The 56142-nt window shown below is 30.8% G+C and carries 65 protein-coding genes; 42 read left to right on the top strand and 23 right to left on the bottom strand.

Going from position 1 to position 56142, the window contains the following annotated elements:
• Positions 1 to 220: catalase-related domain-containing protein (locus B3J26_RS10255; protein WP_291074432.1), on the top strand; the 220-nt coding region annotated here is incomplete at its 5' end.
• A gap of 61 nt (positions 221 to 281) precedes the next feature.
• Positions 282 to 800 (top strand): ankyrin repeat domain-containing protein, encoded by a 519-nt coding sequence (locus B3J26_RS10260; protein ID WP_291074434.1) that lies wholly within the window; start codon positions 282 to 284, stop codon positions 798 to 800.
• 57 nt (positions 801 to 857) lie between these two features.
• Here the strand turns inward: B3J26_RS10260 and B3J26_RS10265 are convergent, their stop codons facing one another.
• Positions 858 to 2729, bottom strand: coding sequence for an Nramp family divalent metal transporter (locus B3J26_RS10265; protein WP_291074436.1), 1872 nt, complete (start codon positions 2727 to 2729; stop codon positions 858 to 860).
• Between the two features lie 97 nt (positions 2730 to 2826).
• Complete coding sequence (locus B3J26_RS10270; RefSeq protein WP_115000246.1) at positions 2827 to 4734, bottom strand: AMP-binding protein; 1908 nt, start codon at positions 4732 to 4734, stop codon at positions 2827 to 2829.
• A 361-nt stretch (positions 4735 to 5095) separates the two neighbouring features.
• Between B3J26_RS10270 and B3J26_RS10275 the strand changes: the two genes are divergently transcribed.
• From B3J26_RS10275 to ctlX, 5 genes are all read left to right on the top strand, one after another.
• The gene (locus B3J26_RS10275) at positions 5096 to 7330 is read left to right on the top strand and encodes a RelA/SpoT family protein (protein ID WP_291074438.1); all 2235 of its coding nucleotides are present in this window, start codon (positions 5096 to 5098) and stop codon (positions 7328 to 7330) included.
• Positions 7331 to 7373: 43 nt separating this feature from the next.
• Positions 7374 to 7655, top strand: coding sequence for a hypothetical protein (locus B3J26_RS10280; protein ID WP_038335788.1), 282 nt, complete (start codon positions 7374 to 7376; stop codon positions 7653 to 7655).
• Between the two features lie 466 nt (positions 7656 to 8121).
• Positions 8122 to 9099, top strand: coding sequence for an amidohydrolase family protein (locus tag B3J26_RS10285; RefSeq protein WP_125349365.1), 978 nt, complete (start codon positions 8122 to 8124; stop codon positions 9097 to 9099).
• A 78-nt stretch (positions 9100 to 9177) separates the two neighbouring features.
• Positions 9178 to 10092: a dimethylarginine dimethylaminohydrolase family protein gene (locus B3J26_RS10290; RefSeq protein ID WP_291068641.1), complete on the top strand. Its 915-nt coding sequence runs from the start codon at positions 9178 to 9180 to the stop codon at positions 10090 to 10092.
• A 1-nt stretch (position 10093) separates the two neighbouring features.
• On the top strand, positions 10094 to 11032 hold the full coding sequence (gene ctlX, locus B3J26_RS10295; protein ID WP_291074439.1) for a citrulline utilization hydrolase CtlX: 939 nt from the start codon (positions 10094 to 10096) through the stop codon (positions 11030 to 11032).
• Between the two features lie 36 nt (positions 11033 to 11068).
• Here the strand turns inward: ctlX and B3J26_RS10300 are convergent, their stop codons facing one another.
• From B3J26_RS10300 to B3J26_RS10315, 4 genes are all read right to left on the bottom strand, one after another.
• Complete coding sequence (locus B3J26_RS10300; RefSeq protein ID WP_291074441.1) at positions 11069 to 11830, bottom strand: TIGR03915 family putative DNA repair protein; 762 nt, start codon at positions 11828 to 11830, stop codon at positions 11069 to 11071.
• Positions 11830 to 13095, bottom strand: a complete 1266-nt coding sequence (locus tag B3J26_RS10305) for a putative DNA modification/repair radical SAM protein (RefSeq protein WP_291074443.1) — start codon at positions 13093 to 13095, stop codon at positions 11830 to 11832. The genes B3J26_RS10300 and B3J26_RS10305 overlap by 1 nt, the downstream gene beginning before the upstream one ends.
• 74 nt (positions 13096 to 13169) lie before the next feature.
• A complete protein-coding gene (locus tag B3J26_RS10310; RefSeq protein ID WP_291072437.1) occupies positions 13170 to 13598 on the bottom strand; it encodes a hypothetical protein in 429 nt (142 codons plus the stop codon).
• 96 nt (positions 13599 to 13694) lie between these two features.
• A complete protein-coding gene (locus B3J26_RS10315) occupies positions 13695 to 14510 on the bottom strand; it encodes a hypothetical protein (protein ID WP_291074444.1) in 816 nt (271 codons plus the stop codon).
• A gap of 124 nt (positions 14511 to 14634) precedes the next feature.
• On the opposite strand from B3J26_RS10315, the gene B3J26_RS10320 reads away from it, so the two are divergent.
• The 3 genes from B3J26_RS10320 (at position 14635) to B3J26_RS10330 (ending at position 16607) form a co-directional block, all read left to right on the top strand.
• Positions 14635 to 15048 carry a DoxX family protein gene (locus B3J26_RS10320; protein ID WP_125349377.1) on the top strand — a complete coding sequence of 138 codons (414 nt, stop codon included), beginning with the start codon at positions 14635 to 14637 and terminating at the stop codon, positions 15046 to 15048.
• The gene (gene def, locus B3J26_RS10325; protein ID WP_291074447.1) at positions 15045 to 15746 is read left to right on the top strand and encodes a peptide deformylase; all 702 of its coding nucleotides are present in this window, start codon (positions 15045 to 15047) and stop codon (positions 15744 to 15746) included. Before B3J26_RS10320 ends, def begins: the two co-directional genes overlap by 4 nt.
• Before the next feature lie 75 nt (positions 15747 to 15821).
• Positions 15822 to 16607, top strand: a complete 786-nt coding sequence (locus B3J26_RS10330; protein WP_291074449.1) for an alpha/beta fold hydrolase — start codon at positions 15822 to 15824, stop codon at positions 16605 to 16607.
• A 42-nt stretch (positions 16608 to 16649) separates the two neighbouring features.
• Here the strand turns inward: B3J26_RS10330 and trmD are convergent, their stop codons facing one another.
• From trmD to B3J26_RS10345, 3 genes are all read right to left on the bottom strand, one after another.
• Positions 16650 to 17336 carry a tRNA (guanosine(37)-N1)-methyltransferase TrmD gene (gene trmD / locus B3J26_RS10335; protein WP_291074451.1) on the bottom strand — a complete coding sequence of 229 codons (687 nt, stop codon included), beginning with the start codon at positions 17334 to 17336 and terminating at the stop codon, positions 16650 to 16652.
• Between the two features lie 43 nt (positions 17337 to 17379).
• On the bottom strand, positions 17380 to 17862 hold the full coding sequence (locus B3J26_RS10340) for a hypothetical protein (protein ID WP_291074453.1): 483 nt from the start codon (positions 17860 to 17862) through the stop codon (positions 17380 to 17382).
• A gap of 71 nt (positions 17863 to 17933) precedes the next feature.
• Positions 17934 to 18329 (bottom strand): hypothetical protein, encoded by a 396-nt coding sequence (locus B3J26_RS10345; protein ID WP_291074454.1) that lies wholly within the window; start codon positions 18327 to 18329, stop codon positions 17934 to 17936.
• Between the two features lie 105 nt (positions 18330 to 18434).
• Between B3J26_RS10345 and hemB the strand changes: the two genes are divergently transcribed.
• Positions 18435 to 19430, top strand: coding sequence for a porphobilinogen synthase (hemB, locus tag B3J26_RS10350; RefSeq protein WP_038334133.1), 996 nt, complete (start codon positions 18435 to 18437; stop codon positions 19428 to 19430).
• A gap of 57 nt (positions 19431 to 19487) precedes the next feature.
• Here the strand turns inward: hemB and B3J26_RS10355 are convergent, their stop codons facing one another.
• Positions 19488 to 19826, bottom strand: a complete 339-nt coding sequence (locus tag B3J26_RS10355; RefSeq protein WP_291074456.1) for a hypothetical protein — start codon at positions 19824 to 19826, stop codon at positions 19488 to 19490.
• A gap of 112 nt (positions 19827 to 19938) precedes the next feature.
• Here B3J26_RS10355 and ffh point away from each other — a divergent pair, with 112 nt between their 5' ends.
• Positions 19939 to 21300: a signal recognition particle protein gene (gene ffh, locus B3J26_RS10360; RefSeq protein WP_291074457.1), complete on the top strand. Its 1362-nt coding sequence runs from the start codon at positions 19939 to 19941 to the stop codon at positions 21298 to 21300.
• Positions 21301 to 21638: 338 nt separating this feature from the next.
• On the opposite strand, the gene B3J26_RS10365 is transcribed toward ffh, so the two are convergent.
• Both B3J26_RS10365 and B3J26_RS10370 read right to left on the bottom strand, forming a co-directional pair.
• Positions 21639 to 21923, bottom strand: coding sequence for an NUDIX domain-containing protein (locus B3J26_RS10365; protein WP_291074488.1), 285 nt, complete (start codon positions 21921 to 21923; stop codon positions 21639 to 21641).
• 48 nt (positions 21924 to 21971) lie between these two features.
• On the bottom strand, positions 21972 to 22133 hold the full coding sequence (locus B3J26_RS10370; protein ID WP_291074459.1) for a hypothetical protein: 162 nt from the start codon (positions 22131 to 22133) through the stop codon (positions 21972 to 21974).
• On the opposite strand from B3J26_RS10370, the gene B3J26_RS14910 reads away from it, so the two are divergent.
• From B3J26_RS14910 to B3J26_RS10385, 3 genes are all read left to right on the top strand, one after another.
• Entirely contained in the window at positions 22132 to 22242 is a 111-nt protein-coding gene (locus B3J26_RS14910; protein WP_409450473.1) for a sigma 54-interacting transcriptional regulator, read from the top strand. The two genes, B3J26_RS10370 and B3J26_RS14910, sit on opposite strands and share 2 nt — an antisense overlap.
• A 163-nt stretch (positions 22243 to 22405) precedes the next feature.
• Positions 22406 to 22663 (top strand): hypothetical protein, encoded by a 258-nt coding sequence (locus B3J26_RS10380; RefSeq protein WP_291074461.1) that lies wholly within the window; start codon positions 22406 to 22408, stop codon positions 22661 to 22663.
• Positions 22664 to 22782: 119 nt separating this feature from the next.
• Complete coding sequence (locus B3J26_RS10385) at positions 22783 to 25185, top strand: heavy metal translocating P-type ATPase (RefSeq protein ID WP_280061440.1); 2403 nt, start codon at positions 22783 to 22785, stop codon at positions 25183 to 25185.
• 55 nt (positions 25186 to 25240) lie between these two features.
• On the opposite strand, the gene B3J26_RS10390 is transcribed toward B3J26_RS10385, so the two are convergent.
• The 3 genes from B3J26_RS10390 to fumC form a co-directional block, all read right to left on the bottom strand.
• The gene (locus B3J26_RS10390; protein WP_280037933.1) at positions 25241 to 25693 is read right to left on the bottom strand and encodes an RES family NAD+ phosphorylase; all 453 of its coding nucleotides are present in this window, start codon (positions 25691 to 25693) and stop codon (positions 25241 to 25243) included.
• Between the two features lie 2 nt (positions 25694 to 25695).
• Positions 25696 to 26130, bottom strand: coding sequence for an antitoxin Xre/MbcA/ParS toxin-binding domain-containing protein (locus B3J26_RS10395; protein WP_038334185.1), 435 nt, complete (start codon positions 26128 to 26130; stop codon positions 25696 to 25698).
• A gap of 130 nt (positions 26131 to 26260) precedes the next feature.
• Positions 26261 to 27658, bottom strand: a complete 1398-nt coding sequence (fumC, locus tag B3J26_RS10400; RefSeq protein WP_038334188.1) for a class II fumarate hydratase — start codon at positions 27656 to 27658, stop codon at positions 26261 to 26263.
• Between the two features lie 136 nt (positions 27659 to 27794).
• Between fumC and B3J26_RS10405 the strand changes: the two genes are divergently transcribed.
• Positions 27795 to 28001 (top strand): hypothetical protein, encoded by a 207-nt coding sequence (locus B3J26_RS10405; RefSeq protein ID WP_038334195.1) that lies wholly within the window; start codon positions 27795 to 27797, stop codon positions 27999 to 28001.
• Positions 28002 to 28051: 50 nt separating this feature from the next.
• Here B3J26_RS10405 and B3J26_RS10410 read toward each other — a convergent pair whose 3' ends face one another.
• Positions 28052 to 28504, bottom strand: a complete 453-nt coding sequence (locus B3J26_RS10410) for an SRPBCC family protein (protein WP_115000556.1) — start codon at positions 28502 to 28504, stop codon at positions 28052 to 28054.
• A 104-nt stretch (positions 28505 to 28608) separates the two neighbouring features.
• On the opposite strand from B3J26_RS10410, the gene pafA reads away from it, so the two are divergent.
• From pafA to B3J26_RS10445, 7 genes are all read left to right on the top strand, one after another.
• Complete coding sequence (gene pafA, locus B3J26_RS10415) at positions 28609 to 30255, top strand: alkaline phosphatase PafA (protein WP_125349369.1); 1647 nt, start codon at positions 28609 to 28611, stop codon at positions 30253 to 30255.
• 136 nt (positions 30256 to 30391) lie between these two features.
• Positions 30392 to 31303 carry a linear amide C-N hydrolase gene (locus B3J26_RS10420; RefSeq protein WP_280051483.1) on the top strand — a complete coding sequence of 304 codons (912 nt, stop codon included), beginning with the start codon at positions 30392 to 30394 and terminating at the stop codon, positions 31301 to 31303.
• A 54-nt stretch (positions 31304 to 31357) separates the two neighbouring features.
• Positions 31358 to 32527: a porin gene (locus tag B3J26_RS10425; RefSeq protein ID WP_291074464.1), complete on the top strand. Its 1170-nt coding sequence runs from the start codon at positions 31358 to 31360 to the stop codon at positions 32525 to 32527.
• Positions 32528 to 32596: 69 nt separating this feature from the next.
• A complete protein-coding gene (locus B3J26_RS10430) occupies positions 32597 to 32911 on the top strand; it encodes a hypothetical protein (RefSeq protein WP_291074467.1) in 315 nt (104 codons plus the stop codon).
• A gap of 2 nt (positions 32912 to 32913) precedes the next feature.
• Positions 32914 to 33372: a hypothetical protein gene (locus B3J26_RS10435; protein WP_291074469.1), complete on the top strand. Its 459-nt coding sequence runs from the start codon at positions 32914 to 32916 to the stop codon at positions 33370 to 33372.
• An 83-nt stretch (positions 33373 to 33455) separates the two neighbouring features.
• Positions 33456 to 34289, top strand: coding sequence for a sulfurtransferase (locus tag B3J26_RS10440; protein ID WP_225539997.1), 834 nt, complete (start codon positions 33456 to 33458; stop codon positions 34287 to 34289).
• 217 nt (positions 34290 to 34506) lie between these two features.
• Complete coding sequence (locus B3J26_RS10445) at positions 34507 to 35118, top strand: hypothetical protein (RefSeq protein ID WP_225541989.1); 612 nt, start codon at positions 34507 to 34509, stop codon at positions 35116 to 35118.
• Position 35119: 1 nt separating this feature from the next.
• On the opposite strand, the gene B3J26_RS10450 is transcribed toward B3J26_RS10445, so the two are convergent.
• Entirely contained in the window at positions 35120 to 36220 is a 1101-nt protein-coding gene (locus tag B3J26_RS10450) for a PorV/PorQ family protein (protein WP_291074472.1), read from the bottom strand.
• A 105-nt stretch (positions 36221 to 36325) separates the two neighbouring features.
• Here B3J26_RS10450 and B3J26_RS10455 point away from each other — a divergent pair, with 105 nt between their 5' ends.
• The 4 genes from B3J26_RS10455 (at position 36326) to B3J26_RS10470 (ending at position 40294) form a co-directional block, all read left to right on the top strand.
• Complete coding sequence (locus B3J26_RS10455; protein WP_260543118.1) at positions 36326 to 37066, top strand: CDP-alcohol phosphatidyltransferase family protein; 741 nt, start codon at positions 36326 to 36328, stop codon at positions 37064 to 37066.
• Complete coding sequence (locus B3J26_RS10460; protein ID WP_291074475.1) at positions 37063 to 37821, top strand: 3'-5' exonuclease; 759 nt, start codon at positions 37063 to 37065, stop codon at positions 37819 to 37821. Before B3J26_RS10455 ends, B3J26_RS10460 begins: the two co-directional genes overlap by 4 nt.
• Positions 37822 to 37824: 3 nt before the next feature.
• Positions 37825 to 38433 carry a fumarylacetoacetate hydrolase family protein gene (locus tag B3J26_RS10465; protein WP_038334221.1) on the top strand — a complete coding sequence of 203 codons (609 nt, stop codon included), beginning with the start codon at positions 37825 to 37827 and terminating at the stop codon, positions 38431 to 38433.
• A 91-nt stretch (positions 38434 to 38524) separates the two neighbouring features.
• Positions 38525 to 40294 (top strand): MutS-related protein, encoded by a 1770-nt coding sequence (locus B3J26_RS10470; protein WP_291074477.1) that lies wholly within the window; start codon positions 38525 to 38527, stop codon positions 40292 to 40294.
• Between the two features lie 2 nt (positions 40295 to 40296).
• Here B3J26_RS10470 and B3J26_RS10475 read toward each other — a convergent pair whose 3' ends face one another.
• Positions 40297 to 40962 (bottom strand): HAD family hydrolase, encoded by a 666-nt coding sequence (locus B3J26_RS10475; RefSeq protein WP_221854475.1) that lies wholly within the window; start codon positions 40960 to 40962, stop codon positions 40297 to 40299.
• Positions 40963 to 41180: 218 nt separating this feature from the next.
• Here B3J26_RS10475 and B3J26_RS10480 point away from each other — a divergent pair, with 218 nt between their 5' ends.
• The 8 genes from B3J26_RS10480 (at position 41181) to recN (ending at position 48360) form a co-directional block, all read left to right on the top strand.
• Entirely contained in the window at positions 41181 to 41648 is a 468-nt protein-coding gene (locus B3J26_RS10480) for a hypothetical protein (RefSeq protein ID WP_038334238.1), read from the top strand.
• A 225-nt stretch (positions 41649 to 41873) separates the two neighbouring features.
• On the top strand, positions 41874 to 42752 hold the full coding sequence (gene dapA, locus B3J26_RS10485) for a 4-hydroxy-tetrahydrodipicolinate synthase (protein WP_115000572.1): 879 nt from the start codon (positions 41874 to 41876) through the stop codon (positions 42750 to 42752).
• A 12-nt stretch (positions 42753 to 42764) separates the two neighbouring features.
• Positions 42765 to 43271, top strand: coding sequence for a ferritin (locus B3J26_RS10490; protein WP_038334248.1), 507 nt, complete (start codon positions 42765 to 42767; stop codon positions 43269 to 43271).
• 81 nt (positions 43272 to 43352) lie between these two features.
• Entirely contained in the window at positions 43353 to 44234 is an 882-nt protein-coding gene (locus B3J26_RS10495; protein WP_291074479.1) for an outer membrane protein assembly factor BamD, read from the top strand.
• A gap of 27 nt (positions 44235 to 44261) precedes the next feature.
• The gene (locus B3J26_RS10500; protein ID WP_019973784.1) at positions 44262 to 44585 is read left to right on the top strand and encodes a DNA-directed RNA polymerase subunit omega; all 324 of its coding nucleotides are present in this window, start codon (positions 44262 to 44264) and stop codon (positions 44583 to 44585) included.
• Complete coding sequence (gene coaBC, locus B3J26_RS10505; protein ID WP_280061428.1) at positions 44585 to 45784, top strand: bifunctional phosphopantothenoylcysteine decarboxylase/phosphopantothenate--cysteine ligase CoaBC; 1200 nt, start codon at positions 44585 to 44587, stop codon at positions 45782 to 45784. The genes B3J26_RS10500 and coaBC overlap by 1 nt, the downstream gene beginning before the upstream one ends.
• Before the next feature lie 8 nt (positions 45785 to 45792).
• The gene (locus B3J26_RS10510; protein ID WP_038334260.1) at positions 45793 to 46701 is read left to right on the top strand and encodes a DUF4835 family protein; all 909 of its coding nucleotides are present in this window, start codon (positions 45793 to 45795) and stop codon (positions 46699 to 46701) included.
• Positions 46702 to 48360, top strand: coding sequence for a DNA repair protein RecN (recN, locus tag B3J26_RS10515; protein ID WP_291074480.1), 1659 nt, complete (start codon positions 46702 to 46704; stop codon positions 48358 to 48360). It begins immediately after the preceding gene.
• Between the two features lie 76 nt (positions 48361 to 48436).
• Here recN and B3J26_RS10520 read toward each other — a convergent pair whose 3' ends face one another.
• From B3J26_RS10520 to B3J26_RS10540, 5 genes are all read right to left on the bottom strand, one after another.
• Positions 48437 to 49309 (bottom strand): nucleoside phosphorylase, encoded by an 873-nt coding sequence (locus B3J26_RS10520; protein WP_291074481.1) that lies wholly within the window; start codon positions 49307 to 49309, stop codon positions 48437 to 48439.
• Positions 49310 to 49374: 65 nt separating this feature from the next.
• A complete protein-coding gene (locus B3J26_RS10525) occupies positions 49375 to 49704 on the bottom strand; it encodes a translation initiation factor (protein ID WP_115002063.1) in 330 nt (109 codons plus the stop codon).
• Between the two features lie 85 nt (positions 49705 to 49789).
• Positions 49790 to 50518, bottom strand: a complete 729-nt coding sequence (locus B3J26_RS10530; RefSeq protein ID WP_115000581.1) for a hypothetical protein — start codon at positions 50516 to 50518, stop codon at positions 49790 to 49792.
• Complete coding sequence (locus B3J26_RS10535; protein ID WP_038334320.1) at positions 50506 to 50745, bottom strand: hypothetical protein; 240 nt, start codon at positions 50743 to 50745, stop codon at positions 50506 to 50508. The genes B3J26_RS10530 and B3J26_RS10535 overlap by 13 nt, the downstream gene beginning before the upstream one ends.
• 157 nt (positions 50746 to 50902) lie before the next feature.
• On the bottom strand, positions 50903 to 51604 hold the full coding sequence (locus tag B3J26_RS10540) for a DUF1826 domain-containing protein (RefSeq protein WP_115000583.1): 702 nt from the start codon (positions 51602 to 51604) through the stop codon (positions 50903 to 50905).
• 111 nt (positions 51605 to 51715) lie between these two features.
• On the opposite strand from B3J26_RS10540, the gene B3J26_RS10545 reads away from it, so the two are divergent.
• The 7 genes from B3J26_RS10545 (at position 51716) to B3J26_RS10575 (ending at position 56138) form a co-directional block, all read left to right on the top strand.
• Positions 51716 to 51931: a hypothetical protein gene (locus B3J26_RS10545; RefSeq protein ID WP_038334324.1), complete on the top strand. Its 216-nt coding sequence runs from the start codon at positions 51716 to 51718 to the stop codon at positions 51929 to 51931.
• 60 nt (positions 51932 to 51991) lie between these two features.
• A complete protein-coding gene (locus tag B3J26_RS10550) occupies positions 51992 to 52636 on the top strand; it encodes a peptidylprolyl isomerase (RefSeq protein WP_219034617.1) in 645 nt (214 codons plus the stop codon).
• Between the two features lie 101 nt (positions 52637 to 52737).
• Positions 52738 to 53091, top strand: a complete 354-nt coding sequence (locus tag B3J26_RS10555; RefSeq protein WP_291074483.1) for a YkvA family protein — start codon at positions 52738 to 52740, stop codon at positions 53089 to 53091.
• Positions 53092 to 53254: 163 nt separating this feature from the next.
• The gene (locus B3J26_RS10560) at positions 53255 to 53716 is read left to right on the top strand and encodes a MaoC family dehydratase (RefSeq protein ID WP_038334338.1); all 462 of its coding nucleotides are present in this window, start codon (positions 53255 to 53257) and stop codon (positions 53714 to 53716) included.
• Positions 53717 to 53811: 95 nt separating this feature from the next.
• Complete coding sequence (gene miaA, locus B3J26_RS10565) at positions 53812 to 54726, top strand: tRNA (adenosine(37)-N6)-dimethylallyltransferase MiaA (protein ID WP_125349391.1); 915 nt, start codon at positions 53812 to 53814, stop codon at positions 54724 to 54726.
• 3 nt (positions 54727 to 54729) lie between these two features.
• Entirely contained in the window at positions 54730 to 55221 is a 492-nt protein-coding gene (locus tag B3J26_RS10570) for a 3'-5' exonuclease (protein WP_038334348.1), read from the top strand.
• A 173-nt stretch (positions 55222 to 55394) separates the two neighbouring features.
• Positions 55395 to 56138, top strand: a complete 744-nt coding sequence (locus B3J26_RS10575; protein ID WP_291074486.1) for an isocitrate lyase/PEP mutase family protein — start codon at positions 55395 to 55397, stop codon at positions 56136 to 56138.
• The last annotated feature ends 4 nt before the right edge of the window (positions 56139 to 56142 follow it).

Here is a 56142-nt window from a genome sequence, read left to right on the forward strand (position 1 = left end):
GGTTTTTAGGGAAGATTACAATTTGTACAAATCATTCTCTAAAAAAGATCAAGATAAATTAATCAAAAATTTATCTGGAACTTTAAAATCGGTTAAAAATAAAGTAATTGTTCATAAAATGATTGCACATTTTTACCAAGCAAATACAGAATATGGAACACGTTTGATGAAGGCTACAAATACTTCTATGAACAATGTAAAGCAATATTTACCAAAATAATTTCTATTGGTTTGGAGTCGATAGAGTTCGACTCCATGACTTTCATAAAATCAATATTATCATGAAAAAGTATATATTTTTAGCCTTATTTCTATTCAGTTTTTCATCTATTTATACACAAGATTTGTTTAGTGCGGCGAGAGAAAATAATGTGAAGCAAATAGAAGAGTTAATTTCTAATGGAAAGCATGTAAATGAAGCAAATCAACGTGGATTTACACCTTTAATTTTAGCGATTTATAATAACAGTTCAGACGCTGCGAAAGTATTATTATCAAAAGAAGCAAATCCTAATGCGCAAGATTTATCTGGAAACAATGCGTTGATGGGAGCCGCCTTTAGAGGATTTCCTGAAATGGTAAATTTACTAATTGCGAATAAGGCTGATGTTAATCAAGTGAATTTTAATGGAGCTTCTGTTTTGATTTTTGCTGTAACATTTGGTCAAAATGAAATTGCCAAAAAACTAATCGAAGCTGGTGCAGATTTAAACATTAAAGATAACAATGGTAAAACTGCTTTAGATCATGCTATTTTACAAGAAAATAAAGAAATGATTGAATTATTATCGATCAAATAATTTTTATATTTTAATCTAATCAAAAAGCCATTCAGAATTTCTCTGAATGGCTTTTTATTATTTTGCAATAAACACCGGAATATTAACGCGATGTCTTAATTTATTAATCGTTTCTCCAAAAATAAAATCCATAAAACCTCGGTGTCCGTGCGAACCAACAATCAACAAATCTGCTTGATTTCGTTTACAAATTTCAGCAATCGAATTGATTCGATTATTGTAACCTAGTTCGATTTTAGTTTCATTAAACAAAGGACGAATGATTTCTGCATATTGTTCTAAACGTTTCAAATCTGATAGAGATTCTTCATCATTCGTACGCTCTCCCGTATATTTCGCAGAAGCACTTTCAACAATATGAACCAAAATAATGGCAGATTCAGTAGTAGCTAATTGTGTTGCATAATTGATGACTTTTCGATCGGTTTTCGAAAAATCTAACGCCACCACAATCTTTTTGAAATGTTGATTCGAAATTTCTTCTAATGTAAACTTCTCAAATGGTTCATGAATTTCTCTTTGATTTTCTTCATTTTTCTTCAACATAATTGGAATAAAAAATGTCAGCAATAATAAAACTAAAAGTCCTATTTCTAACGCTATAAGAAAAATATTTAAAGTGTAAGATTCACTATTTGCCATCCATTTATTAACTTCTTCATACACCAATTGCGCATTCAGAAATGAAATAATAAAAGCGATTGTCCATGCAAAAAATTTGGTTGTTGTATTGATTGCAAAATTCCCCATTTTTGTTTTGTCACTCACAAAATGAATCAACGGAATTACCGCAAAAGCCAATTGCATACTTAGGATAACTTGACTGAAAATTAGTAAAGAACCGACTTCTTTTTCTCCAAAAATAAGAATGACTACAACTGCTGGAACTACGGCTAATAATCGTGTCAAAATTCTTCTCAAAACAGGATTAATACGTAGATGTAAATATCCTTCCATCACAATTTGTCCAGCTAAAGTTCCTGTAACTGTAGAGCTTTGTCCAGCTAAAATTAAAGCAACTGCGAATAATTTTGGAGCCAAATCTGTTCCTAAAGTTGTCCCCAATAATCTATAAGCATCGCTCAGTTCTGCAACATCGTGATAGCCGTTTTTATGGAATACGGATGAAGCTAAAATTAAGATTGCAGCATTGACAAAGAAGGCTAAATTCAGAGCAATTGCGCTATCCCAAAAGTTATATTTGAGGGCTTTTTTGATTGAAAAATCATCGCGTTTTATTTGCCGCGTTTGGACGAGTGCAGAATGTAAATAAAGATTATGCGGCATTACAGTTGCGCCGATAATACCAATGCTGATATACAATGCAGCGCTATTTGGAATAGATGGAATAAATCCTTTTGCAACTTCTCCAAAATCTGGTTTTGCTAAAAACATTTCGGTTAAAAAACATAAACCAATCATCGTGATTAAACCAACAATGAAAAGTTCCATTTTTCGCATGCCTAATTTTTGAAGATAAAGTAGGAGAAAAGTGTCTAAGAAACTGATTAAAACACCATAGATCAAATCTATTCCAAAAAGTAAATTTAGACCAATTGCCATTCCCAAAATTTCTGCTAAATCACAAGCTGCAATAGCTATTTCGGCTAAAATATACAAGATGAGATTCATTCCTTTCGGATAAGTTTCTCGGTTACATTGCGCCAAATCTTTTCGTCGAACAATTCCCAAACGTGTACATAAACTTTGTAATAACAAAGCCATTATGTTACTCATCAATAAAACCCAAATCAAAGTATAACCAAATTGGCTACCGCCTGCTAAATCGGTTGCCCAGTTTCCCGGATCCATGTAACCAACGCTTATTAAGTAGGCAGGTCCAAAAAAACTTAGGATTTTTCTAAACTTTCCTTTTTTGATTTGAACACTTTCGTGCACATCTTCTAATGATTTTGATTGATTTGGCATTGAATGATATTTCTAATTCAAATTTATGTAAAAATGAATAAAAAAAGCAGTAATAGTAGGAATTACTGCTTTTGAGATAGTGAATGAATAAAATGGATTATATTGACGAAATCGCAAAGGCTAGACCTACGTTTCTTCTTGAAAATTCGTGAATTAATTCATCTAAAACTGTAGCATCATCAATTGTAGATGGAATTGTGAATGGTGTTCCGTCTGCAATTTGAGATAAAGTTTTGCGTAATATTTTTCCGCTTCGTGTTTTTGGTAGTCTGTTAACTATTATAGATGTTTTGAAACAGGCAATTCCGCCAATTTCTTTGCGTAATAAAGCAATCAAATCTTTTTCGATTTCTTCTTCCGATTTTGATGCGTTTTCTTTTGTAACAATCAAACCTATTGGAATTTGACCTTTCAATTCATCTTTAATTCCCACAACCGCACATTCTGTAATATCAGGATGAGAAGAAACCAATTCTTCCATTGTTGCAGTACTTAACCTATGACCAGCGACATTAATAATATCATCAGTTCGACCTGTAATAAATACAAAACCATTTTCATCTCTAAAACCTCCGTCACCAGTTAAATAATGATTCGGAAATTGTTGAAAATAACCTTTTATAAATCGGTGTTCATTTCGCCATAAACTTGTCATACAACCAGGAGGAAGTGGAAGCTGAATCACGATAGAACCTTCCTCTCGTATATCATTTTCTTGTCCTTCTTCATTTACAATTTTTATATTATACCCAAAAACAGGTAATCCAGCTGCGCCAGGTTCAGGCATTATATTTTCGATTCCAACACAAATTCCTAACATTGGCCAGCCGCTTTCTGTCTGCCACCAATGATCAATAACGGGTAATTTTGAAATTTCTTTTAACCAATAATAAGTAGATGTATCACAACGTTCTCCTGCTAAGAATAAACGTTTCAGACTTGACGTATCGTATTTTTGGAATAATTTTCCTTCTGGATCTTCTTTTCGAATTGCTCGAATTGCTGTTGGAGCTGTGAAAACATTTTTGATTTTATGTTCTTCAACCATTCTCCAAAAAGCTCCAGCGTCAGGAGTTTTGATTGGTTTTCCTTCATAAATAACCGTTGTAACACCATAAATTAACGGCGCATAAACGATATAGGAATGTCCAACAACCCAACCAATATCACTTGCAGTAAGAATTGTATCACCTGGTTCTAAATCATAAAAATAGTTCATTGTCGAATTTAGTGCAGTTGCATAACCTCCTGTATCGCGTACGACACCTTTTGGCGTAGAAGTTGTTCCAGAAGTATACAAAATATATAATGGATGTGTACTTGGAACTTCGATAGGTTCTATAGGTTGATGTTGATACATTTCATCATAGGTATGAACGTTTTCTGCTGATAAATCATCGGTGTGATTTGGACGTTCAAAAATGACAATGTTTTTTGGTTTGTAAAGTGTTAATTCAATTGCTTCATCAATCAATGGTTTATAGTTGATTTGACGATTAATTTCTACTCCATAAGACGCAGAAATAATAACATCAGGTTGAGCATCATCAATACGAATAGCTAATTCTGGCGCTGCAAAACCTCCAAAAACAACAGAATGTATTACACCAATTCTCGCACAAGCAAGCATCGCAACAATTGCTTCTGGAATCATAGGCATATAAATAATTGCTGTATCACCTTTTGATAATCCTAAGGATGTAAGACCTCCTGCAAAACGACTTACTTTTTCTAAAAGCTGATTGTACGTAATTTTTTGAACAACTTCTGTAACAGGAGAATCGTAAATTAAAGCAAATTGTTCTCCGCGTCCAGCTTTTATATTTTCCTCCAAAGCCAAACGGCTCATATTTATTTTTCCGTCAACAAACCACGAATAATATCCGTTTTCATTTTGTTTTAAGATTTGTTCAGGGTAAGTTGACCATGCTAATTTCTGCGCTTCTTCTTTCCAAAAAAGTTCAGGTTCTTCAATACTTTTTGAGTATAAAGTTTTGTAATCCATTTATGTGTGTGCTGTGTTTTATTTGTTTTGTTAAGTTAGAAAAATGTTTAGAATTAATAATAAAGTTTAAAATGTTTGTTTTAGGACAGTTAATTATTTATCAACTATACAATAAAAAGTAGTATATAATTGTAAATTGATAAAATCAGATTATATTAATCAACTTTTATTATTAAATTAATAGTGTAAAAAGTACGTTATAAATTAGATTGATTAAAAATAAAGACTTAAAAAACGTGATAAAATCAGTTGAATATTATAGTCAATAAAAAATAAAATATTGTATATTTAATCCTTCGAAGAAAGCAGATAAATAAAGGGAATTAAAGCTTTTTTCTAAATCAACAAAAACATAAGAAAGATGGATACGCCTCATGTTATTACAGACGAACAATTAGAGAGAGAGAACATTGAGATAACGAGACGTTATAAAGAGATGCTTCAAAATACATATGTCACTTTATCAGATGAAGATAAAAAGCTGATTCGTAAAGCTTTTGATTTGGCTGTTGATGCGCACAAAGATCAGCGCAGAAAAACAGGCGAACCATATATTTATCATCCGATTGCTGTTGCCAAAATTGTTGCTGACGAAATTGGGCTTGGCGCTACATCAATTTCTGCGGCTTTAATGCATGATGTAGTAGAAGATACAGAATATACGTTAGAAGACATTGAGAAACTTTTTGGAAAAAAGATTGCAAAAATTATAGACGGATTAACAAAAATTGCGGTCTTAAACAAGCAAGATGTTTCGATACAATCAGAAAATTATAAAAAATTATTGCTGACTTTATCTGAAGATGTGCGTGTGATTTTGATCAAAATTGCAGATCGTTTACACAATATGCGTACGTTAGAAAGTATGCGCGAGGATAAACAGTTAAAAATAGCATCCGAAACCATTTTTATATATGCGCCTTTGGCTCACAGAATGGGATTGTATAACATCAAATCAGAATTGGAAGATTTGAGTTTGAAATACACTAAACCGGATGCGTATTTTAATATTGAACATAAATTAACAGAAACAGAAGCCGAAAGAAAAAAATACATTGATGATTTCTGTAAGACTATTTCAGAAAAACTTGAAGCCGAAGGTTTAGAATTTGAGATAAAAGGTCGTTCAAAATCAATCAATTCAATTTATCGGAAAACAGTTAATCAAGGAATTCCTTTCGAGGAAGTGTTCGATTTATTTGCGATTCGTGTAATTTATCGTTCGGACAAAAAGAATGAAAAATTCTTAGCTTGGAAAATTTATTCGTTAGTAACGGATTTATTTATTCCAAATCCAAAACGTATGCGCGATTGGATTTCTCAGCCCAAAACTACTGGTTATGAATCGCTTCACGTAACGGTTATGGGACCACAAGCGCGATGGGTAGAAGTACAAATTCGTTCTGAAAGAATGGACGAAGTTGCCGAAATGGGTATTGCTGCGCATTATAAATACAAAGAAAATGTATCGGATGACGAAACAAAAGTTGATGAATGGATTCATCAAGTTCGTGAAATGTTGGAGCAAGAAGATACTAAGGATGCGATTGAATTTATGGATAATTTCAAATTCAATTTGTATTCAAAAGAGATTTATGTTTTTACACCAAAAGGAGACTTGCATTCGTTGCCAAAAGGAGCGAGTTCGTTGGATTTTGCTTACTCTATTCACACCAATGTTGGTGACCATTGTTTGGGTGCAAAAGTGAATGGGAAATTGTATCCGTTGTCGCATCAATTGCAAAGTGGAGATCAAGTAGAAATCATTACATCAACACAGCAAAAACCAAAATTAGAGTGGTTAGAATATGTTGTAACGAGTAAAGCGAGAAGTAAAATTAAAGCTTCTTTAAACTCAGATAAACGTAAAGTTGCAGAAGATGGAAAAGAAATTATTCAACGAAAATTAAGACACTTAAAGGTTGATTTTAATGATAATACAACTAATCAGTTACAGCAATACTTTAAGTTAAGTTCGAGTCAAGATGTATTCTATAATGTTGCAATGGGAATTATTGACAACAATGATTTACGCAAATTTGCAGAACGAAATACTGGCTTCACAGGGTTGATTAACCGTTTCAGAAAATCAACATTCAATACAACTAAAAAAGATGATATTCCTGTCGACAAAACGAAATTAGATAGTCTTGTATTTGGGAATGATGAAGAGCGTTTAGATTACGAATTAGCGAGTTGTTGTAATCCAATTCCAGGTGACAAAGTATATGGTTTTATCACAGTTTCAAAAGGAATAAAAGTACATAAGGTAGATTGTCCAAACTCAGTTTCGTTACAAGCAAATTACGCCTACAGAATTATAAAAGCGAAATGGATTGATTCTTCTCAACAAGAGTTCAAAGCGTTGATTGAGCTACAAGGATTGGATCGAGCTGGAATGGTGAGTGATATTACGTTAGTTATTTCAAAAAATAACTCGTTGAACATGCATAGTATTAATTTATCTGAGGATGCAGGTATTTTTGATGGAAAGATTACAGTTTCAGTTAAAAATAAAGCCGAATTAGAAAAAATCATGATGGAAATGAAAAATATTGAAGGAATTCAATCTGTAAAACGAACATATAAAAATTAGTTTTTATAAAATATTTAATTAACTTTATATAAATTAACGATTTATGAAAAAAATATTATTAGCTTTTGCATTTCTTCCAATGTTGAGTTTTGCACAAGAAAATTCAAATGAAAAAGTTTTAAATAGAATTGTACCAAGTTCTATATCTATTTCTGAATATGAAAATAGTAGACCTGCAATTTTTATTGATGGAGAGAGAGTTGATAAAAGTATTTTTACGAAAATGAGTCCAGATGAAATTAAATATATTACAGTAATCAAAACAGATAAAAAATATCCAAACGGAAAAATTGATATTGTTTCCAAAAAAGAGAAAGAATCATAACATAAAAGTTTGAGAAATTATGGAACAAATATTAATGATATGAAAAAATTACTATTAGCTTTTTTATTTCTTCCATTGTTGAGTTTTGCACAATCTAAAACTTTGAATGATACAATTCCTGGAATTAAAAATTCTAAATTAATCATTTCTTAACCAAAAAAAGATTTAAAAATAGGTTATTCAATTGACGGAAAAGATGTTGATTATGCAAGTTTTATTGCAGTAAATATGGATTTAGTAGATGATTTAAAATTTACAAAGCCTAATTCAAAATATCCAGATGGTAAAATAGAACTTTTTCTTAAAAAAAATAAACAAACAAAAAAGTCCAACTATTGTTGGATTTTTTTTGCTTGCTCATGTTACTAACAAAGGCACAAAGTTACAGAAATCTTTTTGATAATATCGCTTCATTTCTATTGAATAATCTTGTTAATTTTACATCCCGAAAACAAACAAACTCACGATGAACAAACAGAACTATAATCCAATTGAAGAAGTACTTGAAAAAATCAACGAAAAAGGAGGTTGGGTTAATACGCATTCACACTTAGATAGAGCTTATTCATTGACTTCGGACACTTTCGCATTATCAAATTCTTACTTAAAAGAAAAATGGCATTTAGTTGATGATATGAAACGTAATTCATCTGTTGATGATATTTATTTCCGAATGGAAAAAGCGATTAATTTCATGTTAGAGCAAGGTTGTCAAGCAATTGGTTCTTTTATTGATGCGGATGAAGTGATTGAAGATCGTAGTATACAAGCTGCTCAACGCTTAAAAGATAATTACGGAAAAGACATCGAAATGCGTTTTGCAAATCAAGTACTGAAAGGAGTTATCGATCCAAAAGCGCGCGAATGGTTTGATATGTCTTCTGATTTTGTGGATATTATCGGAGGTTTACCTGCAAAAGATTTCGGTCGAGAAGATGAGCATTTAGATATTTTATTATCAACTGCAAAAGCAAAAAATAAATTGGTTCACGTTCATGTTGATCAATTTAACACAGACGAAGAAAAAGAAACGGAACAATTAGCTTTGAAAACGATTGAACACGGAATGCAAGGAAAAGTTTCTGCGGTTCACTCAATTTCTGTAGCGGCTCATCCAAGAAAATATCGTTACGAATTATATGATTTAATTAAAAAAGCAGATATGCACATTGTTTCTTGTCCAACTGCTTGGATAGATCACAATCGTACAGAGCGTTTGGCGCCTTCGCACAACTCGGTAACGCCAGTTGATGAAATGATTCCAAGAGGAATTAACGTTGCCTTCGGAACAGATAATATTAATGATATTTATAAACCTTTTTCTGATGGTCATTTACTTACAGAATTGAGAGTAATGCTAGAGTCTTGTCACTTTTATGATGTGGAACAACTTTCAAATATTGCAACAGTAAATGGTTTGAAAGCTTTAGGAATTCAAAAATAAAATGTATATTTATACAAAATTAAATCTCGCTATTGCGGGATTTTTTTTGGAACATAAAATTAAAAACTACAATAAATTATGCGATTAAATGTACAGAATGAAACGGCTCAACTGCAAACTGTAGTCTTGGGTCGAGCAGAATCTAACGGAGCTAATCCAACACTTGATCAGACGTTCGATGCCAAATCTTATGAAACCGTAAAGAATAACGATTATCCAAAAGAAGAAGATTTGATTGCGGAAATGTCAGAATTTGAACAAGTTTTGAAAAAATATAATGTTAAAGTTTTACGTCCAACAATGATCGAAGATTGTAATCAAGTTTTTTCTCGTGATGTCGGTTTTGTAATTGATGATGAATTCTTTATCTCGAATATTATTCCAGATCGTTTAGAAGAATTACAAGCCTATTGCGAAATAAAACGTCAATTCAAAGGGAATAAAATCAATGCTTTACCAGAAGAAGTTTATGTAGAAGGTGGCGATGTGATTTTGTACAACGATTATATTTTTGTTGGAACGTACAAACAAGCTGATTTCAAAAATTATAAAACAGGACGTACAAATGTTGAATTTGTAGAGTATATCAAAGCCAAATTTCCCAATAAAAAAGTCTTGGATTTTGAATTGAAAAAGAATGATGAAAATCCTTACGAAGGAATCTTACATTTAGATTGTACATTCAATCCTGTTGGGAAAGACAAAGCAATTATTTACAAAGACGGCTTTTTATTTGAACACGAATATCAGCAAATTGTCGATATTTTTGGGAAAGAAAATTTATTCGAAGTGACAAAAGAAGAAATGTATTGGATGAATCCTAATGTGTTTTCAATTTCTCCTGAAGTTGTTGTTTCTGAGAAAAATTTTACACGTTTAAATGATCATTTAGAAAATGTATGGAACATAAAAGTGGAGCGAATTAATTACCGCGAAGTCTCTAAAATGGGAGGTTTATTGAGATGTTCTACAATGCCATTAATCAGAAAATAACATGAAACAAAAACAATATACATCAACTATTTTGATGGTTGAGCCAACAGCTTTTTATTACAATCCAGAAACGGCTGTTAACAATTATTTCCAAACAGAAACAACAGATTCTCAAGAAGATATTCAGAAACAAGCTTTAGAAGAATTTCAAGAAATGGTTTCTGCTTTGCGTTCGAAAGGTGTAAATGTTATCACGATTAAAGATACTGCTTCGCCACATACGCCAGATTCAATCTTCCCAAACAATTGGATTTCATTTCACGATAACGGAAATGTAGTGTTATATCCGATGTTTGCAAAAAATAGGAGAGAAGAGCGTCGTGAGGAAGATGTATTGAGTTTGTTGGAAGAAAAAGGTTTTCATATAGATGATGTGATTGATTTTACATCGGCAGAAGAAGACGAAATTTTCTTGGAAGGAACAGGAAGTATTATTCTTGATCGTGAACATGAATTGGCTTATGCGTGTATTTCTCAACGAACTGACGAAGATTTATTGATTGAATTTTGTGAGGAATTAGAATATACACCTGTTATTTTTCATGCGAATCAAACTGTAAATGGAGAACGCAAACCTATTTATCATACCAATGTAATGATGTGTATTGCAGATAAATATGCGATTATTTGTTTGGATTCTATCGATGATAAAAAAGAAAAGAAAGCGGTTTGTGAGTATTTATTAGAAACTGGAAAAGAAATTATTGCAATTACAGAAGCACAAATGCATCAATTTGCTGGGAATATGTTGCAAGTTGGCGGTTTAGGACAATCATATTTAGTGATGTCACAAACAGCTTATAATTCTCTTGATCAAGAACAAATTTCTAAAATTGAGGCTTATAATCCAATATTACCTGTTAAGATAAATTTGATTGAAAAATTAGGAGGAGGAAGCGCTCGCTGTATGATGGCGGAAGTTTTCTTACCAAAAAAATAAAAAATACACAAAAGGCTACGAATTTCGTAGCCTTTTTTAGTTATATTCTGTTAAGTGTTTCCAAAAACGTTTGGGCATCATTTGGATTTGTAACTTCGAATTTTTTCTTGCTTCGATTGTTGTCGAATTAAAATAAGATTTCCATAATTCTTGGTACAAATTCTCATTTACATCAATGAATTCAGTTGGAGTAGTTGAAGATTTTGGTGTAAAATTTAATTGTATTTGTTGAACATTTCCAGAAGATTTTTCATAATAAATTCCATATTTTCGAATCGTATCGTAAATAATCCAATTCTGGTCAGCATATCTTTTTCTGAAATGATTAATAATTAAAGGTAAAACATTATATTTTGGATCAGTTTTCGCAAAAAATAAATCTTGATTAATCTTTTCAAAACGGATAAATGCTTCATGATGATGCTTTTCTCTATGAACTGATCGATACATTTTCATAACATAAAAAACATAGTCATTTCCATAATTTGATTGAACTGCAACTGTTTCATTTATAATTAAACAACAATAATAAAACAGCTTTTCATAAGCTTCAGGTTCTTCTGACAAGAAAACAGCCTGTACAGCTTTGTAACTGGTTTTATTTAGTTTGTCTTTTATTTTTTTAAGTACTCTTTTTGCTTTTGTTTCATCTGTAATCACAGTATAAACTTCATCAAACATCGACGGTAAAAAATCTCTTTCAGATACTACTTTTATTTGCTTCGGTTTTCTAACATAATAATCAAAAATCAGTGTTAAAAAACCTTCAAAACTATTATCAAAAACATAAATTTCCATTAATCAAAAAGGTTTAATTGATTTGGCTGATTTTTAAGATATTTACTTTTACTAAAACTCAAAATTCTATTTTTAATTTGCGAACCAAGCAAATCTTTTTGTTGAAATTGATCATCTGCACACGTCATGAAAAATTTTGCTCTATTGTAAGCAATTCCAAGACGTTTTAACTGATAAGAATAGATTTTCCCAAACTTTCGAGCTGTAACAATTTTCTTCGCAGATTGAACACCAATTCCCGGAATTCTTAGAATTAAATGATAATCGGCTGTATTAATATCAATCGGATAAACATGTAAATTTCGTAAAGCATAGCTCAATTTTGGATCGATATCAGTATCCAAATGAGGATTTTGTTGATTAAGAATCTCCGTAACATCAAATTGATAAAAACGCATTAACCAATCTGTTTGATACAGTCTATTCTCTCGTAACAAAGGTGGCTGAGTTCCGATAGACGGCAACATATTATCATTGTGATTGATTGGAATAAAACCTGAATAATACACACGTTTCAACTGGAAATCATTGTAATATTGATTTGCTGTATACATAATTTGCATATCATTTTCGGGCGTTGCACCAATCACCATTTGTGTAGATTGTCCAGCAGGAACAAAGGTTGGAGTAGATTTGATTAATTTTCGTTCAGCATTAAACTCAACTCGTTGTTCATGAATAAATCCTAAAGGTTTTTTTACATCTTCGTGTGATTTTTCTGGTGCAACTAATTTAAGTCCTTTTTCTGTGGGCATTTCGAGATTTATGGACATTCGATCAGCATACAAACCAGCTTCTTTCAATAATTCATCACTCGCTCCGGGAATCGTTTTGAGATGAATATATCCATTAAAATTCTCTTCAAGACGTAACTTTTTTGCAATCAAAAGCAATCGTTCCATTGTGAAGTCAGCGTTTTTGAAAATTCCAGAACTCAAAAATAAACCTTCTATATAATTTCGACGATAAAAATTAATCGTTAAATCAACTACCTCTTGCACTGTAAAAGCAGCACGTTTTACATCATTACTTTTTCGAGAAACGCAAAAAGCACAATCATAAATACAATGATTCGTCAATAGAATTTTAAGTAAAGAAACGCATCGACCATCTTCTGTAAACGAATGGCAAATCCCCGACATAGATGCATTTCCTAAGCCTTTGTTTTGGTTTTGTCTTTTACTTCCGCTCGATGAACACGAAACATCATACTTCGCTGCATCTGCTAAGATGCTCAACTTCTCATCAATTCGATCAAAATTCATTCTACTTTTGCTTTATGCAAAAAGAATTCTTTTAAAAGTCAAACAATGTCGCTGAAAAAAGTTTAACAAAAAAATTAATCGTATTCTAAATTGATTAAAAGTTCAGTCTTTAATCGGCTGATAAAATTACAATCTAATTCAGAAAGAAGAATATCAATTAGTTGAGATAAAAAATCGCGATTAATATAATTAAATACAAAGGTTTTTTCATTGGTCATAAAATAAAAATCAAAATGACTAAAATAACCTGAAATTGATTTAATCTCTAATGCTGGAAGTTCTTCGGGTTGAAAAAAATCGCTTAATTTTGCACGATAATCATGAATTTTTTTGATAGAATTTGAAGTAATATCAACATATTCTAAGTTTAAATCTTCAATCTCATCTGAATAAAATTGAAATAAAAATTCGTTTTTAGGATAATCATTTATGTACAAATTGAAACGATTATCTTTTTGGTATAACTGAAAAAGTCGATTAAATTCTTGCACATTATTGATCATAATAGATGAAGTTAAATAATTGATTAAAATAAATTTAAAAATATTTAGTTAAATAATCAAATAAAAAAGAGCCAAATTAGTTTTGGCTCTTGAATTTTAGTAACGTATTGTCCTTGTCGTATTTGAAATTGGTTGATCAATATCTTTTACAAATTGCGTTCGTTTGACCCAATTTTTGTGATTATCGTATTGATATTTAATCGTTGATATATTCTTTACTTTTCCTGTTTCATCAATCACCGTTTCTTCGATAATATTATTGTTTTCATCAAATTTTCGCACATATTTATTGACTTGTTTATTGTTTTTGTCCACATAAGTTTCCTCTATTGGATTGCCTTTCGCGTCATTCTTATAATTCAACGTATAATTTCCTTGGTTATATTTCACCAATGTTTTGACTAAAAATCCATTTTGATATTGAAACGTTTTTTCGATAAAAACATCAGAATCTTCCAATAAATTAGTTTCTCTTTCGTAAGTTACATTCTGATTTTGGTCTAATTTGTATTCAGTTTTAGAAACATTGACATCATTTTCGCTTTTCGTGACAATGTAACCGTCTGTTGTATATTCATAATCAAAATTGAAAACTAAACTTTCGTCATTGTTTTTCATTTCTCTCGAAATCAATTTATTTGATTCATTGTAATTAAATGTTTCAGCAAAAGTTTTATTTCCAGCTTCATCAAAATAATCACGTTTTGTTGGATTTCCATCTTTATTATACGTTGATTTTGTGTAATATTCGGTTTCATAACCTTCGATAAACTTCATGCGAATACGTGCTTTTTGCATCGATTCTTCAATAAAAGTTGGATTTCCTAAAACATCATTTTGCTGTAATTCAGATTTTTGAGCAAATGCAAAACCTGAAAATAATATCGTAATTAAAGCAATGTTTTTTAACATATGTTGTATTTTTTTATTCTTGAATAGAAAGATTAACCAAAATTAATCCAAAAATGTAGATTTCTTGATCTATTTAAAGGTGAACGTAAAAACTAGAACTTATATTTGAAAAAAATTAAAAAAAATGAGCACAAAATTTAAACTTTTAGGAAATCAACCTGCATTTATCGATTTATCATTGTTATTAGTACGTTTAGCTGCTGGTGGATTTATGTTTACACACGGATTCGGAAAATTACAAAAATTAGTCAATGGTAATTTTGAATTTGGTGATCCAATTAGACTTGGACCAGAAGTATCTTTGGGTTTAACGGTTTTTGCAGAAATTCTTTGTGCTTCTTTAGTTTTAGTTGGATTATTTACTCGTTTAGCAGTGATTCCACTAATCATTACAATGTTAGTTGCGGTATTTATCGTACATGCGGATCATGATTTTGGTAAAAAAGAATTGGGATTATTCTATTTAATCAATTATTTAGTTATATTTTTATCAGGCGCAGGAAAATATTCTTTAGACAAATTGATTCTTAAAAAATGATAAAAACATTAACCTATAGCTTATTAATTTGTACTTCTGCATTATTTGCTCAATCAAAAAATATGAAAAACATTGTTTATACGCCATTAACAAAGACAGAAATGACATTAATAAAAGAAAAGAAATCCTATGATCCTTTTCGTGTTTTATTAACGACTTCGGATGCAGATACAAAAATCTTAAAATCAACTTCTATTGATATTGATCCAAAAGATCCGTTAATCAAATTATTGGCCGATCGTATGTATGCGACTGTACAAGACGAAGCAAGTAAAGGTGTTGGAATTGCAGCTCCACAAATTGGGATTAATCGCAACGCGGTTTGGGTACAACGTTTTGATAAAGAAGGTGAACCTTTTGAGTTTATTATCAATCCAAAAATTACTTGGTATTCGGACATTGTTCGTCACGGTCGCGAAGGTTGTTTGTCGATTCCTGATATTTTCGGAAAAGTGTTTAGAAGCTTGGTTCTTCGATTGGAGTATTATGATTTGGATGGAAATTTTCATGATGAAACGGTAGAAGGTTTTACAGCGGTTATTTTTCAGCACGAATACGATCATTTAACAGGAACGTTATTTACGGATCGAATGAAAGAGCAAGAAGAGCTAAATTATGTGAAAGCTGAAGAGATAAACGATGTTTTTTACTTGAAAAAGGTAGGTTCTTTTACAGATGACGACGATGATGAAGATTAAAAATTTCTTAAAACCTAGAAATTATTATGCTTGGCATAGTTTTTAGTTTAATTTTGCAAAAACTTATTTAGAAAATTGTTAGCATACACTACATATAATCATCCAACGAGTACAGAATGGGTGACTTTTGTTCATGGAGCAGGAGGAAGTTCTACGATTTGGTTCAAACAATTGCGTGAATTTCGCAAACATTTTAATGTTTTGTTAATGGATTTGAGAGGACACGGACGTTCTAAGAAAAACTTGAAATCACTTTTCGAAAAACGTTATACGTTCAAATCGGTTTCAAAAGACGTCATTGATGTTTTAGATCATTTAAATATTGATAAAACACATTTTGTTGGGATCTCTTTGGGAACGATTGTAATTCGACAATTGGCAGAAGATTATTCGGAGCGATTCAAATCAATGGTGATGGGAGGCGCAATTATGAAAATTAATTTCCAATGTCAATTTTTGATTAATGTTGGAAATACGTTCAAACATATATTGCCTTATTTGATCTTGTATCGAATTTTTGCTTTCGCTATCATGCCAAAAAATACGCACAAAGAATCAAGGTTATTATTTATCAATGAAGCGAAAAAATTGTATCAAAAAGAATTTTTGAAATGGTTCAAACTTACTGCGGATGTCAATCCGTTGCTAAAATGGTTTCGAAAAGTTGAATTGAATATTCCGACTTTATATGTGATGGGAGCAGAAGATCATATGTTTTTGCCTTCGATTCAGGAATTAACAAAAGCACACACCAAACATTCAGAATTAATTGTTATCGAAGATTGTGGACATGTCGTGAATGTCGATCAACCACAAATTTTTAACGATAAAGTAATTGAATATATTCATCGAATTAAATAGTAAATACTAAAAAAGCTTCAGAATTTCTGAAGCTTTTTCTATTTATTTTGATCTTTTTTCTAATAAATCTGGGCGACGTTCTTTTGTATGTTCAACAGCTTTTTCATGCAACCATTCTTCAATTTTAGGAAAGTTACCTGAAAGTAAAACATCTGGAACTTTAAGGCCTTTATATTCGGCTGGACGTGTATAAATTGGTGGCGCTAACAAATCATCTTGAAACGAATCTGAAAGGGCAGAAGTCTCATCTCCAATTACGCCAGGTAACAATCGAATAATAGAATCAGCCAAAATAATTGCGCCAAATTCTCCACCAGAAAGTACATAATCGCCAATCGAAATTTCTCTTGTCACATACATATCTCGAATACGTTGATCGATTCCCTTGTAATGTCCACAAATCATCATAAGATTTCCTTTCAACGACAAATCATTCGCAATTGTTTGATTCAACGTTTCTCCATCTGGCGTCAAATAAATAATTTCATCATACGCGCGTTCATCTTTCAATTTCGAAATTATTTTGTCCAAAGGTTCGCACATAATCACCATTCCAGAAGTTCCTCCGTACGGATAATCATCTACATGACGATAACGTCCTTTTCCAAAATCTCTCAAATCGTGAACATGAATTTCAGCTAAACCTTTGTCTTGCGCACGTTTCATAATCGAGGCAGAAAATGGACTAACTAATAATTCGGGTAAAACAGTGATAATATCTATTCGCATGCTGCAAAGATATTTGTTTAGCTACGTTTGCGCAAGTTTAAATTTATTTTTTGAATTTGATTGTTTTAACTGAATTTATAAATTCTTCTTGTGATTCTTTATCTAAATTGTAACCAATAAAATTAAACTTTGAAGTTGAGTTTTTAATACTATCAATATAAACTGCTATTAATTTATGAGGATTTGACTGTATAAGTTTTGCTTTTTGATTATGAATAACAATATAAGAAATCTTGTATTTTGATTGTACGATAGAATCGATATTCGTTTTGCGAAGCTTATTGATATATAACTCAGATATTTTCTCCAATTCTAATTCACGATTATTTTTTAAAATAGTATTAAAAATAGTATCAGATATTTCACTGCTAAAATTATAATCTCTACTTGCAAGTAAACCATAATCATAAATTAATGTATCATTATTTGGTGTAATAATTCCTCCAACTTCAGTATCAATTCCGTTTAATTTTACTTTTTTCCAATCTTTCGGAATTTCCATAGAGAAACTTCTAAATTGAATCATTTTATAATTGCTTTTATTGCAAGAAATTAATCCAAATAATATGATGAATGACAAATATTTTAATTGATTATTCAAATGATTGATTTTCTTTTAAAATTATAATATTGACTAGGTAAAAGAACTAAAGTTGAATCAATTACTTTATTGATTTTTAATTCATTTGTAATATAATCACTATTAATAAATGCAATTAAATTTTCTGAATTATCATTATTAATAATTCTGGTTTCAACTCCAGCACATTGATCATAACCTTTAGAGATAGAAACCTTTGCTTTTTTCAAATTATAAATTTGCTTATTTTTTGTTAAACTATACCAATTCTTTTGAGCTAATTTTTCAACTAAATGAGCTTCTTTTCCATCATATACGCGAATTGATGAAGGTATTAATATTTCAGTATTTTTTTTCTGAGCAAAAATTGTAATAGGTAGGATTATTAGTATGAAAAATAATTTTTTTAGCATAATATTTATATCATCAATATATCTTTAAAATTAATAAATATAATTGATATTATTCATTAGCCTTATTAAATGAAATCGAGTAAATTTGTCTAAAATTTTAATCAAATGTTTTTATATAACAGACATAGACGACTACGCAAAAATGAATCAATTCGTAGTATGATTCGCGAAAATCATTTGTCACCAAACGATTTTATTTTACCAATTTTTATGGCTGAAGGAGAAGGCGTGAAGGAAGAAATTGCTGCAATGCCAGGTATTTACCGCCAATCTCTTGACAATACTGTAAAAGAAGTAAAAGAAATTTGGGATTTAGGTATAAAATCAGTTAACATATATTGTAAAGTTAGTGATAACTTAAAAGATAATACAGGTAAAGAGGCTTGGAATCCAAACGGATTGATGCAAAATACAATCAAAGCAATTAAAGATGCTGTTCCAGAAATGATTGTAATGCCTGATGTTGCCTTAGATCCATATTCAATTTATGGTCATGACGGAATCATCAAAAATGGAGAAGTTATTAATGATGAAACAGTTGATGCTTTGGTAAAAATGACATTATCTCATGCAGAAGCTGGTGCAGATTTTGTTGCGCCTTCTGATATGATGGACGGTCGAATAGGAGCGATGCGCGCTGCGTTGGAGGAGAACGGTTTTCATAATGTAGGAATTATGACGTATGCTGCGAAATATGCATCATCTTTTTATGGACCTTTCCGTACAGCTTTAGATTCTGCACCAGTTGATTCTCAAGAAATTCCGAAAGACAAAAAAACCTATCAAATGGATTACCATAATTCACAAGAAGCATTGCGCGAAGCAATTGCGGATGTAGAAGAAGGTGCAGATATTTTGATGGTAAAACCAGGTATGGCATATCTGGATATTGTTAAATTAGTGAAAGATAATTTACAAGTTCCGGTTTCTGTTTATCAGGTTTCAGGTGAATATGCGATGATAAAAGCTGCTGTAGAAAAAGGTTGGTTAGATAATGATAAAGTAATTTTAGAGTCTTTAACTTGTTTCAAAAGAGCAGGAGCAGACCTAATTTCAACTTATTTTGCAAAAGAAGCAGCAAGATTATTGAACGATCAATAAATCAGTTCAAAATAAAAATAAAAAAATCCACTTCATTTGAAGTGGATTTTTTATGCTTTAAAGCGAATAATTAACCATTTTCGCTGTAAATTGTTGTTTTTCTAATGTAGATAGAAAATATTTTTGTTCAGCTTCAGCTTGTTCTTTTTTCTGATAATTCTTTTCGTAACCCGTTTGAATATCTTTTAAAGAACCAATCGTTCTATTTTTCAATAAATAATTCAGAAACTTTGTATATCTATCTGCCAATTTGCCGTAGATATCTTTGTTATCGATGTTTGCTTCATAAACATCTGTCACATAAACTTCATTATCTTGTCCATAAGCTATGGAAAAAAAATAAAAACCACCCCAGTAACAAAAAATAAAAATAGTACTAAACCTTTTTTCATTCAACCAAAATTTGAGTTGGCAATTTAAACATTATTAATCAATTGTATACCTTGTTGTGTGAATTTATATTATTCGGTATAATTTTTTTATATTTGTGTCCTAAAATTGACTCAAAATGTTTCAAAATCTTCAGGATAAATTAGATAAAGCATTACATACCTTAAAAGGAAAAGGACAAATTACAGAAATTAACGTTGCAGAAACCGTAAAAGAAGTGCGTAGAGCCCTTGTTGATGCCGATGTTAGTTATAAAGTTGCAAAAGATTTCACAAATACAGTAAAAGAAAAGGCTTTAGGTGAAAACGTAATTACGTCGCTTAATCCTGGACAATTAATGGTAAAAATTGTTCATGATGAATTAGCAAAATTAATGGGAGGTGAGGTTACTGAACTGAAAGTAGACGATAATCCGACAATTATTTTGATTGCTGGTTTACAAGGTTCTGGTAAAACAACTTTTTCTGGTAAATTAGCTAATTTCCTAAAAACTAAGAAAAACAAAAAAGTATTATTAGTTGCTGGTGACGTTTATCGTCCGGCTGCCATCAATCAGTTGCAAGTTTTAGGAGAGCAAATAGGTGTGGATGTTTATGCTGATTTAGAAAACAAAAATCCTGTAGAAATTGCTCAATCAGCGATTGCACAAGCAAAACAAAACGGAAATAATGTAATTATCGTTGATACAGCTGGTCGTTTAGCGATTGATGAGCAAATGATGGACGAAATTCGTCGCGTTCACCAAACAGTTAATCCAACCGAAACTTTATTTGTTGTAGATTCTATGACAGGTCAAGATGCCGTGAATACTGCAAAAGCCTTCAATGAAGTATTGAATTATAATGGAGTTGTTTTAACAAAATTAGATGGTGATACTCGTGGTGGAGCTGCATTAACGATTAGAACGGTTGTTGACAAGCCAATCAAATTTATTTCTACTGGTGAGAAAATGGAAGCTTTAGATGTTTTCTATCCGGAACGTATGGCAGATCGTATTTTGGGAATGGGTGACGTTGTTTCGTTAGTAGAGCGTGCTCAAGAACAATTTGACGAAGAAGAAGCAAAACGTTTACAAAAGAAAATTGCAAAAAATAGCTTCGATTTTGATGATTTCTTAAAACAAATTCAGCAAATCAAACGTATGGGTAATATGAAAGATTTGGTTGGAATGATTCCTGGTGCTGGAAAAGCATTAAAAGATGTAGATATTGATGACAATGCTTTTAAAGGTGTTGAAGCGATTATTCACTCAATGACAAAAAAAGAGCGTCAACATCCAAATATTATCGATAATTCTCGTAAGAAAAGAATTGCAGCTGGTTCAGGAACATCTTTACAAGAAGTGAATCAATTATTGAAACAATTCTCTGAAATGGGTAAAATGATGAAATTTATGAATTCTTCAAATGGTAAAAAGATGATGGAAACAATGTCTAAAAATATGCCTGCAGGTGGATTCCCAGGAATGCCAAAAATGTAATAATACAATAATTTATAGTATATTAAAACCTCCAATAATTTGGAGGTTTTTTTTATAGATTTTATTTTTGTTTCGTAAACGTTAAGTTTGAACCATCAACATAGGATTGGTTCAATTTGTTAATTATAAATTTAATGAAAAATGTTTAAACGCAATATTAAATATAAGTTAGTGGTATAAGTTTATTCAATTTAACATAATATATATTATAACATTATTATTTCTATGAAATATTAATGTTAATAATCTTTATTATGTTAAGTAAGGATTTAAACAATCTCCTATTTAGATATTTTTATAGAATTTAGATATCCTATCGGAATATCCATATGTTCTAATTATCCAAAATTAAATAATCCAAAATTTGAATGTTCTTTACTTATTATAACATTGTACCGAATACTATTTACATCAATTAAATATGTAACAATAAATACAGTTTTAATTGGAATAACCCCAAAAGCCCAAGAATCAACAATTTTTGAAACTTTACACTTTATATTTAATTCTTCATAAATTTCACGTTCAAGAGTTTCTTCTGGCAATTCATTTGGTTCTAAACTTCCTCCAGGTAATTCCCATTCATTTCGATTATTCCTTTTATGGAAATTGGAGTTAAATATTCTTTATACACTTCTTTTTATCTTTGTATAAATTTAATCATTTTCTATTTAACATAATCTTTGACGTAATAACGTTTCTCCAAAATTTTTTTTTTCGGTTTCATTTATTAATACATTCGAAATTGTATCGGAGGAAATCATTAAATTTAAATCTCTTCCTTCTTTCAATTGAATTTTCATCATATCCAAAAAACCAAAATCAATTCCCATAAATGGAACATTTTTTTTAGATAAAATTGGAAATTTACCAAATCATTTGCAAGCAAAACTTTTACAAGTCATACAGAATAAAGAAATTATTCGTTTGGGAGAAAGTTAACCAAGAAAAGTTGATGTTCGTATAATTGTTGCTACGAATGCGAATCTTGAAGTTTCACAAAATTTATTCCTCAAAAAATTACTGATAATTTAAATAATTTGAATGAAATAGAACGAAATAAAATTGTAGATTATTGTATTTCAGAATTTAATACCGCAAAATATTGAAGTTTAAATTGATCGAAGAATCTTTTATCGATGAAAGTTTTTTGTTTGAACAAGTTTTGATTAACTTAATCAACAAACTGATAATCGATTGCAAATTATTATTCAAGATTATGGACAATTTATTGATGAAGAAATCATTTCCAAAATATTTTTTACCTTTTTATACAACGCGAAAAGACGGCGCAGGAATTGGTTTGACACTTTCTAAAAACATTATAGAAGCGCACAAATTATTTGTATTATCAACAATATGATGGCGTAAAACGTTTTAATATCATCTTAAAGTAATTGGTAAAAAGTGTAACTTTAACCTCTAATTATATAATACTTTCTCGCCAAAATCTTTGGAAATTTGTCCTATAAAATTACTGTTATGAATGCACAAACACTTACTATACCGATTATCAATTTGAATTCAGAAAAAGATGTTGAATTAATCAATAAATTACTTTCTGAAACAGAAAATCTTGATGAATATACTGTGAATTTAAACGCTAAAACGATTAATGTTTCGGCAAAAAAATTATGGAAAGTTTCCCCTAAAATCTATGAAACTTTAAAGCAAAATAACTTCAAAATAGATTCTGTCGAAAAATCATATCCCGTTCTCAATATGACGTGTGCTTCGTGTGCGAGTAGTTCTCAAGCGAATCTTAATCGTCAGTTGGGCGTTGTAAATGCGGAGGTGAATTACGGAAATGGAATGGGAAAAATCGAGTACATTCCTACTCTTGTTTCTCCAGAAAATTTGAAAAATGCTTTAGTAGAAGTTGGCTATGATTTGGTGATTGATGAGTCTAAAAATCAAGATGAAGAAATAGAACAACTTCACGAAGAAAAATATAAAACGCTGAAAAATAAAGTGATTTGGGCGCTAATATTTGGAGTTCCTTTATTTATTATCGGAATGTTTTTTATGGATATGCCTTACGGAAATTACATTATGTGGGCACTTTCTACGCCAATTCTTTTTATTTTTGGACAACAATTTTTCGTCGGTGCTTGGAAACAATTGAAAAATAAATCGGCTAATATGGATACTTTGGTTGCTTTGAGTACTAGTGTAGCCTATCTTTTTAGCGTTTTCAATACATTATTTCCAGAATATTGGCACAGCAAAGGTTTACACGCGCATCCTTATTTCGAGGCTGCTGGTTTAATCATCGTTTTTATCTTGATTGGTAAATTGATGGAAGAACGTGCGAAAGGAAATACTTCCGAAGCGATCAAGAAATTAATCGGTTTACAACCTAATACTGTGTTGGTTGTGAAAGATGGAAATCAGGTTGAAGTGAAGATTGAAGATGTACAAATTGGCGATTTGATTGTTGCAAAACCTGGAGATAAAATTGCGGTTGATGGAATTATTGTTTCGGGAGAATCTTTTATCGATGAAAGTTCATTGACAGGAGAGCCAATTCCGGTAGAAAAAGGAATTGATGCGAATGTTTTTTCAGGAACTTTAAATCAAAACTCTCCTATTCAATATAAAGCCTTGAAAGTAGGGAATGATACACTTTTGTCTCAAATTATTCAATCAGTAAAAAATGCACAAGGAAGTAAAGCGCCAGTTCAACAATTGGTAGACAAAATTGCAGGTGTTTTTGTTCCGATTGTGATTATTATTGCAATTTTAACGTTTATTACTTGGTTAATTTTAGGTCAAGAAAATGCTTTTACAATGGCACTTTTATCGATGATTACTGTGCTTGTTATTGCTTGTCCTTGTGCACTTGGATTGGCAACGCCTACCGCGATTATGGTTGGAATGGGAAAAGGTGCTGAGCAAGGAATTTTGATCAAAAATGCCGAAAGTTTAGAATTAGCGAAGAAAATTGATACAATTATTTTAGATAAAACAGGAACAATTACCGAAGGAAAACCGAAAGTACAAGAATTGATTTGGTTTGATGATTCTGCTAAAAATGTACTTTATACAATCGAAAATAATTCGCAACATCCTTTAGCAAAAGCGATTACAGAACATATTGGAGAGCAAGATATTTTACCTGAACTAAAAATTGAAGATGTATCTGGAAAAGGTTTGAAAGCTAATATTTTAGATAAAGTTTATTATGTTGGAAAAACAAGTTGGATAAATGAATTAAATATTCAGATTGATGAAAAGGTTGAACAAGCTATTCAAGATTTTTCGACTAAAAATTATACCACTTCTTTCTTTGGAAATGATGAAAAAGTTTTGGGATTAATTGGAATTTCTGATGAAATAAAAGCAACTTCTGTTGAAGCTATTAAAGCTTTTCATGAAAAAGGAATTGAAGTTTGGATGGTAACTGGTGACAACGAGTTTTCGGCAAATGCAATTGCAAAACAAGTCGGAATTGATCAAGTGGTCGCAAATGCTTTACCAAATGATAAAATGAATATTATCAAAGATTTGCAACAAAAAGGAAAAGTTGTTGCAATGGTTGGTGATGGAATTAATGATAGTGCAGCGTTGGCTCAGGCAGATGTTTCGATTGCAATGGGTAATGGTTCTGATATTGCGATTGATGTGGCAGAAGTTACGTTGATTGGAGGAGATTTGACAAAAATAGATCATGCAATTAATTTATCTACGCAAACGGTCAAAACAATTCATCAAAATTTATTTTGGGCATTTATTTACAATATAATCGGAATTCCAATCGCTGCTGGAGTGCTTTATCCAATTAACGGATTTTTGTTAGACCCTATGATTGCTGGCGCAGCAATGGCTTTGAGTAGCGTAAGTGTTGTAACAAATAGTTTATTGTTAAAGTATAAAAAGATTTAATAATCTCTAAAATATTTATAAAAAAATCGGCTAAATATTTAGTCGATTTTTTTTTTTATAACAAACGATCATCCCAATTATAATCTTCTAATTCTTTGATTTTAACCTTTGAAGCAAAACCAGGATGTTTTGTATTGATTAAATAATTATACTCTTTTGGAATAATTGACGATGGAACTTTCATGACCAAATATTTAAAATCTTGATACCAAGCAGAACCAATTTCTTGTAACTCGGGATAAGCCTCTACAGATTGCCAATTTTTAGGTAATTTAGACTTCTTTATTTCATAAATCTCATCTTCTTCACAATCAATTTCTATCACTAATAATTTGTACGAATTATCAATGCTAATAGAACTTCGGTGCACGACCAATTCTAAGGTTGAGAGCGCACGAGAACTTCCTGTGTAAATAACAAATTCATCATTTTTATTCCATCTGTTGGCAACTCCAGAAGCTTGTAATGATTTTGAATATCTCGCTTTACGAATATTGAAAACTAACATTATTACACGTTTTCTCCGTACTCTATCGCAGTTAAACGATTATCGATAAATTTGAGACCTGAAACTGTATCAAGAAAATCTGCTGGCGATTTTTTATCTAACAAAACATTAGGCGTTGTTAACCATTTCTCAAAATCATCTTTTGTATTGAAAACCTCCAAACCGTGCTTGTATAAAGAAATCAATAAAACAATATGCTCTTTTGTATTGTCTTTAAGAGATACATCTTTTGTTTTGTAATTTCTGTAGGTACGCGTTGTGATATTTAACCAACTTGAGATTATTTCGTCTTTTAGCGTTGATAATTCATCAAGATATTGAATGTATTTTTGATCAATATTATAACGATTTACGTAAAAATAAACACTCGTAAAATCTCTTACTTCAGGGATTTCATTTATGATTTGTTCGTATTTTTTTAGTTTAACAGTTGCCATAATTCTAAACTTTTACTAAAGTTACAATTTTTCCTCTTAAGAAAGGAACTTTTTCTCAAATTTAAATAAATTTAACAAAAAAAGAGGTTACCTAAGCAACCTCTCTGTGATATAATGATTTAAAAATTTCTTATTTCAAAGAACCAACCATATCTTCTGGTTTCACCCATTCGTCAAATTCTTCCGCAGTTACATATCCTAATGCAATAGCAGTTTCTTTTAACGTAGAGTTATTTTTATGAGCTGTTTGAGCAATTTCTGCAGCTTTGTAGTAACCAATTTTTGTATTAAGCGCTGTAACTAACATTAATGAATTATCAACTAATTCTTTGATACGGTTATAATTTGGCTCGATACCTTGAGCACAATGCTCATCAAAAGATACACAAGCATCTCCTAATAAACGTGCAGATTGCAAGAAGTTTGCAGCCATAACTGGTTTGAAAACATTCAATTCGTAATGACCTTGAGTTCCACCAATTGTAATCGCAACATCGTTACCCATAACTTGAGCAGCAACCATTGTTAACGCCTCACATTGAGTAGGATTTACTTTACCTGGCATGATAGAAGATCCTGGTTCGTTTTCTGGAATGATAATTTCTCCAATACCTGAACGAGGTCCAGAAGCTAACATACGAACGTCATTAGCAATTTTGTTTAATGAAACAGCTAATTGTTTCAAAGCTCCGTGAGTTTCTACGATTGCATCGTGAGCAGCTAATGCTTCGAATTTATTTTCTGCTGTTACAAATGGATGTCCTGTAAATTCAGCAATGTATTTAGCAACTAAAACATCGTATCCTTCTGGCGTGTTAAGACCTGTACCTACAGCAGTACCACCTAAAGCAACTTCAGATAAATGTTCTAATGTATTTCTTAAAGCTTTTAAACCGTGGTTTAATTGAGCTACGTATCCAGAAATTTCTTGACCTAATGTTAATGGCGTTGCATCCATTAAGTGTGTACGACCAATTTTTACAACAGATTTAAACTCTTCTGCTTTTTTAGCTAATGTATCACGTAATTGCTCAACACCTGGAATTGTTACTTCAACAACTGCTTTATAAGCAGCAATGTGCATACCTGTTGGGAAAGTATCATTAGAAGATTGAGATTTGTTAACGTCGTCATTCGCTTTAAGAACTGGTTCACCTTCTCCAATTTTGAATCCAGCTAAAACTTGCGCACGATTAGCAACAACTTCATTCACATTCATATTAGATTGAGTTCCTGAACCTGTTTGCCAAATTACTAAAGGAAATTGATCATCTAATTTTCCTGCTAAAATTTCGTCACATACAGCAGCAATAGCATCACGTTTTTCAACTGGTAAAACACCTAATTCAGCATTTGCATAAGCAGCAGCTTTCTTAAGATAAGCGAAACCTTCTACAATTTCGTGAGGCATAGAAGCCGCAGGACCAATTTTAAAGTTGTTACGAGAACGTTCTGTTTGAGCACCCCAGTATTTATCTGCAGGAACTTTTACTTCCCCCATGGTGTCTTTCTCAATTCTGTATTCCATTTTGGTATTTTTTATTATTTATATATTGTTTACTTATCTCACAAATTTAAGAAATCGTTTGATGAAAGAAAAGTGATTAATGTTAGTATTTCTATAAATTTTATTTACTAAGTTTGTATCACATAAAAATAAAATCATGATTCAATTTTTAGGTTTCTTATTATTCTTAACAATCGCTTTATGCGGATTCTGGGGTATCATCTTTTTTGCAACGATGGCTATTTCTTGGATTCCATTTTGGGTTGCGAATTTAAGAAAAGAAAAAGCTGGAATAGTAACAGCAGAAGATCCTCGTCCGATTTTACCAAATCAAGAAGGAATCACAGTATTATTCAAAAAATAATAAGCTGTAAAAAAAAATTAAAAGGAACTTGACGAAGTTCCTTTTTTTATTTATTCGACTTTCGAATCTTCTTCATAATTTCCTTCCAAATAATTTTTCAAACTAATTCGGATAATTTCTGTCCAACCAGCTTCAAAACTTTCGCGCGAGAAATTTTTATCATCAGGCGGAAAAGTTTCAATTCCTTCATGAATCAACGTTAATTTTGTTTGCGGAACAATTTCATCTGTTAATTCATCCAAAATAAATGTAACAACAGAATTTCCTTCGTAGACAGGATATTTCCATGTATAAGCTAACAATTTAGTCGGCTCTACTTCTACTATTTTACAGTGATGTAAATACGATCCGCCATAAAACTCAAATTCGAATCCAACTTCTGGAACAAACTTCTTAATATCAAAATACCATTTATCAAAAGCAGATTTTGTCGTTAAGGCATTCCACACTTTATCAATTGAAACATCAAAAATTTCTACTATTTCTACAGGCTTTGCACTCATATTCTATTTTTTTATGATTTTGTTTAATTTACTAATTTTTTAATTATTATTTAAATTTAGCCCAAAATTTAATTGTTACATTTGCTATGTGTAAAATTTTTAAAATGAAATTTAATAAAACTTTTTTAAGTGTTTTAGGGTTATTTGCTGGTCTTTCGCTATATGCGCAACAAGAGGTTAGCCGTCCAAAACTAGTAGTTGGTATCGTTGTCGATCAAATGCGATGGGATTATTTATATCGTTACCAAGATAGATATTCTACAGGAGGTTTCAATCGTATGTTAAACGAAGGTTTTAGCAACGAAAATACCTATATTCCTTATATACCTACTTATACAGCTATCGGTCATAGCACTATTTATACAGGTTCTGTGCCTGCTATTCACGGAATTGCTGGAAACGATTTTATCATTCAAGCTACAGGACAAGAAATGTATTGTACGCAAGATGATGCTGTAAATGGGGTTGGAACTTCATCAAAAGCAGGAAAAATGTCTCCAAAAAACTTGTTGACATCTACAGTTACTGATCAATTAAAATTAGCAACAAATTTTCGTTCAAAAGTATATGGAGTTTCGTTAAAAGATCGTGGAGGAATATTACCTGCAGGTCATTTTGCTGATGCTGCTTTTTGGTTTGAAGGGGAATCAGGAAATTGGGTTTCGAGTACATTTTATATGAATGAGTTGCCAAAATGGTTGCAAAAATTCAATGATAAAAAAGTTGCTGAAAAATATTTAGACAAATGGAACACACTTTACCCGATTGATACGTATGTACAAAGTGAAAAAGATGGAAATCCATACCGCGAAAATTATAAAGGATTGGATAAAATGCAATTTCCTTATGATTTGAAAGCATTGAAAAAAGACAATGGTTTAGGTTTGATTCGCTCTACTCCTTTCGGAAATTCGTTGACAAAAGATATCGCAATCGAAATTATTGATAACGAAAAATTAGGTCAAAACGAGAAAGGAATTACAGATTTCTTAGCGGTTAGTTTTTCTTCTACCGATTATGTTGGACATCAATTTACGCCAAATACAATCGAAGCTGAGGATACTTATTTGCGTTTAGATAAAGATTTGGAACAATTATTTAATCATTTAGACCAAAAAGTTGGAAAAGGACAATATTTAGTTTTCTTAACTGCTGATCATGGTGGAGCTCATAATCCAAAGTATTTCCAAGATAAAAAAGGTAATGCAGGATACTTTCCAACTGGAGAAGTAAAAAAAGCATTGAACGCTAAATTACAAGAGAAATTCAAATCTACTGATATTGTACGTTCATTGACAAATTATCAAGTTCATTTGAATTATCAAACGATCGAACAAAATAAATTAGACGAAGAAGATATCAAAGAAGAAATCGTAAAGTTTATGCAAAAAATTGATGGTGTTTCTTTCGTAGCTGATATGGATAAAATTGGAGAAGCTTCTATTCCTGCGATTATCAAAGAACGAATGGTTAACGGTTACAATCGTAAACGTAGCGGTGCTATTACTTATATTTTAGAACCACAATGGTACGGCGGAAAACAAAATGCTGGAGGAACAACACACGGAACTTGGGGGGCTTACGATGCTCACATTCCATTTGTTTTGATGGGTTGGGGTATAAAACATGGTAAAAATAATAACCGTGTTTATATGACAGATATCGCACCTACAGTTGCCGCTTTGCTACATATAGAAGAGCCAAACGGAAATATTGGCGAACCAGTTTCTGAAGTAACAAATCCAAAATAATCTTATAAAAGATAATTCTAAAAACGCAACTTAATTAGTTGCGTTTTTTTTTGTTTCTATAATTATTATTTACTCTATTTCAATTGTTTAAATTTTATAATTAAAGAAATTAACGATTAACATCTATAACATTATTTTGATAAATAATAAGCTCATATTAGTTTTTCCTAGAGGTATAGATCGATCTGGCAACGTTGGAAATGCTTCGGAAAAATGGACTTCAAAATACGGAAGTGTAATTGCAAGTGCTTGGGACATTGCGACAACAGATGGCATGAACGAAAAAGGACTTGTTGCGAATGTTTTGTGGTTAGTAGAAAGCCAGTATCCTCAATTTAATCCAAAAGGAACAAAGCCAGGTGTTACAATTGCAGCTTGGGCACAATATGTTTTAGATAATTATGCTACAGTAAAAGAAGCTGTAGATGATTTGAGAAAAGAAAAATTTGTAATTGTTTCTGACTACATTCCAGGTACTCAAAAATTTACAACTTTACATCTTTCAATTTCTGATGCAAATGGAGACAATGCAATTTTCGAATATGTAAACGGGAAATTAAAAATACACCATGATCCTTCTTATACAGTAATGACAAATTCTCCAGTTTTTGATGAGCAATTAGCAATTAATCAATATTGGAAAGGGATTCCAGGAACAATTATGTTACCAGGAACTAACAGAGCTGCTGATCGTTATGTAAGAGCATCATATTACATTAATGCAATTCCGCAAACCGCTGATACTCGCACTTCTATTGCAAGTGTTTTTAGTGTTATCAGAAATGTATCGGTTCCGTTAGGAATTTCTTCAGAAGCAGAACCTAACATATCGTCTACAAGATGGAGATCAGTTTCTGATCATAAAAATCTTGTTTATTACTTTGAAACTACAAAAACTCCAAATACATTTTGGGTTGATTTAAAGAAAATTGATTTTGGTAAAAATGCAAAAACAAAACGATTAAGCGTAAGTAAAAATGAAACGTATGCTGGCGAAACTTCACAACTTTTTAGTGATACAAAACCATTTACATTTGTTGGAATTTAGATCGAAAAATTAATCAATATTTTTCTTGCAAATAGTTCTAAATCAACATTCAATATGATTGCCAATAACAAACATTTTATATCTGCCTTTTTATTATTAGGATCTATTGTTTATGCTCAAAAATCAAATGATACAATTGATATTTCGATAAGACCTTACACTAGTTTGAGAGGTCATCTTGCTGTGCATGATAAAGTAATGGAGCTACAAGAAAATGCCTCTCGTGCTGGAATTGAAATTAATCTAAAAAAAGGAAACATTGCATTTGTAGCTGGTGTTGAATTACAAATAAATATGTTCAAAGGAAACTCGTCGTTTAATGTTGATGGAAATCTAGATAGTGATCTTTTGACAATTGTTTCAGAACAAAAACAACAAGTTTTTGGTAATCGCTTGGGTTACTTAGGAATTGATTTGTCTAAATATGGTAAAATAACATTTGGTAAACAATGGAGTGTTTACCGAGATGTTACAGCTTATACAGATCGTTTTAATGTATTTGGAGGACGCGCTTCTGCAACTTTTACAGGTGGAACAGATGGAGGTTTGCTAGGAACAGGACGAGCAGATCAATCAATAATTTACAGAAATAAAATTAAAGCTTTTCAATTTGGTGCTCAAATCCAAACAAAAGGTGGAAATGATGATAAAATTATTGATGGTTTTGGTTTTTCTGCTCAATTAGAATTAAATCAAAATATTAGTATTGGAGCTGCATTTAACCGTGCTTTTATAGCTCAAAACTTAATTGATGATAATCATATTCTAGGTTTATCAGGACATCCAACTTTTTATTCAATTGGTTTAAAATATACGAGTAAACAATTTGATGTTAGTCTACTTGGAATCTTACAACAAAATGGAGATTTTACACCTATTTCATATCAATCTGAAAATACAATTAATCCTTCTTATGTTTTTGATGCAAAAGGTTTTGAAACTGCTATGAAATATAAACTAAATAAATTTTCAATTTTAGGAGGTTATAATTTATATGTTCCTGAAACAAAGAAATCTGTTGAAAATATTAGTATTGATAAAAAATTCAGACGAAGTGATTTGATTACCGGATTAGAATATCATCCGATGAAATATGTACAATTGTATACAGAACAGCGCATCTCTTTTGGTAAAAATTATGCTGGTAAAAAAGAACAAAGCGTTTTTACATTGGGAATGAAACTAGATTTATCTAGACAATTTAACAAGAAACTTAACCTATAATAAACCATAACTAACTTAACTTTTCTCTCTATTATTTGAAATAATTAATAAAACGAAACTTAAAAAATCATGTTTAACTTTTTTCAAAAAAGCACATTTTTAATTCTATTAGCATCAAGTACTCAAACTTTTGCTCAAGACTCAATTCAATCCGATAATTCTTGGCATTTCAAAGTAGAACCAAATATGATGTTGCCACACATGAAAGGAAAAGCGAGTGTTTCTCGACTTCCGAATGTACATGTAAGTCAATCTCCATCAGACTTTTTTGAGCATTTGAAATTTGCCGGAATGTTAACTTTTGAAGCCGAAAATAAAGATTGGGTAACTACATCTGATATTATTTATGCTTCTTTAGCTGCAAATGTTAAAAAAATCCTTTAGTTTTGGATGGCAAATTAACAGCAAAACAATTCTCTTTCGAAGTTGGTTTATTGAGAAAAATAACTCCTTGGTTAGAAGCTGGAATTAGTATGAACTTTGTAAATATTAAATCTGGATTTGATGTAAATCTAATCAATCCAATTTCTTTAAAACCAATTCATTTAGATCGTAATGTTTCTAAAACCTGGGTAGATCCAATGTTAGTTGCAAGAACAAGAAATTTACCAAACAAAAGGTTTTTGTATAATGTTTCTGGAGAAATTGGAGGATTTGAAATTGGATCAAAATTAGCTTGGCAATTGGAAGGATTGGCTGGTTATAAATTCTCTAATTTATTTTACGCAATGGCGGGCTATCAAATTATAAGTATGGACTACGAAAAAGGAAGTAACAATTCCAACTTTGTTTATGATATGGATATGTTTGAACCGATGGTAAAAGTCGGATTTAATATAAAATAGTTTAAAATCAAACTGAAAAATATATAGAAAACGTTATCTATTAATGGTTACGTTTTTTTACTTTTATAAGAAATAAATTAGAAATGACTTTCAATTCACCAATCATATCAACACAAGAATTACATGATAATTTACATCTTAAAAATTTAATTATTTTAGATTGTACGATTGATAAAGTCGGAAAATCAATAAAAGATCAAGAATTAAAATTAATTCCGAATTCTATTTTCTTTGATTTGGAAGGAAAATTTTCTGATCATTCTTCGCAATTTCCTCATACACTTGTTGATGAAGAAATTTTCACAAAAGAAGCTCAAAATTTGGGCATTAATCAAGATTCTATCATCGTTTGTTATGATCGTTGGGGCGTTTATTCGAGTCCGAGAGTTTGGTGGATGTTCAAAGCAATGGGATACAATGAAATATATGTTTTAGATGGCGGATTACCCGTTTGGATCGATAATAATTTTGTCACAACTTCTATTTATTTTCAATCTACTGTAAAAGGTAACTTTATTGCTGATTTTCAATTTAATTGGTTTGCTGATACACAAGTTATGTTAAATGCAATAAATGATGATTCTAAAATGATTCTAGATGCACGATCAGAAGGGCGTTTCAAGGGTACTTCTCCTGAGCCAAGACAAGGTTTGAGAAGTGGACATATTCCAACTTCTAAGAATTTATTTTTTGAAAATGTTTTGGCTGATACAACATATAAATCAAAAGAAGAACTGAAAGCAATTTTCGAAAAATTGACAGATTCATCCAAAGAAAATATTTTCACATGTGGTTCCGGAATTACAGCTTCGATTCTTGCTTTAGCTTCTACAATTGCAGGTTACGAAAATATAAAAGTCTATGATGGTTCTTGGTCTGAATGGGGCGCTGATGAAAATTTACCGATTGAGAGATAACCTTATGTTAATTTATAAAAATTACGATGATTCAGATTTTAAAATAAACAATATTTTAAAAAATTCGTTCTATATACTAAATTCATCAATATTTCTAATCATATTATATATACTAATAAAAGAAATCATATTTGAATTTGCTATTTTCTTCATAATTCACTGGTTTATATCAGGTTATTATATTTATAAAAAAACTTTATCTGTTGAATATTTCGAATTGCATGAAGATTATGTTTTAACAAAAGGATTTTTTGACAGAAATTGGAAGAAAACTGCTTTATCAGAAATTACGTATGATTATAATTACAAAAAAGATGCAGAATACTTAACGATACATTTAGGTGATAAATTATTTGAATTTGGAGCATCATCAAATCTGACTATTTCAGAATACTTTGAATCAAAATGTAAAAAAAATATTTTTTATAAACGATCATGGAAATATTATTTCTATCATATACTTTGTTTTTCTCCTTTTTTATTGACAATTATTTCTGGTGCAGTTTTAAAGAATGATCAAGATCAATTAATGAATGCTTCTGTTAATGAAAAAGGTTTGATTGAATTAAAAGATCAAATTAAAGAAATTCGTTTTAAAGGAAGAAGTGCAACTGCTACTATTGATTTAAATAAATACAAAGAATTTGATTTTTCATTTGAAGATGATTCAATTCGTTTAAAGAAATTAAAAGATGGCGATTCTATAGAATTCTATATTTCTCCGTACGAATACGAAAGAAAAATTTTAAAATCTAAACCATTAAAATGGTACGATCGAAATTTTGGTTATAGTTCTTTAACTGTCTATAGAATTAATAAAATTGATTAATCTATCTCCACTTATCCATTTCGAAACGAACAGAAAAAATATTAGAGTATAAACCTATTCCGCTATCACCAAAATTAGTTAAAGCATAATCAATTGAAATTCCTTTGTATTTGAACCCTACTCCAATATTTGGTTGAATTTGAGTTTTTTGTTTTCCATCAAATTGTTCAATTTTTTGTAAATTATTCAATCCTCCGCGAACAAAAACCATGTCATCATAAGCTAACTCGATACCGGCTTGTGGTGAAATAGAAAACCCTTTTCCAGAAATTGCTGCATTAGTTTGTTGAAATTCGATATTTATATCAACCTCTCCCAATAACGAAACTCGTTCATTAAAATCAAAACGCTTTCCAACTCCAAATTGCAATTTAGGCATTGTTAATTCGATATTCTCTCCAGGTAAATCATTCAAAATTGTTGGCTCACCTTCATTATTTGGTTCGTCAATCGTGATTTCTTTTACCTTTTGTTTATTGATACTCCACGCATTGAAAGTTGTTGTAATATCGCGCGCCATCAAACCAAAATACATTTTATTATCGGTACGATATTGCAAACCAAGATCTAAACCGAAACCAAATCCTTGCGCAAATTTCCCAATATGTCGATAAACGATTTTAGCATTAGCTCCAAACTGAATATCTTTATTGTTGAATACATTCCCCGCATAAGACATCGTCAAAGCATAATCTGCTGTGGAAAATTTAGAGATTTTATCGTAATTAATATTTCCTTGATTATCAATTAATTCTGTCGTATTCAAAATGTCATCAACACCAAAACGTGTAAACGAAAATGCAATAGTAGAATTACTTTCTCTCAACGGAATAGCAACTGCTGCGTAGTCAAATTTTGCAATAGATTGAAAATATTCAGCGTGCATTGCAGAAGCTTCCCAATCGTACGTAATTTCTGTTAAACCAGCCGGATTCCAATAACTTGCATTGGCATTTCCAATATTTGCCACAACCGCATTTCCCATTGCAAAAGAGCGAGCGTCTGCACCAATGTTTAAAAACTCGTTCGAGTATTTGCGTGCAGTTTGAGAAAAAGCAAATTGACTTGCAAGAACAGATAATAAAAGGAATATTTTTTTCAAAATTGATAAATTACGTATATAAAAACTCAAAATTAGTGGTTTTATTGTGTTTAAAAAGGATTCAGATTAATATTTGTTTGTATTTTTGTCCTGAAAAATTCATTTATGAAATTATTTACAATTCCAAACTTTCTAACACTACTCAACCTTTCGTGTGGTGTATTATCAGCCATTTTTATGATATCGAGTAATGCTCAAATTACAACTACCACAGTTACAATTGTCATGGTTTTGATGATAATTTCTTTAGTTGCCGATTTCTTAGACGGAATGGTTGCTCGCTTAATGAATATTGGTAGTCCTATCGGAAAAGAGTTAGATTCTTTAGCAGATTGTATTTCGTTTGGTGTAGTTCCTGGATTGATGTTATTTTCGATTTTTAATCATTTGTCAACTGATTTTATTTATGAAAATGAAAACTTAAAAATTTCAGCTCTTTCATTATTTGCATTTTTAGTTCCGGCTTTTTCTGCTTTACGATTAGCGAAATTTAATTTAGATGAAGATCAAAGTACTTATTTCAAAGGATTAGCAACTCCATCTAATACCTTATTTATTTTTTCATTATTTTCAATTTATTACAACAAAGGACAAATTATCAATCCAGAAATAGATACGTATTTATTAATCGCTGTGTCTATTGTTTTTAGTATCTTATTAATTATCGATTTACCATTATTTGCCTTAAAATTTAAAGGATTGAGTTGGGCAGAAAATTATTATAAATACATTTTCTTAATCATTACAATTGGTTTAGTAGCTTGGTTGCAAGTGGCTGCTATTCCATTAATTATCCTATTATATATCATCATCTCAATCATTTTTAGAAAAGAAATTACAAAATGAAATTAACTAAAAATATCTGTTTCTTTGATTTAGAAACGACAGGAACAAATGTTTCGAAAGACCGAATCGTTGAAATCTCTATTGTGAAAGCTTTTACAGATGGAACAAAAGAAGTAAAAACATGGAAAGTTAATCCAGGAATTCCAATTCCACCAGAAACAACTTTAATTCACGGAATTTCTGACGAAGATGTTGCCGATGCGCCTTCTTTCAAAGAGCTTGCCCCTGCAATTATGGAAATGATTAAAGATTCTGATTTGGCTGGATACAATTCAAATCGCTTTGATATTCCACTTTTAGCGGAAGAATTATTGCGTAACGGGTTTGATTTTGATTTATCGAAACATCGTCCAATTGATGTGCAAGTGATTTATCATAAAATGGAACCTCGTAATTTAAGCGCTGCTTATAAGTATTATTGTGATAAAGATTTGATTGATGCACATTCTGCGGAAGCTGATACAATTGCGACTTACGAAGTTTTGATGGCACAAATCGAGAAATATGACGAGCTTGAAAATGACAATAAATTTTTGAGCGAATTTTCTTCTCAACGCAAAACGGCTGATTTAGCTGGATTTATTCAATACAATGATAAAGACCAAGAAATTATTTCGTTTGGTAAATATAAAGGACAAGTTGTGACGGATATTTTTGCAAAAGATCCAGGTTATTATTCGTGGATTCAGAATGCTGATTTTCCTTTATATACAAAGAAAGTTTTTACTCGAATCAAATTACAAAACGGTTTTTAAGCGATGAAAATTATTTGTGTCGGACGAAATTACGTTGAACATGCAAAAGAATTAAATAATCCAATTCCAGAATCTCCAATGTTTTTCATGAAACCAGATTCTGCAATTTTGAGAAAGGGTTTTCCTTTTGTAATTCCAAGTTTTACAAAAGAAGTTCATTTTGAAACGGAAATTGTGATTAAAATTGATCGAGTTGGAAAAATGATTCAGCCTCAATTTGCAGATCGTTATTTCTCAGAAATCGGTTTAGGAATTGATTTTACAGCGCGCGATGTACAACAAGAATTAAAGGAAAAACGTTTTCCTTGGGAAATTGCGAAAGCTTTTGATGGTTCTGCATTTGCTTCCGATTTCTATCCAAAAGAAAATTTTGATTTAGAGAATTTAGCGTTCAAATTAGATCGAAATGGAGAAAACGTACAAACAGGAAATTCAAAAGATATGATTTTTCATATCAATACCTTAATTGCTGAATGTTCTAAATATTTTACCTTGAAAAAAGGTGATTTAATTTTTACTGGAACACCTGCTGGAGTTTCTAAAATCAATTCAAAAGATACCTTAGAAGGTTATTTGAATGATGAAAAAGTATTCGAAATAAAAGTGTTGTAATCCACACTTTATATAAAAAACAATTTAAAAGAGCGAAATTTCGCTCTTTTATTATTTATACCACTACCTTTAATCAGAAATAAAATTAAGAATGGAAAACTATCTGAAAATTGAAGAAAAACTACAAAATGATTTTAATCTTTTAAAGTCAAAAAAGAATAAAATCAGCAATATCAGGCTTGTTGCATTTATTATTTCGGTTGTATTTTTCTTGCTTTACGTCACGTCGAGCAACAATTTATATTTGATTATTTCTTCTATTTTATTTATAGTTTTCATCGTTTTAGTGGTTAAAACTTCTAAAATTTCTTCGGAACTCAATTATTCAATTCAAGCTTTAGAAATTATTAATCAAATAAAATCTGATGATTATATCGATCCATTTGTTGAAGATAATTCTCAGTTCAATAATGTTTACAACAAAGATTTAGATATTTTGGAAGGAAATTCAATCTTCAATCGGATCAATAAAACGCAAACTCGAATTGGAAATTTACAGTTGAAACATTTTTTATCGAATTTGATTTTAGACAAATCAGAAATTATTGATAGACAAAATGCATTTACAGAATTGGCTGAAAAAAGAAATTGGATAGTGACATTTTTGACATTTACAAAGCGATTAAACATGAATCAATCTTCAATTTTTGTGTTCGAAAATCGTGTATTCAATACTAATTCAATAAAATTACTTCCACTCATCTTTTCTGTTCTGAATATTTTATGTTTTATCGCTTTAGCAATTATTAGTTTTCCGAAAGAAATTGTTTTTTATTGGATTCTAGGCGCAGTTATTATTTCGAATGCAATTTCCATGTTTTATAAACAACAACTTCGACGAATAGCAGCTTATACGACAATGAAAGCAGATGAATTGGATAATTTATATGAAGTTTTTCGACATATTGAAGAAGAAAAATTTGAATCAAAACTAAATGTTGAAATTCAAAATACATTTGTAAATCCTTTCAAATCATCGGATTTAATCAAGACAATTTCTTCAACAAAAGAAACTTTAGATGCAGCAAATTTCCCGATTGTCGGATTTGTGTTGAATACATTTTTCTTGTGGCTATTACATTATTCGATCAAATTTGAAAATGAAGTTCAAAAAACGGTTCATCAAATCAAACCTTGGTTAGATGAATTGGCTAAATTAGAGACTTTTGTATCGTTTGCTATTTTTAATGATAAATACAAAATGTTTACGTATCCAGAAATTGTTGAAGAACCTTATGAATTAAAAATTACGAATGGTTTTCATCCTTTATTAGATGAAAAAACAGTTATAAAAAATGATTTTGAAACCAATCGTCCAAACAATATTGCGATTATTACAGGTGCAAATATGGCTGGAAAAAGTACTTTTTTGAGAACAGTTGGAACAAATTTGGTTTTAGCGATGAACGGCGCAAAAGTGAGTGCAGAAAAAATGTCATTTTACCCAATGGATTTATTTACAAGTATCAGAACGGTTGATAATCTGTCTTCTGGCGATTCTTATTTCAAAAATGAAATTAATAAATTGAAAATTTTGATTGAACGTTTAGAAAATGATCAACCACAAATCATCATTTTAGATGAGATTTTAAAAGGAACAAATTCAGAAGATAAACTAATTGGTTCGCAAAAATTTTTAGAAAAATTGATTAAATCTCCTACAAAATTAATTGGTTTTATCGCGACTCACGATTTAGAATTAACGAAAATGGAAGGTGAAAACCCGGATCATATTATTAATTATTGTTTCGAATTAAAAAACGTGGACAACAATTATTATTCAGATTATAAATTAAGAAAAGGCACAACCAAAATGATGAATGCCATTTTCTTAATGAAACAATTTAAGATTATTGATTAATCTTAAATTGTTAATTCAAATTCTTTAATAAAATTTGCATCAATCGCATTAAAATCATCTACAATACAATTTGCTTTTGAAATATCTTGTTGTTTCGAATTTGCACTTTTGTAACCTAAACAATACAAATTCGCACGGGAAGCCGCTTCCACTCCGTTTTTACTATCTTCGATAACTATACATTCAGCATGTTTAGATTTAGCCAAATCAGCTGCATATAGAAAAATAGCAGGATCTGGTTTTGACTTCGGAAAGTTTTCGCCAGAAATTTTATGTGTAAAATATTGATTCAACTCAAAACGATTAAAAACTCGATCAATTGTCGATTTTGAAGCCGAGGACGCCAAAATCAGTTCGATTCCATTACTGTATAAATCTTTAATCAAACTCTCAACCCCGTCAATCAAATACAAATCAGGTTTTGTGTCAAAAGCTTCATTAAAGATGGTACGTTTTCTCAAAACCAAATCGTTCACTTCTTCTTTCAGATCAAATTTATCTTTCAGAATTTGATAAACATTCTTTGTCGATTGTCCTGTAAATGTAGCAAATAATTCTTCCGTAACTGGAATATTCAGTTCTTTATAATGTTCGAAATAAGCATATTTATGCACTGGTTCTGTATCGACGATTACGCCGTCCATATCGAAAATTACAGTTTTAATCATTATTGTTTTGTTTCTACAAAATTAACTTTTTTAAGAGAATAATGTAAAAGTTTAAACTTTAGAATGATTTTAAATTAACCAAATATCTTACTCATACAAAGCAATATATATAATTATTATTCGATTAAAAATGTTAAAACTTAACATTAAGATAACATTTGCACGCTTTTTGTAAAATAGATGGTATAACAAAGTTAAAAACTGAAAATTTAATAAAAATGAAAAAAGTATTATTAGTTGCTGTAATGGCATTAGGAATTTCTCAAGTAAATGCTCAAAACTATAAAAATGCTTTAGGTGTTGTTGTAGATTTAGGAGATGGAGAAACATTAGTAGGTCCACAATTCAAACACTCTTTTGATGGTAAAAACGCTGGTAATGTACAGGTGATGTTTGGAGATCATGTTACTGTTTTAGGTGCAGATTATACGTATAATCAACCTTTTTCTGGTACAAATGGCTTAGGATGGTATGTAGGGGTTGGACCTCAATTAACTTTTGTAGATAAAGGATATTATGAAGATAAAACAATATTTGGTATTCGTCCACAAGCAGGTTTAGAATATAAAATTCCATCTGCTCCTTTGGCTTTACATTTTGATTGGAAGCCTGATTGGAGATTATCAAATGATTCAGATTTTGAAGCTGGGCGTTTTTCTTTAGGATTTAAATATACATTTAACTAATCTAAAGTTAGAAATAATATGAGCCACTCGTTTTGAGTGGCTTTTTTTATAAGTAAAATCATATAATCTATACATAAATTAATTTTATTCCTATAAATTAATCGCTATTTTTGAAAGATTTTGGATTTTATCTAAGACCAATTATAGATTAGCACTATTATTTGATTATTCAAGATATAATTCCGAATTTTAACTTAGTATTAGATTTAATAACATTTATAAAAGATGAAACAATTAATTGGGACAGGAGTTGCTTTGGTTACGCCTTTTCAACAAGATGGTACCGTAGATTATACTGCATTAGAAAATTTAGTAAACTATAGTATCGATGGCGGTGTTGAGTATTTAGTTATTTTAGGAACTACTGCAGAAGCAGCAACACTTACAAAAGATGAAAAGAAACAGGTAATCGAAACAATAAAGAAGGCGAATGCTAATCGTGTTCCGATGGTTTTGGGTATTGGAGGTAACAATACGGCAGAAGTTATTAATGGATATCAAGAAACAGATTTGAGTGATTATATCGCAGTTCTTACGGTTTCTCCTTATTATAATAAACCAAATCAAGAAGGGATTTATCAACATTATAAAGCGATTGCAGAAAGTACAGACGCCAACATTATTTTGTATAATGTTCCTGGTAGAACGGGTTCTAATATCTCAGCAGATACAACAATTCGTTTAGCAAATGAATTCAAAAATATTGTTGCGATTAAAGAAGCTTCACCAGATTTCTTACAATCAACAGATATTATCCGTAAAAATACACGCGAAGATTTCAATATTATTTCTGGTGATGATGAATTCGCTGTTCCAATGACTTTAGCTGGAGGTTCTGGTGTTATTTCTGTTATTGGACAAGGTGTTCCAACTGTTTTTACAGATATGATTCGCAAAGCAATCAACAAAGAAGTTGTTGCTGCTTACGAAGGTCATTACAAAGTTGTAGAAATTACACGTGCTATCTTCGAGGAAGGAAATCCTTGCGGAATAAAAGCTGTTTTAGATAAAAAAGGAGTTTGTAAACCATTTACAAGATTACCTTTAGTTCCAGCATCAGCTAATTTGACAACAAAAATTAACCAATTATTATCAAACATCTAAAAAAATAAAGCTATGATAAAAGATACAATATTAGACGCATTAAACAAACAAATCAAATTAGAAGGAGATTCTTCTCAATTATATTTAGCTATGGCTTCTTGGGCTGAAGTGAAAGGTTTAGAAGGAACTGCAAATTTCTTGTACTCGCATGCAGACGAAGAACGTATGCATATGTTAAAATTAATTAAATTTATTAACGAAAGAGGCGGAAAAGCGTTTGTTCCACAAATTGAAGAACCAAAACAAGATTTCACAACATTGAAAGAAGTTTTTACTGCAATTTTAAACCACGAATGCTTTGTTTCTGAATCAATTAACGAAATTGTAGGCTTAACATTAGAAGAAAGAGATTATTCAACTCACAATTTCTTGCAATGGTATGTTTCTGAGCAAATTGAAGAAGAAAAATTAGCAAGAAATATCTTAGATAAGCTAGAAATGATTGGATCTGACAAAGGAGGTTTATATCTATTTGATCGTGATATAGTTACATTAAGTACAGACACAACAGCGGAATAAATCAAAACTTTGAGATTTTATTAAGAGGATAAGAAAAAAATATTTTATACTTTAGTCCTCAAATTTTATTAAATTTGCAGAATGTTTAAAAAACTAAGCTTAGTAGTTTTAATTGGCGCTTCTTTAGTGTCTTGTAACAAGACCTATAACAAAGCGATGAAAAGTACGGATAAAGACGAAATCTTTACATTGGCTACACAATTGTATCAAGATGGTAAATATGATTTGGCAAACGAATTGTATGAAAAAATTTCTACATCATTTGTAGGAACAGAAAAATCTGCGGACATTGCCTATAATATGGCACAAGGTAACTTTAACGAAAAAAGTTTCCGTTTAGCAGGACATCAATTCAAAAGCTTTGCAGGAGCTTATCCTATAGATAGCCGCGCAGAAGAAGCTTTGTTCAAATCGGCATTTTCTTATTACAAAGATTCGCCAAAATATGACTTGGATCAAACAAGTACGTACACAGCAATCAGTGAGTTACAAGGGTTTATCAATTCGTATCCAGAATCAGCACACGTTGCAGAAGCGAATAATTATATTACAGAACTTAGACAAAAATTAGAATTAAAGTCTTTCGAAATTTCTAAAGTTTATTACAAAACAATGAAATACAAGGCTGCTGGAGTTTCTTTTGACAATATGGTTGATGAATATCCTGATTCTAAATTTCGTGAAGAAGCAATGATGTATTCATTACGTTCTAAAACAGAATTGGCATTAAATTTCTCTCGTATCGAAAACAAAGATTTACGTTTACAAGATGCCAGAACGCAATATCTTTTGTTAACAAGATATTATCCGCAAACAAAATTTAAAGCAGAAGCTGATAAATTGATGGAGAAAATCGACAAAGATATGGTGGAGACTAAAAAACAATTAGCTGATATAGAAGTAGCTAAAAAGAAATTTGAAGCTGATCAAGCTGAATTAAGCAAAGAGCAAAATAATAAATAATAGTAAAATATATAAAATTCTTTCATTATGAATTTCAAGGATATCGGTGCAGCACCAACAACACAAACTTATGATCGTAATAAAATCGATGAGAAAACAGGAAACTTATACGAATCGATTGTAATTATGGGTAAAAGAGCAGAACAAATCAACCAAGAAATGAAAACTGAATTAATTCAGAAATTGGATGAGTTTGCTGCACATACAGATTCTTTAGAAGAAGTTTTTGAAAACAGAGAGCAAATCGAAGTTTCAAAATTCTACGAAAGATTACCAAAACCGACTTCTATTGCGGTTAAGGAATGGTTAGACAATGACGTATATTACAGAAATCCAAATGAGGATAAATAATGTCTGTTTTACATAGTAAAAAAATTCTTTTGGCAGTTTCTGCCGGAATAGCGGCCTACAAAGCCGCTTTTCTTGTTAGAGGGCTTATCAAAAAAGGAGCTGATGTCAAAGTTATTATGACGCCAGAAGCTCAAAACTTCGTTACTCCACTTACACTTTCCACGCTTTCCAAACATCCAGTCGAATGGGAATTTTTCGGTGATAAAGGGGATTGGAATAATCATGTGGAATATGCTCTTTGGGCAGATTATATGATTATTGCGCCTTGCACAGCAAATACGTTGTCACATATGGCAGATGGGACATGTGATAATTTAGTTCTAGCAACTTATCTTTCAGCTAAATGTCCTGTATATTTTGCTCCAGCAATGGATTTGGATATGTACAAACATCCTTCAACTTTAGAAAATATTGCTAAATTAGAATCTTTCGGAAATATTTGTATTCCTGCTGAAGCTGGTGAATTAGCAAGTGGATTGGTTGGAGAAGGTAGAATGGCTGAACCTGAAAACATTATTGCGTTTTTGGAAAGTACAATCGAAGCTACTCTCCCACTTCACGGAAAAAAAGTAGTGGTTTCTGCTGGTCCTACATACGAAAACTTAGATCCTGTTCGTTTTATAGGTAATTATTCTTCTGGAAAAATGGGATTCGAGATTGCGAAAGCTGCTACTAATTTGGGTGCTAAAGTTACCTTGGTCAGTGGTCCAAGTCACGAATCTGTTACCGGTTTTCCTATCGATCGAATAAATGTTGTTTCTGCTCGTGATATGTACGAAGCGATGCACGCTAATTTTGCTGATGCTGATGTTGTTGTAATGTCGGCGGCTGTTGCAGATTATCGTCCAAAAGAAATGGCTGAGCAAAAAATTAAGAAAGAAAATGATGATAATTTAATTATCGAATTGGTGAAAAATCCTGATATTCTAAAATCGTTAGGCGAAATCAAAACACATCAATTATTGGTTGGTTTTGCGTTAGAAACGAATAACGAAGAAGAATATGCAAAGAAAAAATTAGCCAAAAAGAATCTTGATTTTATAGTTCTTAATTCGATGCAAGATAAAGAAGCTGGTTTTCAGAAGAATACAAACAAAATTACAATTATTGACAAAGATTTATCAATGCAACAATTTGATGCAAAATCAAAAACAGATGTTGCAAAAGATATTTTAAATGTCATTTTAAATAAGTTATAAAATTTATTATGAAGAAATTAGCCTCAATTTTCTTTTCGTCGTGTTTAGCTATTTCGGCTTTCTCGCAAAATATTATTGCAGATGTAAAAGTCGATTATTCTCAAGTTCAAGGATCTAACACACAGGTTTATCAAACTTTAGAAAGATCATTAAAAACATTTATTAATTCAACAAAATGGACAAATGATCGTTTAAAAACATACGAAAGAATTGAAGCTAGTTTCGTCATTAATATAATTGAACGAGAGGGAAACAGAATGAAAGGTACGATTTTAGTACAATCTCGTCGTCCTGTTTTTAACTCAACGTACTATACGCCTGTTCTTAATTTATCTGACGATAATTTTACGTTTCAATACCAAGAATCTGAAGAATTAATTTTCAATGATCGCAAATTCAGTGGAAAAAATTTGACAGATGTATTAACGTATTACATTTATTTAGTTTTGGGATATGATGCAGATACGTTTGCGAAAGAAGGCGGAACTGAGTATTTCAAAATGGCGAAGAAAATTGCTGATTTCGGTCAAGCAAATAATAACTTCTCTGGTTGGAGCGAATTAGATGGAATAAAATCGCGCACAGCTTTAATTAACAATATTCTAAAATCGGATAATTCTACACTTCGAAATATTATCTATCAATATCATAGAAACGGCTTAGACATTATGTCTGAAAACGAAGTTCGTGGTAAAAATGCGATTGGAAATACGTTATTGCAATTAGAATTTTACCAAAGAGGAAATTATTCTCAATTTTATCCGCTAGAACTTTTCTTAACAGCAAAAAATAGCGAAATTAGTCAAGTATTTTCAGGCGGACAGGTTTCTACGGTGAATATCGAAAAACTAAAAGGAATTTTAAATTCAATCGCGCCAAAATACAACGACAATTATTGGAATAAATTGAAAAAGTAAATGTTAAAAACTCTTCGCGTTAATAATTTCGCCATTATCGATCAATTGGAGATTGATTTTCATCAAGGTATGACCACAATTACCGGTGAAACTGGTGCTGGAAAATCGATTTTGTTAGGTGCTTTAAAATTAGTTTTAGGCGAACGTGCCGATTTAAAAGCCTTGAAAAATGTTGATGAAAAATGTATTATCGAAGCTGTTTTTGAGATTAAAAATCTTGAATTAAATGATTTTTTCGAAGAGAATGATTTAGATTATGAAGACGAATCTATTTTGAGAAGAGAATTATTACCTTCTGGGAAATCGCGTGCTTTTATCAATGATACGCCTGTTAAAGTCTCTATTTTACAAGAATTATCAGAATTATTGATTGATATTCATTCTCAATTTAATACACCTAAAATTTTTGAAGCTGATTTTCAACTTTCGATGTTGGATATTTATGGAGAAAATAAAGACTTGTTGAAAGAATATAAGAAGGATTTTAACCATTATATTTCAACAAAGAAAAAGATAAAAGACGCTCAAAATTCATTAGAAAATCAATCACAAGATTTAGAGTATAAATTGCATTTGTGGGAAGAATTGAACAATGCTTCGCTAAAAAATGAAGAATTAGAGGAATTGGAAATCGAAATAAAATCTTTGTCAAACGTAGAAGAAATTATTTCGACTTTGAATGAAACTTACCAATTTTTGGAACATCCAGAGATGGGAATCATTTCTCAATTGAATGAAGCAAGCAATAAATTGAATAAAATTTCGGATTATAATTCGCAATACAATTCTATTTACGAACGATTAATTTCTTCTAAAATAGAATTGCAAGATATTTCTGGTGAAATGAGTAGTTTGATAGATTCGACTGAAATTAATCCTGAAAGATTACAAGAAATTACAGATCGTTACGATTTGATTCATAAATTATTGCGTAAACATAATGTGATTTCTGTTGAAGAATTAATTGCAAAACGTGACGAATTAGAAAGTCAAACTTCTGGTTTTGATAATTTGAGTGATTTAATTATTCACTTAAATAAAGAATTGAATTCAATTTCAGAAAAACTTGAAAAACAAGTAATTAAAATTAGAAAAAATAGAATTTCTTCTATCGAAATTATCCGAAAAAATATCTTGAATACGTTGTCACAATTGGGAATGGAAAATTCTCAATTAACGATTCAATTAAACGAAACAGCAGATTTCACAGCAACTGGAAAAGATGAAGTTTTGTTTTTATTCTCGGCAAATAAAGGAATGGAACCGCGTATTTTCGAGAAATCTGTTTCTGGTGGAGAACGTTCTCGATTGATGTTAGCGATTAAAAAATTATTGGCAACGCATCAACATTTACCAACGTTGATTTTAGATGAAATTGATACAGGAATTTCTGGAAAAGTTGCGAATGAAACAGGAAAAGTAATGCAAACAATGGCTGAAAATATGCAACTTTTAGTAATTACGCATTTGCCACAAGTTGCTTCAAAAGGAAATTATCAGCTAAAAGTTTACAAAGAAGTTGTTGACGAAACGACACAAACAAATGTGATAGAACTTTCTCAACAACAACGTTTAGAAGAAATTGCTCAAATGATTTCTGGTTCAGAATTAACAGATGCAGCAATCAATCAAGCAAAAGAATTAATGAATTTGAATTAAAATTAAAATTCTAGATCATATAATATCAAAAAAGCTCGAGAAAATTCTCGAGCTTTTGTTTTGTATAAATCTGAAATTATTTCGTTAACTTTTCCAGCGAATATTCAATCATTGCATCAACTGCTTTGTAAGAATCAGCACTAAATTCACCTAAAATTCTATTTGCAACAATTGCATTTATCGACAATGCTTCATGTCCCATCATTGCTGATAATCCATAAATTGCAGAAGTTTCCATCTCAAAATTAGAGATTCTTAAACCTTCGTAATTAAAAGTTGTTAAACGCTCATTAATATCAGCTGGATTTGGTTGCAATCTCAAATAACGTCCCTGAGGTCCGTAAAAACCACAAGCTGTAGCTGTTACTCCTTGAATTGTTTTTTCAGAAGCTAATTTATCTAATAACAAATCAGATCCTTTTACTAAATATGGACGCGCTTTATTCGGCGACCAATCAACATGTTTAATAAAAGCATCTTCTACCTCTTTATTCATCACCGCTTCACTCCCAACATAATAATGCAAAAGTCCATCTAAACCTAAACCGTGAGAACCAATAACGAAACTATCAACAGGAATATCCGCTTGCAAAGCTCCAGAAGTTCCCATACGAACAAATGATAATTTTCTGAAATCTTTTTTGATCTCACCAGTTTCCAAATCGATGTTAGCCAAAGCGTCTAACTCAGATAAAACAATATCAATATTATCCGTTCCCATACCAGTCGAAATAACTGTTAAACGTTTACCATTCAACGTTCCTGTATGCGTCACAATTTCTCTTTTGCTTGCTGTCTGCTCGATTGTATCAAAATGTCTTGAAACTTTTTCGACACGATTTGGATCACCAACAGTTATAATAGTATCTGCTAAATGCTCTGGTCTTATATTACAATGGTAAACACTTCCGTCTGCATTTAAAACTAATTCTGATGCTGCTTTACTCATGATTTTATAATTAAAAATAAGAGAACAATATACAATTTTTATCAGTAATAATTGTAAAGAAATTATTAACCACCTACTCTTTTCACTTTAAATCCTTTATCTTTCAGGAAAGCCATAATCTTATCGCGATAATCTCCTTGAATGATGATTTGTTCGTCTTTAAAACTACCTCCAACACCCAAAAATTGCTTAATTTCTTTTGCTAAAAGTTTGAAATCTTCTGTTTCTCCTTCGTAACCTTCTATAATTGTATTTATTTTCCCTTTTCGTTTCTCAAACTTACAAATCAATGGTTCTTTCTGAATCCATAACTCATGTTGTTCTTCATTTGATACTTCTTCTGGCTCAGGTATATGATCAGGAAAAAGATTTTTTAATTGATCTTGTAAATCCATAGTATTTGATGTAATCTTTGTAATAAATGGCGTTTTAAATTGGAATTCGTCCATTTGTACCATTATAATTACAAAGATAAAATTTTTATTGCAGTTGTTTTATAAACCAATTTGGAACTTTATCCGAAACTATTTCAAGTTCATTTCTCTTAACTTGTGCAAATAATCTCATTTCTTGAGTTGAATTATCAAAAATATAGCCTTTATCTACAATTTTTAAAGCTGGAAATAAATTCATTAAAGTAGAATGATATCGTTTAATCACCTTTTCATCTGGTACAGCGTGACCACCTTTTTCTACTCTATTTTCAATTCGAGAAATATTAATCAAAGGATCTTCAATACAGACAAAATACATATATGTTTTGAAACCACGATTTTTAGCATCCACTATTTCATCAATTTTAGAAGGATGACTCATTACCGTTTCAAATGAATAAGATTTACCTTTAATCAATAAGTGTTTTCGAATAAATGAAGTAATAAAAGACGCTTCGTAACTATGTGTAGACTTAGATTTATCAACCAAAACATTATTTCGAAACTGCACATCAATTGCTTTTCCTTCGTTATTTGCTTTTTCGAATAATGAAATTGAAGCAGGTTCAGTTTTAAAATCTTCAAAATCTTTTTCGGTAAGTTTTAGTTCATATCGATCCAAATCAATAAAACCTTTTAAAGAAATTTCTTTTTCAATCAAATCTGAATTAATAAAATATCCAGCATTAAATTTTGATGAGATTGAATCGAATAAAGTAGACTTTCCAGATCCATTTGGACCAGCAAAAACGCGTAAACGTTTTATTTTAGACATAATTTAGCTCCTTTTTTCAATTCAGCTGGAACTTTTATTCGATCTATTGTTTTAATCACCTTAATTTCTCCATTAGGTTTTCTCTCGATGATTCGATTTCCTTGAACATATTGAACTGATAAATCTAATGCTTCTGAAACTCTAATTGCAGCTTGCGATGCAGATTTAGCTAAACGATTTAACGCTCCTGCTTCTTCTAATTTTAGTATATCTGATTCTTTGTTCATAATAATAGAAATTAAATTAACAATAATTATTCATCAATAAATGTACGCAAATTTAGTGAAACCATTGTAATAATAAAAGCTTGACTTCATTCAAAAGCCTAATCTTTTGAATCTAAATTATATAATTTTTATTAATAGTTATTTGATTAATTTATTCCTAACAGATTAACAATAATCGATATTCATCTTTATTTTCTTTCGGCGCGCGATGTACACAAGGCAAAACTTTTTGTTCTGGATGATCAACTGCCAATCGCCAAAGATTTCCTAATCCTAAATTAATTGGTTCAACACCTGGACGAATTTGATAATGCAAATCAAAGAAATATTCTTTCAAAAAATCTTCAAAACCATCAATGTATCCATCATATAATTCGAATAGTTTTTCTCTAATTTCTGGAATCAAAATTTTTTGTTCCACATCTTCATTTGCAACAATATCACTGGAAGCGCCATAGTAAGTGCACAAAAAAGTATCCGTAGGAATTAGCGAACGATCAACGTGAAATGAATAAACATCTGTCGAAATAAAATCAAATTCAGTATCGCGTTCATAACATTTCAGTAAGTTTAAAGTTGGCGAAGCGCCAAAAACAGTTAATTGTTGTAAATCATTGATCAAAATATTTCTCGCTTTAATTCCTTCATTAGATAAATCTAAATCATTCAAATCAGCAATAGAAATAACAGTAATATCATCCTTTAAAATCAATTGATTCACAATTTCCTCAAAATCACCTTCTAAATTTCGCCGCCAATTTATCGCATTATTTTTCCCAGAAAAAGCTGTATGTACAAGTTCATCAAACGAAGAAACGACAAGAACTTGTTGTTGATTAGAATTATTTTGAGTAATCATATAGCTGCAAAATTACTATTTATCAAAAAATAATTCAGCCTAAAAATTAAATTATTCCGAATGTAAATTCTCCGTTGCAAAAGTTGTATTTTTACCAAAGATTAAAAGACAATGGAAAAAGAAATTATCACCAAAACATTTACATATAAAGGCCACACCAAAACTTTTAGTGCAGAAGTGCAACCTTTACCGCCTTTCAACCCAGAAACGATGGATCGCGTGAAATATGAAGAAACCAAAGAAGCACATTATATGCTTGCCGAAGCGGAAGTTTATAACCAGAAAACAGAATGGTTTTTTAAAATTGAACAAGAATTGCAAAAATAATGAAACGACACTTACGCTAAGTGTCGTTTTTTGTTTAAGTTTAATCCACAAAATTAAAACATGAAACAAATTACTTTAACATTATTTACACTTATTACGCTTTCGGCTTGTACTTCTAGCAAAACGGTTTTTCATAAAAAATGGACAACAAAACAAGCGCCAGAAAATTTTGTTGCTCGATTTGAAACAACAAAAGGAAATATTGATATCGAAGTTGAAAGAAAGTTATCGCCAAAAGCTGTTGATCGTTTTTATCAATTGGTTAAATACAATTTTTTCGAAGATGGAACTTTTTATCGTGTTGTTCCGAATTTTGTCGCCCAATTTGGAAATACAGACACAATTGTTTCTAATCAATGGAAAAAGTTTATTGTAGAAGATGAACCTGTTATTGCTGGAAATAGTAAAGGAGCTTTGAGTTTTGCGCGCGCAGGAAAAAACACAAGAGATTTGGATTTGTTTATTAATCTGAAAGATAATCATCGTTTGGATACAATCAATTCCAATGATGTAGTAGGTTTTCCAAGTTTTGGAAAAGTGGTGAACGGAATGAATGTTGTAGAAAGTTTGTATGATGGTTACGCTGGACAAACAATGGAAGATGAAGAAATTTTTAACAGCACAAAATTAATGCGCGAAAGATATCCAAAGCTTGACAGAATATTGAATGCAAAAATCATTAAACTGAAAAAGAAAAACAAGTAAAACAATGTAACATAAAGTTTTAACATGACACAAAAATCAATTTAAATGTTTTGGCATGTACTTTGTAATACATAATACGTTTTTAAAACATATTTTGTGAAATGAAAAAATCAAAATTCTTTAAAGTCGCTGGAGAAGCAGCAATGGCAGCTCAAAAAGACAAATCTTTTTTTGAAAAAGTAAAGGCTTTTTTCAATATGTTAGGTGATTACAAAAAAGGAAGTTATAAACCTGACAACATGAATTTATTTCTTGGATTTGTAGCAACTTTATACATTATTTCTCCAATCGATTTTATTCCAGAAGCGCTATTTGGACCTTTTGGTTTGATAGATGATTTTGGGATTTTACTTTTTGGAATGAAATATTTCAACAAAGAAATTATTAAATATCTTGCATGGAGAGATACGCAAAGAGCCTATGCAAATGTTGAAGATGCAAAAATTATTGAGTAGCAATAAATTAAATAGCTATAAAAAATCCGATTGAATTTTCAGTCGGATTTTTTATTTTTAGATTATTCAAAAAATGCTCTCTTTCTCATAAATAAAATTTATTATCTGACGATTATTCATTAGATTTGAGCAATACAATACTAAAAACTAAAACACCTGAATAATGGTAATTATTAATAATTTCGATGAATACAAAGCTTTCGAAGGTAAAGAAATCGGTAAATCTGACTGGCATATAATAAATCAAGAACAAATCAATCGCTTTGCTGATGCAACTTTAGATCATCAATGGATTCATACAGATCCTGAAAAAGCAGCTAACGAAGGACCTTTCAAAAAAACAATAGCGCATGGTTATTTAACGCTATCTTTAATTCCACATTTGTGGGATCAAATTGCGGAAGTGCGCAACATCAAAATGTTAATCAATTATGGAATTGAAAATTTGAGATTTGGACAAGCTGTTTTGGTTGATAGTGAGGTAAGATTAACTGCAAAATTGAAATCTATTACTAATTTGAGAGGAATTGCAAAAGTTGTCATCGAAGCAAATTTAGAAATTAAAGATAATCCGAAACCTGCTTATACGGCGGATGTGGTTTTCCTTTACCACTTTAATGATTAATTAAAGATCAATATAATTTACAAAGCTTCTATTTTTTATAGAAGCTTTTTCTTTTCATAAAATATCGAAGTATCTTGCGCTCGATTTCATATAACATGCAAAAAATTCAAAATAATAAAACCTTAATTTCTATTGTTGGACCAACTGCAATTGGTAAAACCAATTTGGCAATAGAAGTTGCAAAACATTTTCAATCCGAAATTATTTCTTGTGATAGTCGTCAATTTTTCAAAGAAATGAAGATAGGAACTGCTGTTCCTTCTGAGGAAGAATTGACTGAAGTGAAGCATCATTTTATTCAAAATATTTCTATTCACGAAAAATATTCGGTTGGTGATTTTGAGCGTGATGGCTTAGCTTTTTTGAATAATTATTTCAAAACAAATGACATTTGCGTCATGGTTGGTGGATCTGGTTTATATGAAAAAGCGATCACAGTTGGCTTTGACGAATTTCCTGATGTTAATCCTAAAATTAGAGAAGATTTGAATAATGAGCTTGCTGAATTTGGAATTGAAAAATTGCAAAAAGAATTGCAAGAAGTCGATCCAAAGTATTTTGAAGAAGTTGATATTTTCAATAAACAGCGTGTAACACGTGCTTTAGAAATTTTTAGATCTTCGGGTTTACCTTTCTCTAACTTCAGAAATCAAGATTTGAACAAACGTCCATTTAACATAATTAAAATCGGTTTAGAACTTCCTCGCGAAGAAATGTACGACCGAATCAATCGTCGAGTTGATATTATGATGAACGAAGGTTTATTAAATGAAGCAAAAAATTTATTTCCTTTAAAAGATTTGAATGCTTTGCAAACTGTTGGTTATCGAGAATTGTTCGACTTTTTTGAAGAGAAAATTACATTGGATTTTGCAATAGAAGAAATCAAAAAGAATACAAGACGTTTTGCAAAACGTCAAATGACATGGTTCAAAAAAGATGAAACTGTCAATTGGTTTTCTCCTTTCGAACAAGAAAATATCATTAATTTTATATCGAACAAAATATAAATTATGGAAAATTTTGTTGCCATCGATTTCGAAACTGCAAACAATTATCGTAATTCTGCTTGCGCGGTTGGAATTGTAACTGTGACAGATAATGTGATTACAGACGAGTATTACACGTTAATTCAACCACCACAAAATCAATATAATTATCATAATATTTTGGTTCATGGAATTCGTCCCGAAGACACAATTGATGCACCAAGTTTTGAAGACGTCTATTTTGAAATCAAACATCGTTTACAAAATCAGCTTGTTGTTGCACATAACGAATCGTTTGATCGTTCTGTTTTGAAGAATACAATGGAGTTTTATAGCCTCAATTACTCTCAACTTAACCTTGCCGAAAAGTGGGAATGTACATACAGAATTTTCAAACAGAAAGGAATTGTTCCTACAAAATTATCCGATTGTGCTCGCCGATTTAATCTTCAACTCAACCATCATGAAGCTTTATCTGATGCAAAAGTTTGTGCTCAATTATACTTATTAAAATAGTTTTTACTAAAAATTTATCTGATTAATCGTTTAAAAATAATTTTACATAAATCATAATTAATTTACATTTAATACTATATCCGTTTACAAATATTTGTAAGTATTTACAAATGTTTATAATCAGTAAATTGAATGGTTATTGTTGTACTTCTTTCAAACCAAAAAAAATAATTATGTCATTAGAAAGTTTTAAAGAATTACACCATCAAAAATATCCGTTTATTATTGCGAATGTTTGGGATGCAATAAGTGCTAAGGCGGCAGAAGAAGCTGGTTTTTTAGCTATAGGAACCTCGAGTCATGCAATTGCAAATATGCTAGGCTATGAAGATGGGCAGAATATTTCGTTTGATGAGATGTTATATCTAATTGAAAGAATTACGAAATCAACATCGCTTTTTGTTTCAGCAGATATAGAAAGTGGGTTTACTGAAGATTTGCAAATCTTGAACAATTATATAGAAAAATTAGTTGATGTAGGCGTTGTCGGAATTAATTTAGAAGATGGAAATACGGATGAAGAAAAGCGAAAATTGTCAGGCGATGGAATTTTAGAGAAAAAAATAAAATGCATTAAAGCGTATGTGAAATCAAAAAACAAGGATATTTTTATTAATGCAAGAATTGATACTTACACAACAAAAGTAAATGACGTATTAGATCAAACAATAAAAAGAGGAAAAGTATACAAAGAAGCTGGAGCTGATGGAATTTTTGTTCCATTGATTGAAGAAAAGTCAGATATTGAAAAAGTAATTAATGAAGTAGGTTTGCCACTCAATATTTTTATCACTCCAAAATTGAGTTCTTATAAAACGATAAATGAATTAGGAATTCATCGTATTTCGAGTGGAAATAAAGTCCATCATAAAGTAACGGAGTACACTACTGATTTTTTTAAGGTAGTATCTTACTAACTGT

It is taken from the genome of Empedobacter sp. UBA5987, from assembly GCF_002429865.1.
Classification (GTDB): Bacteria; Bacteroidota; Bacteroidia; order Flavobacteriales; family Weeksellaceae; genus Empedobacter; species Empedobacter falsenii_B.

Coding starts and splice junctions, on each gene's coding strand:
- B3J26_RS10260 (WP_291074434.1), top strand. CDS start 282: ATGAAAAAGTATATATTTTTAGCCTTATTTCTATTCAGTTTTTCATCT.
- B3J26_RS10265 (WP_291074436.1), bottom strand. CDS start 2,729: ATGCCAAATCAATCAAAATCATTAGAAGATGTGCACGAAAGTGTTCAA.
- B3J26_RS10270 (WP_115000246.1), bottom strand. CDS start 4,734: ATGGATTACAAAACTTTATACTCAAAAAGTATTGAAGAACCTGAACTT.
- B3J26_RS10275 (WP_291074438.1), top strand. CDS start 5,096: ATGGATACGCCTCATGTTATTACAGACGAACAATTAGAGAGAGAGAAC.
- B3J26_RS10280 (WP_038335788.1), top strand. CDS start 7,374: ATGAAAAAAATATTATTAGCTTTTGCATTTCTTCCAATGTTGAGTTTT.
- B3J26_RS10285 (WP_125349365.1), top strand. CDS start 8,122: ATGAACAAACAGAACTATAATCCAATTGAAGAAGTACTTGAAAAAATC.
- B3J26_RS10290 (WP_291068641.1), top strand. CDS start 9,178: ATGCGATTAAATGTACAGAATGAAACGGCTCAACTGCAAACTGTAGTC.
- ctlX (WP_291074439.1), top strand. CDS start 10,094: ATGAAACAAAAACAATATACATCAACTATTTTGATGGTTGAGCCAACA.
- B3J26_RS10300 (WP_291074441.1), bottom strand. CDS start 11,830: ATGGAAATTTATGTTTTTGATAATAGTTTTGAAGGTTTTTTAACACTG.
- B3J26_RS10305 (WP_291074443.1), bottom strand. CDS start 13,095: ATGAATTTTGATCGAATTGATGAGAAGTTGAGCATCTTAGCAGATGCA.
- B3J26_RS10310 (WP_291072437.1), bottom strand. CDS start 13,598: ATGATCAATAATGTGCAAGAATTTAATCGACTTTTTCAGTTATACCAA.
- B3J26_RS10315 (WP_291074444.1), bottom strand. CDS start 14,510: ATGTTAAAAAACATTGCTTTAATTACGATATTATTTTCAGGTTTTGCA.
- B3J26_RS10320 (WP_125349377.1), top strand. CDS start 14,635: ATGAGCACAAAATTTAAACTTTTAGGAAATCAACCTGCATTTATCGAT.
- def (WP_291074447.1), top strand. CDS start 15,045: ATGATAAAAACATTAACCTATAGCTTATTAATTTGTACTTCTGCATTA.
- trmD (WP_291074451.1), bottom strand. CDS start 17,336: ATGCGAATAGATATTATCACTGTTTTACCCGAATTATTAGTTAGTCCA.
- B3J26_RS10340 (WP_291074453.1), bottom strand. CDS start 17,862: ATGATTCAATTTAGAAGTTTCTCTATGGAAATTCCGAAAGATTGGAAA.
- B3J26_RS10345 (WP_291074454.1), bottom strand. CDS start 18,329: ATGCTAAAAAAATTATTTTTCATACTAATAATCCTACCTATTACAATT.
- hemB (WP_038334133.1), top strand. CDS start 18,435: ATGTTTTTATATAACAGACATAGACGACTACGCAAAAATGAATCAATT.
- ffh (WP_291074457.1), top strand. CDS start 19,939: ATGTTTCAAAATCTTCAGGATAAATTAGATAAAGCATTACATACCTTA.
- B3J26_RS10370 (WP_291074459.1), bottom strand. CDS start 22,133: ATGGGAATTGATTTTGGTTTTTTGGATATGATGAAAATTCAATTGAAA.
- B3J26_RS10385 (WP_280061440.1), top strand. CDS start 22,783: ATGAATGCACAAACACTTACTATACCGATTATCAATTTGAATTCAGAA.
- B3J26_RS10390 (WP_280037933.1), bottom strand. CDS start 25,693: ATGTTAGTTTTCAATATTCGTAAAGCGAGATATTCAAAATCATTACAA.
- B3J26_RS10395 (WP_038334185.1), bottom strand. CDS start 26,130: ATGGCAACTGTTAAACTAAAAAAATACGAACAAATCATAAATGAAATC.
- fumC (WP_038334188.1), bottom strand. CDS start 27,658: ATGGAATACAGAATTGAGAAAGACACCATGGGGGAAGTAAAAGTTCCT.
- B3J26_RS10405 (WP_038334195.1), top strand. CDS start 27,795: ATGATTCAATTTTTAGGTTTCTTATTATTCTTAACAATCGCTTTATGC.
- B3J26_RS10410 (WP_115000556.1), bottom strand. CDS start 28,504: ATGAGTGCAAAGCCTGTAGAAATAGTAGAAATTTTTGATGTTTCAATT.
- pafA (WP_125349369.1), top strand. CDS start 28,609: ATGAAATTTAATAAAACTTTTTTAAGTGTTTTAGGGTTATTTGCTGGT.
- B3J26_RS10425 (WP_291074464.1), top strand. CDS start 31,358: ATGATTGCCAATAACAAACATTTTATATCTGCCTTTTTATTATTAGGA.
- B3J26_RS10430 (WP_291074467.1), top strand. CDS start 32,597: ATGTTTAACTTTTTTCAAAAAAGCACATTTTTAATTCTATTAGCATCA.
- B3J26_RS10440 (WP_225539997.1), top strand. CDS start 33,456: ATGACTTTCAATTCACCAATCATATCAACACAAGAATTACATGATAAT.
- B3J26_RS10455 (WP_260543118.1), top strand. CDS start 36,326: ATGAAATTATTTACAATTCCAAACTTTCTAACACTACTCAACCTTTCG.
- B3J26_RS10460 (WP_291074475.1), top strand. CDS start 37,063: ATGAAATTAACTAAAAATATCTGTTTCTTTGATTTAGAAACGACAGGA.
- B3J26_RS10465 (WP_038334221.1), top strand. CDS start 37,825: ATGAAAATTATTTGTGTCGGACGAAATTACGTTGAACATGCAAAAGAA.
- B3J26_RS10470 (WP_291074477.1), top strand. CDS start 38,525: ATGGAAAACTATCTGAAAATTGAAGAAAAACTACAAAATGATTTTAAT.
- B3J26_RS10475 (WP_221854475.1), bottom strand. CDS start 40,962: ATGATTAAAACTGTAATTTTCGATATGGACGGCGTAATCGTCGATACA.
- B3J26_RS10480 (WP_038334238.1), top strand. CDS start 41,181: ATGAAAAAAGTATTATTAGTTGCTGTAATGGCATTAGGAATTTCTCAA.
- dapA (WP_115000572.1), top strand. CDS start 41,874: ATGAAACAATTAATTGGGACAGGAGTTGCTTTGGTTACGCCTTTTCAA.
- B3J26_RS10490 (WP_038334248.1), top strand. CDS start 42,765: ATGATAAAAGATACAATATTAGACGCATTAAACAAACAAATCAAATTA.
- B3J26_RS10495 (WP_291074479.1), top strand. CDS start 43,353: ATGTTTAAAAAACTAAGCTTAGTAGTTTTAATTGGCGCTTCTTTAGTG.
- B3J26_RS10500 (WP_019973784.1), top strand. CDS start 44,262: ATGAATTTCAAGGATATCGGTGCAGCACCAACAACACAAACTTATGAT.
- coaBC (WP_280061428.1), top strand. CDS start 44,585: ATGTCTGTTTTACATAGTAAAAAAATTCTTTTGGCAGTTTCTGCCGGA.
- B3J26_RS10510 (WP_038334260.1), top strand. CDS start 45,793: ATGAAGAAATTAGCCTCAATTTTCTTTTCGTCGTGTTTAGCTATTTCG.
- recN (WP_291074480.1), top strand. CDS start 46,702: ATGTTAAAAACTCTTCGCGTTAATAATTTCGCCATTATCGATCAATTG.
- B3J26_RS10520 (WP_291074481.1), bottom strand. CDS start 49,309: ATGAGTAAAGCAGCATCAGAATTAGTTTTAAATGCAGACGGAAGTGTT.
- B3J26_RS10525 (WP_115002063.1), bottom strand. CDS start 49,704: ATGGATTTACAAGATCAATTAAAAAATCTTTTTCCTGATCATATACCT.
- B3J26_RS10530 (WP_115000581.1), bottom strand. CDS start 50,518: ATGTCTAAAATAAAACGTTTACGCGTTTTTGCTGGTCCAAATGGATCT.
- B3J26_RS10535 (WP_038334320.1), bottom strand. CDS start 50,745: ATGAACAAAGAATCAGATATACTAAAATTAGAAGAAGCAGGAGCGTTA.
- B3J26_RS10540 (WP_115000583.1), bottom strand. CDS start 51,604: ATGATTACTCAAAATAATTCTAATCAACAACAAGTTCTTGTCGTTTCT.
- B3J26_RS10545 (WP_038334324.1), top strand. CDS start 51,716: ATGGAAAAAGAAATTATCACCAAAACATTTACATATAAAGGCCACACC.
- B3J26_RS10550 (WP_219034617.1), top strand. CDS start 51,992: ATGAAACAAATTACTTTAACATTATTTACACTTATTACGCTTTCGGCT.
- B3J26_RS10555 (WP_291074483.1), top strand. CDS start 52,738: ATGAAAAAATCAAAATTCTTTAAAGTCGCTGGAGAAGCAGCAATGGCA.
- B3J26_RS10560 (WP_038334338.1), top strand. CDS start 53,255: ATGGTAATTATTAATAATTTCGATGAATACAAAGCTTTCGAAGGTAAA.
- miaA (WP_125349391.1), top strand. CDS start 53,812: ATGCAAAAAATTCAAAATAATAAAACCTTAATTTCTATTGTTGGACCA.
- B3J26_RS10570 (WP_038334348.1), top strand. CDS start 54,730: ATGGAAAATTTTGTTGCCATCGATTTCGAAACTGCAAACAATTATCGT.
- B3J26_RS10575 (WP_291074486.1), top strand. CDS start 55,395: ATGTCATTAGAAAGTTTTAAAGAATTACACCATCAAAAATATCCGTTT.